This window comes from Dyella monticola, assembly GCF_003363155.1.
Lineage (GTDB): Bacteria > Pseudomonadota > Gammaproteobacteria > Xanthomonadales > Rhodanobacteraceae > Dyella_B > Dyella_B monticola.
Genome location: NZ_QRBE01000013.1, coordinates 1 through 57,054, shown reverse-complemented (window position 1 = coordinate 57,054; position 57,054 = coordinate 1). Strand labels below are relative to the sequence as shown.

At 62.0% G+C, this 57,054-nt stretch carries 52 protein-coding genes and 1 pseudogene (1 of these 53 only partly in view); 19 read left to right on the top strand and 34 right to left on the bottom strand.

Translation table 11 applies throughout. The features are described 5' to 3' along the window. A protein-coding gene (locus DWU98_RS17840; protein WP_115496929.1) for a glycoside hydrolase family 17 protein crosses the window boundary here: on the bottom strand, positions 1-256 show its beginning. The gene continues 1,361 nt to the left of window position 1, outside the view; the window shows 256 of its 1,617 coding nt (coding positions 1-256); the start codon lies at positions 254-256; its stop codon lies beyond the left edge, outside the window. A gap of 204 nt (positions 257-460) precedes the next feature. On the opposite strand from DWU98_RS17840, the gene DWU98_RS17835 reads away from it, so the two are divergent. The 5 genes from DWU98_RS17835 (at position 461) to DWU98_RS17815 (ending at position 7,674) form a co-directional block, all read left to right on the top strand. After that, positions 461-2,548: a transglycosylase SLT domain-containing protein gene (locus DWU98_RS17835; RefSeq protein ID WP_115496928.1), complete on the top strand. Its 2,088-nt coding sequence runs from the start codon at positions 461-463 to the stop codon at positions 2,546-2,548. 240 nt (positions 2,549-2,788) lie between these two features. Further along, complete coding sequence (locus DWU98_RS17830) at positions 2,789-3,739, top strand: complex I NDUFA9 subunit family protein (RefSeq protein ID WP_115496990.1); 951 nt, start codon at positions 2,789-2,791, stop codon at positions 3,737-3,739. 23 nt (positions 3,740-3,762) lie between these two features. Further along, entirely contained in the window at positions 3,763-4,989 is a 1,227-nt protein-coding gene (locus tag DWU98_RS17825; RefSeq protein ID WP_115496927.1) for a multifunctional CCA addition/repair protein, read from the top strand. 89 nt (positions 4,990-5,078) lie between these two features. Next, the gene (locus DWU98_RS17820) at positions 5,079-6,002 is read left to right on the top strand and encodes a glycosyltransferase family 2 protein (protein WP_115496926.1); all 924 of its coding nucleotides are present in this window, start codon (positions 5,079-5,081) and stop codon (positions 6,000-6,002) included. 70 nt (positions 6,003-6,072) lie between these two features. After that, positions 6,073-7,674, top strand: coding sequence for a hypothetical protein (locus DWU98_RS17815; RefSeq protein WP_147293364.1), 1,602 nt, complete (start codon positions 6,073-6,075; stop codon positions 7,672-7,674). A 10-nt stretch (positions 7,675-7,684) separates the two neighbouring features. On the opposite strand, the gene DWU98_RS17810 is transcribed toward DWU98_RS17815, so the two are convergent. The 5 genes and pseudogenes from DWU98_RS17810 to DWU98_RS17790 all read right to left on the bottom strand — a co-directional run. Beyond that, on the bottom strand, positions 7,685-8,893 hold the full coding sequence (locus DWU98_RS17810) for a class I SAM-dependent methyltransferase (protein ID WP_196239531.1): 1,209 nt from the start codon (positions 8,891-8,893) through the stop codon (positions 7,685-7,687). Then, positions 8,890-9,651 carry a twin-arginine translocase subunit TatC gene (gene tatC / locus DWU98_RS17805; RefSeq protein WP_115496923.1) on the bottom strand — a complete coding sequence of 254 codons (762 nt, stop codon included), beginning with the start codon at positions 9,649-9,651 and terminating at the stop codon, positions 8,890-8,892. The genes DWU98_RS17810 and tatC overlap by 4 nt, the downstream gene beginning before the upstream one ends. Continuing rightward, positions 9,638-10,000, bottom strand: coding sequence for a Sec-independent protein translocase protein TatB (gene tatB / locus DWU98_RS17800; RefSeq protein WP_115496922.1), 363 nt, complete (start codon positions 9,998-10,000; stop codon positions 9,638-9,640). The genes tatC and tatB overlap by 14 nt, the downstream gene beginning before the upstream one ends. A gap of 19 nt (positions 10,001-10,019) precedes the next feature. Further along, positions 10,020-10,262: a Sec-independent protein translocase subunit TatA gene (tatA, locus tag DWU98_RS17795; RefSeq protein WP_115496921.1), complete on the bottom strand. Its 243-nt coding sequence runs from the start codon at positions 10,260-10,262 to the stop codon at positions 10,020-10,022. 66 nt (positions 10,263-10,328) lie between these two features. Continuing rightward, positions 10,329-11,003 (bottom strand): annotated as a pseudogene (locus tag DWU98_RS17790) (lipid-binding SYLF domain-containing protein); the annotation flags it as partial. A gap of 126 nt (positions 11,004-11,129) precedes the next feature. On the opposite strand from DWU98_RS17790, the gene hemH reads away from it, so the two are divergent. Together hemH and DWU98_RS17780 are read left to right on the top strand one after the other, a co-directional pair. Beyond that, positions 11,130-12,185, top strand: a complete 1,056-nt coding sequence (gene hemH / locus DWU98_RS17785; protein ID WP_115496919.1) for a ferrochelatase — start codon at positions 11,130-11,132, stop codon at positions 12,183-12,185. After that, complete coding sequence (locus DWU98_RS17780; RefSeq protein WP_115496918.1) at positions 12,182-13,054, top strand: alpha/beta fold hydrolase; 873 nt, start codon at positions 12,182-12,184, stop codon at positions 13,052-13,054. The genes hemH and DWU98_RS17780 overlap by 4 nt, the downstream gene beginning before the upstream one ends. Before the next feature lie 157 nt (positions 13,055-13,211). Here the strand turns inward: DWU98_RS17780 and DWU98_RS17775 are convergent, their stop codons facing one another. The 5 genes from DWU98_RS17775 to DWU98_RS17755 are packed head-to-tail and all read right to left on the bottom strand — an operon-like array spanning position 13,212 to position 17,554. Continuing rightward, on the bottom strand, positions 13,212-14,387 hold the full coding sequence (locus DWU98_RS17775) for an ABC transporter permease (RefSeq protein ID WP_115496917.1): 1,176 nt from the start codon (positions 14,385-14,387) through the stop codon (positions 13,212-13,214). Continuing rightward, entirely contained in the window at positions 14,384-15,118 is a 735-nt protein-coding gene (locus DWU98_RS17770; RefSeq protein ID WP_115496916.1) for an ABC transporter ATP-binding protein, read from the bottom strand. The genes DWU98_RS17775 and DWU98_RS17770 overlap by 4 nt, the downstream gene beginning before the upstream one ends. Beyond that, positions 15,115-16,695, bottom strand: a complete 1,581-nt coding sequence (locus tag DWU98_RS17765; RefSeq protein WP_115496915.1) for an alpha/beta fold hydrolase — start codon at positions 16,693-16,695, stop codon at positions 15,115-15,117. Before DWU98_RS17765 ends, DWU98_RS17770 begins: the two co-directional genes overlap by 4 nt. 7 nt (positions 16,696-16,702) lie before the next feature. Continuing rightward, on the bottom strand, positions 16,703-16,921 hold the full coding sequence (locus DWU98_RS17760; RefSeq protein ID WP_115496914.1) for a helix-turn-helix transcriptional regulator: 219 nt from the start codon (positions 16,919-16,921) through the stop codon (positions 16,703-16,705). 33 nt (positions 16,922-16,954) lie between these two features. After that, on the bottom strand, positions 16,955-17,554 hold the full coding sequence (locus tag DWU98_RS17755) for a hypothetical protein (protein ID WP_115496913.1): 600 nt from the start codon (positions 17,552-17,554) through the stop codon (positions 16,955-16,957). 398 nt (positions 17,555-17,952) lie between these two features. Between DWU98_RS17755 and DWU98_RS17750 the strand changes: the two genes are divergently transcribed. The 4 genes from DWU98_RS17750 to DWU98_RS17735 all read left to right on the top strand — a co-directional run bounded on the left by DWU98_RS17750 (position 17,953) and on the right by DWU98_RS17735 (position 23,230). Continuing rightward, positions 17,953-18,519, top strand: a complete 567-nt coding sequence (locus DWU98_RS17750) for a fimbrial protein (RefSeq protein ID WP_115496912.1) — start codon at positions 17,953-17,955, stop codon at positions 18,517-18,519. 72 nt (positions 18,520-18,591) lie between these two features. Further along, positions 18,592-19,341, top strand: a complete 750-nt coding sequence (locus DWU98_RS17745; RefSeq protein ID WP_115496911.1) for a fimbrial biogenesis chaperone — start codon at positions 18,592-18,594, stop codon at positions 19,339-19,341. A 14-nt stretch (positions 19,342-19,355) separates the two neighbouring features. Beyond that, entirely contained in the window at positions 19,356-22,142 is a 2,787-nt protein-coding gene (locus DWU98_RS17740) for a fimbria/pilus outer membrane usher protein (RefSeq protein ID WP_115496989.1), read from the top strand. Next, positions 22,139-23,230 (top strand): fimbrial protein, encoded by a 1,092-nt coding sequence (locus DWU98_RS17735; RefSeq protein WP_115496910.1) that lies wholly within the window; start codon positions 22,139-22,141, stop codon positions 23,228-23,230. The genes DWU98_RS17740 and DWU98_RS17735 overlap by 4 nt, the downstream gene beginning before the upstream one ends. 77 nt (positions 23,231-23,307) lie before the next feature. Here DWU98_RS17735 and DWU98_RS17730 read toward each other — a convergent pair whose 3' ends face one another. Both DWU98_RS17730 and DWU98_RS17725 read right to left on the bottom strand, forming a co-directional pair. After that, positions 23,308-23,676, bottom strand: a complete 369-nt coding sequence (locus DWU98_RS17730) for a hypothetical protein (protein ID WP_115496909.1) — start codon at positions 23,674-23,676, stop codon at positions 23,308-23,310. A gap of 437 nt (positions 23,677-24,113) precedes the next feature. Further along, the gene (locus DWU98_RS17725; RefSeq protein ID WP_115496908.1) at positions 24,114-24,860 is read right to left on the bottom strand and encodes a ferredoxin--NADP reductase; all 747 of its coding nucleotides are present in this window, start codon (positions 24,858-24,860) and stop codon (positions 24,114-24,116) included. A 99-nt stretch (positions 24,861-24,959) separates the two neighbouring features. Here DWU98_RS17725 and DWU98_RS17720 point away from each other — a divergent pair, with 99 nt between their 5' ends. Both DWU98_RS17720 and DWU98_RS17715 read left to right on the top strand, forming a co-directional pair. Continuing rightward, positions 24,960-25,907 (top strand): ABC transporter ATP-binding protein, encoded by a 948-nt coding sequence (locus DWU98_RS17720; RefSeq protein ID WP_115496907.1) that lies wholly within the window; start codon positions 24,960-24,962, stop codon positions 25,905-25,907. After that, positions 25,904-26,686 (top strand): ABC transporter permease, encoded by a 783-nt coding sequence (locus DWU98_RS17715; protein WP_115496906.1) that lies wholly within the window; start codon positions 25,904-25,906, stop codon positions 26,684-26,686. The genes DWU98_RS17720 and DWU98_RS17715 overlap by 4 nt, the downstream gene beginning before the upstream one ends. A gap of 159 nt (positions 26,687-26,845) precedes the next feature. Here DWU98_RS17715 and DWU98_RS17710 read toward each other — a convergent pair whose 3' ends face one another. Beyond that, positions 26,846-28,387, bottom strand: a complete 1,542-nt coding sequence (locus DWU98_RS17710; protein ID WP_115496905.1) for an MDR family MFS transporter — start codon at positions 28,385-28,387, stop codon at positions 26,846-26,848. 107 nt (positions 28,388-28,494) lie between these two features. On the opposite strand from DWU98_RS17710, the gene DWU98_RS17705 reads away from it, so the two are divergent. Next, positions 28,495-29,202, top strand: a complete 708-nt coding sequence (locus DWU98_RS17705; RefSeq protein WP_230474914.1) for a TetR/AcrR family transcriptional regulator — start codon at positions 28,495-28,497, stop codon at positions 29,200-29,202. 187 nt (positions 29,203-29,389) lie between these two features. On the opposite strand, the gene DWU98_RS17700 is transcribed toward DWU98_RS17705, so the two are convergent. Together DWU98_RS17700 and DWU98_RS17695 are read right to left on the bottom strand one after the other, a co-directional pair. After that, positions 29,390-30,088 carry an ArsR/SmtB family transcription factor gene (locus DWU98_RS17700; protein WP_115496903.1) on the bottom strand — a complete coding sequence of 233 codons (699 nt, stop codon included), beginning with the start codon at positions 30,086-30,088 and terminating at the stop codon, positions 29,390-29,392. A gap of 20 nt (positions 30,089-30,108) precedes the next feature. Next, positions 30,109-31,059 carry a LysR family transcriptional regulator gene (locus tag DWU98_RS17695; protein ID WP_115496902.1) on the bottom strand — a complete coding sequence of 317 codons (951 nt, stop codon included), beginning with the start codon at positions 31,057-31,059 and terminating at the stop codon, positions 30,109-30,111. A gap of 91 nt (positions 31,060-31,150) precedes the next feature. Here DWU98_RS17695 and DWU98_RS17690 point away from each other — a divergent pair, with 91 nt between their 5' ends. Further along, complete coding sequence (locus DWU98_RS17690) at positions 31,151-32,131, top strand: NAD-dependent epimerase/dehydratase family protein (RefSeq protein WP_115496901.1); 981 nt, start codon at positions 31,151-31,153, stop codon at positions 32,129-32,131. A 149-nt stretch (positions 32,132-32,280) separates the two neighbouring features. Here the strand turns inward: DWU98_RS17690 and hrpB are convergent, their stop codons facing one another. From hrpB to gspE, 12 genes are all read right to left on the bottom strand, one after another. Next, complete coding sequence (gene hrpB, locus DWU98_RS17685; protein ID WP_115496900.1) at positions 32,281-34,782, bottom strand: ATP-dependent helicase HrpB; 2,502 nt, start codon at positions 34,780-34,782, stop codon at positions 32,281-32,283. A gap of 85 nt (positions 34,783-34,867) precedes the next feature. After that, positions 34,868-37,255: a type II secretion system secretin GspD gene (gene gspD, locus DWU98_RS17680; protein ID WP_230474913.1), complete on the bottom strand. Its 2,388-nt coding sequence runs from the start codon at positions 37,253-37,255 to the stop codon at positions 34,868-34,870. Positions 37,256-37,258: 3 nt separating this feature from the next. After that, on the bottom strand, positions 37,259-37,966 hold the full coding sequence (locus DWU98_RS17675) for a general secretion pathway protein GspN (protein ID WP_115496898.1): 708 nt from the start codon (positions 37,964-37,966) through the stop codon (positions 37,259-37,261). Then, entirely contained in the window at positions 37,963-38,616 is a 654-nt protein-coding gene (gspM, locus tag DWU98_RS17670) for a type II secretion system protein GspM (protein ID WP_115496897.1), read from the bottom strand. The genes DWU98_RS17675 and gspM overlap by 4 nt, the downstream gene beginning before the upstream one ends. Then, a complete protein-coding gene (locus tag DWU98_RS17665; RefSeq protein ID WP_115496896.1) occupies positions 38,613-39,776 on the bottom strand; it encodes a PilN domain-containing protein in 1,164 nt (387 codons plus the stop codon). Before DWU98_RS17665 ends, gspM begins: the two co-directional genes overlap by 4 nt. Then, the gene (locus tag DWU98_RS17660; protein WP_115496895.1) at positions 39,773-40,651 is read right to left on the bottom strand and encodes a type II secretion system minor pseudopilin; all 879 of its coding nucleotides are present in this window, start codon (positions 40,649-40,651) and stop codon (positions 39,773-39,775) included. Before DWU98_RS17660 ends, DWU98_RS17665 begins: the two co-directional genes overlap by 4 nt. After that, a complete protein-coding gene (locus DWU98_RS17655; RefSeq protein WP_115496894.1) occupies positions 40,648-41,358 on the bottom strand; it encodes a prepilin-type N-terminal cleavage/methylation domain-containing protein in 711 nt (236 codons plus the stop codon). Before DWU98_RS17655 ends, DWU98_RS17660 begins: the two co-directional genes overlap by 4 nt. Next, positions 41,355-41,765 (bottom strand): type IV pilus modification PilV family protein, encoded by a 411-nt coding sequence (locus DWU98_RS17650; protein WP_230474912.1) that lies wholly within the window; start codon positions 41,763-41,765, stop codon positions 41,355-41,357. Before DWU98_RS17650 ends, DWU98_RS17655 begins: the two co-directional genes overlap by 4 nt. Continuing rightward, on the bottom strand, positions 41,762-42,205 hold the full coding sequence (locus DWU98_RS17645; protein WP_268990248.1) for a GspH/FimT family pseudopilin: 444 nt from the start codon (positions 42,203-42,205) through the stop codon (positions 41,762-41,764). Before DWU98_RS17645 ends, DWU98_RS17650 begins: the two co-directional genes overlap by 4 nt. Positions 42,206-42,264: 59 nt before the next feature. Beyond that, entirely contained in the window at positions 42,265-42,705 is a 441-nt protein-coding gene (gene gspG, locus DWU98_RS17640) for a type II secretion system major pseudopilin GspG (RefSeq protein ID WP_115496893.1), read from the bottom strand. Positions 42,706-42,764: 59 nt separating this feature from the next. Further along, positions 42,765-43,982 (bottom strand): type II secretion system inner membrane protein GspF, encoded by a 1,218-nt coding sequence (gene gspF, locus DWU98_RS17635; protein WP_115496892.1) that lies wholly within the window; start codon positions 43,980-43,982, stop codon positions 42,765-42,767. A gap of 174 nt (positions 43,983-44,156) precedes the next feature. Next, the gene (gene gspE, locus DWU98_RS17630) at positions 44,157-45,890 is read right to left on the bottom strand and encodes a type II secretion system ATPase GspE (RefSeq protein WP_115496891.1); all 1,734 of its coding nucleotides are present in this window, start codon (positions 45,888-45,890) and stop codon (positions 44,157-44,159) included. Positions 45,891-46,126: 236 nt separating this feature from the next. Between gspE and DWU98_RS17625 the strand changes: the two genes are divergently transcribed. Next, entirely contained in the window at positions 46,127-46,912 is a 786-nt protein-coding gene (locus DWU98_RS17625) for a TatD family hydrolase (protein ID WP_115496890.1), read from the top strand. Between the two features lie 81 nt (positions 46,913-46,993). Here the strand turns inward: DWU98_RS17625 and DWU98_RS17620 are convergent, their stop codons facing one another. The 3 genes from DWU98_RS17620 to DWU98_RS17610 all read right to left on the bottom strand — a co-directional run bounded on the left by DWU98_RS17620 (position 46,994) and on the right by DWU98_RS17610 (position 49,383). Continuing rightward, the gene (locus DWU98_RS17620) at positions 46,994-47,530 is read right to left on the bottom strand and encodes a pseudouridine synthase (protein ID WP_115496889.1); all 537 of its coding nucleotides are present in this window, start codon (positions 47,528-47,530) and stop codon (positions 46,994-46,996) included. A gap of 21 nt (positions 47,531-47,551) precedes the next feature. After that, positions 47,552-48,469: a class I SAM-dependent methyltransferase gene (locus tag DWU98_RS17615; RefSeq protein ID WP_115496888.1), complete on the bottom strand. Its 918-nt coding sequence runs from the start codon at positions 48,467-48,469 to the stop codon at positions 47,552-47,554. Between the two features lie 251 nt (positions 48,470-48,720). After that, entirely contained in the window at positions 48,721-49,383 is a 663-nt protein-coding gene (locus tag DWU98_RS17610; RefSeq protein ID WP_115496887.1) for an NYN domain-containing protein, read from the bottom strand. 180 nt (positions 49,384-49,563) lie between these two features. On the opposite strand from DWU98_RS17610, the gene DWU98_RS17605 reads away from it, so the two are divergent. Beyond that, the gene (locus DWU98_RS17605) at positions 49,564-50,412 is read left to right on the top strand and encodes an energy transducer TonB (RefSeq protein ID WP_158545107.1); all 849 of its coding nucleotides are present in this window, start codon (positions 49,564-49,566) and stop codon (positions 50,410-50,412) included. Between the two features lie 3 nt (positions 50,413-50,415). Here DWU98_RS17605 and DWU98_RS17600 read toward each other — a convergent pair whose 3' ends face one another. Beyond that, the gene (locus tag DWU98_RS17600) at positions 50,416-51,333 is read right to left on the bottom strand and encodes a LysR substrate-binding domain-containing protein (RefSeq protein WP_115496885.1); all 918 of its coding nucleotides are present in this window, start codon (positions 51,331-51,333) and stop codon (positions 50,416-50,418) included. 361 nt (positions 51,334-51,694) lie between these two features. Between DWU98_RS17600 and DWU98_RS17595 the strand changes: the two genes are divergently transcribed. Next, positions 51,695-52,645: an aldo/keto reductase gene (locus DWU98_RS17595; protein WP_115496986.1), complete on the top strand. Its 951-nt coding sequence runs from the start codon at positions 51,695-51,697 to the stop codon at positions 52,643-52,645. Between the two features lie 50 nt (positions 52,646-52,695). Here the strand turns inward: DWU98_RS17595 and DWU98_RS17590 are convergent, their stop codons facing one another. Together DWU98_RS17590 and DWU98_RS17585 are read right to left on the bottom strand one after the other, a co-directional pair. Beyond that, positions 52,696-53,622: a TraB/GumN family protein gene (locus DWU98_RS17590; protein ID WP_230474911.1), complete on the bottom strand. Its 927-nt coding sequence runs from the start codon at positions 53,620-53,622 to the stop codon at positions 52,696-52,698. 373 nt (positions 53,623-53,995) lie between these two features. Further along, positions 53,996-56,221, bottom strand: coding sequence for an NADP-dependent isocitrate dehydrogenase (locus DWU98_RS17585; RefSeq protein WP_115496883.1), 2,226 nt, complete (start codon positions 56,219-56,221; stop codon positions 53,996-53,998). Between the two features lie 332 nt (positions 56,222-56,553). Here DWU98_RS17585 and DWU98_RS17580 point away from each other — a divergent pair. Beyond that, a partial coding sequence (locus tag DWU98_RS17580) for a hypothetical protein (RefSeq protein WP_147293363.1) occupies positions 56,554-57,054 on the top strand: 501 nt, incomplete at its 3' end.

The window sequence follows — 57,054 nt, the reverse complement described above, 5'->3', positions numbered from 1 at the left end:
AATCGAAGCGTTGCGACAGCGCGCGCAAGTCTTCGTCGATGCGTGCGGGGGTCATGATGAACTTGCGGTTGGTCGGCGATTCGCCCGGCTTGCGAAAGGGCGCATAGGACACACACGCAATGCGCGAAGAGGGCGCGTCCGGCAAGTCGACCGCGCGACCGATCTGCCACCACCACACCACACCGGCCACGGTGGCCAGCACCAACGCCAGCCAGGCGAGTCCGTAATGAGCTACGTTCTTGGACAGATAGGACATGCGGGCCTTGTCGGCGTCATGCGGTAGAAACGGGCAAGGATAAGGGCGGAATGAAAAATAGGAAACGTGAAAATCGCCGCAAGAAATAGCCCGCGCGACAATGCAGGGGAGCTCCGTCTCCCTTCGCATGTGAAGCATCGTTCAGGACGCTTCAGACCCATCCGCTACACTTTGCCTGGATTATCCGCAGGATCCGGAGTTTGCATGGCCTCGCTAGCCATATCGCGTCTCGGTCGTGGTTTGTTGACCGTCGTCGCCGGCGGGATGCTGGCGAGCATGGTCGCCGCCGCCCAGACCGATAACACCGCGCTGGACGCGCAACGCGCGGCCTTCAGGCAGGCTTATGCCGCCGCTGCCGGACAGGGTGGCGATGGCTGGCGTGCGCTGGCCTCAGGCTTGCAGGATTACCCGCTCTACCCATACCTGCAGGCCGCCTCGCTGGAACACGATCTGCACCAGGTGGACCGTGCTGACGTAGAAGCCTATTTGCATCGCTACCCGGACCTCATCCCGGCCAGCGACCTCAAGCGCGATTTCCTGCAGGAATTGGCACGCCGTCAGGACTGGACCGATTTCGTGGCGATGTACCAACCCGGCTTGGGCGACACGCTGAGCTGCGATGCGCTGCAGGCGCAATTGGCCGGCGGCGCCAAGCTGGATTTCGAACGCGACCTCGCCTCGCTCTGGGCGCAACCGTCGCTGCCCTCTGAATGCGATCCCGTGCTGCAGGCCGCCTACGACCAAGGGCTGTTGACGCCCGCACGCATCTGGTCGCGCATCGACGCGGCGGTCGAGGCGGGCAAGGCAGGCACCGTCTCCGGCCTGGCGCCATGGCTATCGCCGGATGATGCCCAGACGGCGCGCAACCTCGCCCTCGCGCTCAACGATCCCGCCGCCGCCGCAACGGCCGCCAACGCATGGCCCGATGCGCCACGCATGCGCCAGGCCGTCACATTGGCGCTGGTGCGCCTTTCCCGGCGCCAATCGGACATGGCCGACCAGGCGTGGCAGACCCTGCAAAGCCATTTTCAGTTCACCCCCGAACAACGCGACCAGGTACTCAACGCGCTAGCGGTTTTCCACGCCACCGACTACGACAGCAACGCACTGACGCGGCTCATCAACCTGCCGCCTTCCGCACAAACACCGGCCAGCCGTGAATGGCGCGCGCGCGTGGCGCTCGCGGCAAAGAATTGGCCGGCCGTGCTCGATGCCATCAACGCCATGCCGGTCACACAGCAGCAGGATGACGAATGGCAGTACTTCCGCGCACGCGCGCTGAGCGAGCTGGGCCGCACCGCCGACGCACAGCAGGCGTACGCAAGCGTGGCGCACCAATCGAGCTACTTCGGTTATCTGGCCGCCGATCATCAGGGTTCGCCCTATGCACTGTGCAGCATGGAGCCCGCACCCGACGAACAAGTACAGCAAAGCGTACTGGTGATTCCCGGTATTCGCCGCGCGTTCGAACTCTTCGCCGTTGGCATGATCAAACCGGCGCGGCGCGAGTGGAACCAGGCGCTTGCCAGCGCGGACGCGCAAACGATTCGTCAGGCAGTGATTCTGGCCAACCAGCGCGGCTGGTATGACCGCGCCGTTTTTGCGTTCAACAAGGGCGACGCGCTGCACTATTACCCGCTGCGCTTTCCGCTCGCCAGCCAGGACGGCCTGGTGACGCAAGCCGAGCAGGCCGGCATCGATCCCTCCTGGGCTTATGGCATCCTGCGCCAGGAAAGCGCCTGGATGAGCGATGCGCAATCGGGCGCCGATGCACGCGGGCTCATGCAACTCGTACCTAGCACTGGCGCCGAAGTGGCGCGCCGCAATGGCCTGCCCTGGAGCGGCGGCAACAGCCTGTACAACCCGGTCGTCAACATTGCCCTGGGCACACGCTATCTCGCTCAAATGGCCGGGCGTTTCGATGACTCGCCCTGGCTCGCCAGCGCAGCCTACAACGCTGGCGCCGCGCGTGTGAATCAATGGGTCGGTGCGCGCGGCGCGCTGCCACCCGATCTCTTCGTCGCCACCATGCCGTTCAAGGAAACTCGCGAATACGTGGCACGCGTGATGTATTACAGCGTGATCTACGATTGGCGACTGCATGGAAACGCCGCACCGATGTCCACGCGCATGGTGCCGATCGGACAGCCGTATAGCCGTCTGGATCCGCCAAGCACACGCAAGAACCTGACCTGCCCTGCGCCGGCCGTGCCCGCTGCCACCTCGTCATCGCCGGCACCTGCCGCGGGGGCGACAACCGGCATGGTGCCACGCAACGCAACGACGCACTGATCCATAGACTCCTCGCCCCGGTGCACGCCGGGCCCCGGCGTCTTTCCATTCACTTGCGCACACGACGGCGCGGCTCAAAAAAATAGCTTTTTTGTCGACCTCACCCGCGTATATTTGCGAGTGAATGCCCACCCTCGTGGGCGCAACGGTTGAGCAAGCGTCAGCGCCGGTATCGCCGAAAACCTGATGGAAAAGGGATGCTCCGCAGACCGCGTCACCGGCCCCGCAGGAGGCTACGCCATGACCACGCAACGCATCGTCATTCTCGGTGGAACCGGCTTTGTCGGGAGCTATCTGGTGCCACGGCTCGCCGCTGACGGACATCACATCGTCGTACTCTCGCGCAACAGGGAACGTAACCGTGCGCTGACGGTACTCCCGAGCGTCGCCATCCGCAGCGCCGATGTTTACGACGATGCCGTGCTGCGCCGCCACTGCCAAGGCGCTGACGCGGTCATCAACCTCATCGGCATTCTCAACGCGAACGGGCCGCATACGTTCCAACGCGTGCATGTGGACCTGACACGCCAGCTGATCGATGCATGCAAAACAGCGGGCGTCAAGCGCTTGCACCAGATGAGCGCGCTGAACGCCGGCCAGGGCCAATCGCAGTATCTAAAGACGCGCGGCGAGGCGCTGACCCTGGTCAACGCATCGGGTCTGAATTGGACGGTCTATCAACCCAGCGTCATTTTCGGACCCGGCGACGGCCTCATTACACGCTTTGCGACCTTGCTTCGAAGAATGCCCGTGTTGCCGCTGGCACGGGCAACGTCGCGCATGGCGCCCACCTACGTGGGTGACGTGGTCGAAGCGATCGCACGCTGCGTTGCGGACGATGCGCTTTCTTCACGACGCCGCTTCGAACTGTACGGTCCAGAAGTGCTGACGCTGGGCCAGATCGTACACGCCATCCGCGACGCCACCGGCTTGCATACACGTATCGTCGCGTTGCCGGATACGCTTGGCCGCATGCAAGCGCGCATCGCCGGCATGCTGCCCGGCAAGCCCTTCTCGATGGATAATTTTCTTTCCCTCGGCACGGATTCGGTTGGCAGTGTGAACGGCTATGCCTCGCTTGGCATCGCGCCGCAGCCGTTTACCGCCTTGCTAAAGCACGTGCTCGCAGGAATGCCCAGGCAGCCGCGGCTCGACCTGGCCCGGCAGCGCTTCCGCCACCATGGGACATGAGCATCGCCATGGCACAATAAGGCATGCGTACCTATCTGGTCGGCGGCGCGGTCCGTGACAAATTGCTGGGACGAGCCGTGATCGACCACGACCACGTCGTCGTCGGCGCTCGACCCGAGGACATGCTGGCGCTGGGCTATAAACCGGTCGGCAAGGATTTCCCGGTCTTCCTGCATCCCCACACCAGCGAGGAATATGCGCTGGCGCGCACCGAGCGCAAAACCGGTCGCGGCTACCACGGCTTCGCCATCCATGCCGATCCGGGTGTCACGCTGGAACAGGATCTGGCGCGCCGCGATCTCACCATCAACGCCATCGCCGAAGACGAAGCAGGCAACCTGGTCGACCCTTACGGTGGCGCGCGCGATCTGGAACAGCGCCTGTTGCGCCATGTCTCGCCAGCCTTCGTGGAAGATCCGGTACGCCTGTTGCGCGTGGCACGCTTCGCCGCACGTTTCGCGCCGTTGGGCTTCCGCGTGGCCGATGAAACCATGCAATTGTTGGGGCAGATGGTGCGCGATGGTGAAGTCGACCATCTCGTGCCTGAGCGTGTATGGGCCGAAACGCGCAAAGCGCTCAGCGAAGCGCAACCCTCCGCATTCCTGCGCGTGCTGCGCGAATCGGGCGCACTCGCCGTGCTGTTTCCGGAAATCGATGCCTTGTACGGCGTGCCCCAACGCGCCGAATTCCATCCCGAAATCGACACCGGCATTCATGTGGAAATGGTGCTGGATGCCGCTGCAAAACTGGCACCCGGCAACGATCTCGTCGGTTTCTGCGCACTTACGCACGACCTGGGCAAAGCGCTCACGCCCAAAGACGAACTGCCGCGCCACGTGGGCCACGAGCACCGCGGCGTAAAACCGCTGCGCGCACTCGCTTTACGCCTGAAAGTCCCCACCGAGTATGCCGAGCTTGCCGAACGGGTATGCAGCGAGCATCTCAATGTCCACCGCGCCTTCGAGCTGAAACCCGCCACGGTGTTGAAATTGCTTACCGCGCTCGATGCCTTCAGGCGCCCCGAACGTCTGCAGATATTCCTCACCGCCTGCGCCGCCGACAAGCGAGGTCGACTCGGCCACGAGCAGGATGATTATCCGCAAGCGGCATACTTGTGTCATGCGCGCGATGCCGCCGCATCGATAACGTCGACGGCGTTCGTCGCACAAGGGCTGCAAGGACCTGCTGTCGGAAAAGCCATCGAAAAGGCGCGCACGCAAGCGATTGCCGACATAAAATTCGGCTCCTGATCCAGGCATGTCATGACGCGCATAAAAAGTCTGCCAAGCGCGATCATGTCTCTCAACACCATGGCGCACAGGTACGAGGCCACCTCGCGATGATCCGCATAGCGGTACTGATCCCCTGCTTCAACGAAGCCATCGCCATTGCAAAGGTGGTTCGCGATTTCGCGGACGCGCTTCCCACCGCCTGCATCTATGTCTACGACAATAATTCCACGGACAATACGGTCCAGGTCGCTCAGGCTGCGGGAGCTGTCGTCCGCAAGCAGGATCTGCAAGGCAAGGGACACGTCGTACGGCGCATGTTTGCTGACGTGGACGCGGATGTGTACGTCATGGTGGACGGCGATGCAACCTACAGCGCATCGGATGCGCCGAGCATGATCCAGAAGCTTCTGGACGAACATCTCGACATGATCGTAGGAGCGCGAAACAGCGACGAACTTGATGCCTACCGTCACGGACACCGCTTCGGCAACTGGTTGCTGACCGATCTCACCGGGCGCATTTTTGGGCGAACCTTCAGCGACATGTTGTCCGGTTACCGCGTGTTTTCGCGCCGCTTCGTCAAATCGTATCCCGCGCATTCGGGCGGCTTTGAAGTGGAGACGGAGCTGGCGGTGCACGCGTTGGAGTTGCGCATGCCGGTGGCCGAATATACCACCCGCTACAGCAGTCGCATGGATGGCTCTCACAGCAAGCTCAGCACCTGGCGCGACGGCTGGCGAATTCTCATGACCATTTTGAAGCTGACCAAGAACGGCAAGCCGCTGCTCTTCTTTGGCGTAGGGGCCGCCATCTGTTCCGTGGTTGCGGTTCTGCTGGCCATCCCTCTGCTGGATACCTACATGCACACTGGCCTCGTGCCGCGTTTTCCAACGGCCATTCTTTGCTCCGCGCTCATGGTCCTGGCCGGCATCTTCGTGGCATGCGGCTTGATATTGGATACCGTCACGCTGGGCCGGCGCGAACAAAAGCACCTGGCTTATCTGACTTATCAGCCGCCGTCCGTGAATTAGCCCTGCTCTGCGCAGAGCACCCGCAAGCTGGAAACGAAAACACCATTGATGCATGCGACGGAATTGGATGATGCACTTACGGATTAATGCTATTTCCCGGTATTTATGGACGCTGCCCGTCATCGTCTTCATGATTGCCGTGGCCGTCCACATCGATTTACCCGGCTTGTACATGGATGCGGTGAACCCGGATTTTCTTGCCGCACAAAAGCTTCATCATCATTTGCATAACCCCACCGCCGGCCTTCCCTCCAAGCTTTTTCCGATCCTTGGCAACCTTTATCACGGCGTGCAGAATTTTTACGTCGACCTTCCTGTGCTGACGATCTTCGGTTTCGACGTCGGGCCGTTGCGCATTGCTCAAGCGTTGTTTGGCGCAGGCCTGCTCGCCGCCTTTTTTGTAGCCGCACAACGGCTGAGCAAATCGACGGCGTTGGCAATGGCCGCCGCATTGGGGCTTGCCACCGAAATTGCATTTACGGCCTCCTTCCGTACGCAGTTTTACATCGTCATGGGCGGGGCGACGTGGCTGGCGGTTTCCTTGATGCTCGCGCTGCCACTGCAATCAGACACACCACTTTCGCGGCATCGCCTGTTCTGGTCAGGCTTCTTCTCGGGGCTCGCAGGCTACGGCTATTTCGTGCTGCTGTTCTTTGTGCCTGGCATGTTTGCGTTGATCGCGCTGAGGCCAAAATCCAATCTGCGCGATACGGTGCGCTGGGCCATCGGCCTGGCCGTCGGCTTTGCGCCCTTTGCGGTGGGATACGTGTCGCTGGCGCTCAAGCTGCACGGCATCGGGGCAACCGTAGCCTTCATCCGCGGCCTTCTCGGCGCGCTGCACCCGTTCGAAAGCGGTGGCACGAATGGAGGAAATCTCCTGTATGCATGGCGTATGGCGATGCTGGCCATTACGAATAATGGCAACGACGCCATGGTATTCGGCCACGCACTTCCCTCCGCCTGGGGCGTGGTGAAGTTCTATGTGTTTGCGGCATGCCTGTTGGTGCTGTCTGTCTGGTGCCTGGGGTCGCTTGTACTTCGGCGCCAGGCACCGCCAGCGACGCTGCTTGGTCTGCTACCGCTGTCGTATCTGTTGGTTGCCTCGTTGTTTGGGCATCGCCTATGGGCACATCATTTTTGCGTACTCGTGCCGTTTGTCTACTTGCTGCCGCTCGCGTTGCTGACAAGCGTCTTGAAGATGCAGACGCGCAAACCTTTTGAGACCGCCCTGATGGGCCTCGCCAGCATCGCCTGGTTGATCGGGAATCTCACTCAGCAAGTGGCCTTTCATGAAAGCCTTGCACACAGCGGCGGCGAAGGTTTGAGCACCAGCGCGCTGACGCAATTGGCGGTGGAGGCGCGCAATGCTCCATCGACGTCCGCTTACATTTTCCCGGAATGGGGCTTCTTCACCTCGTTCTGCCTGCTGACGGAAAACAAAGTGCGCTACGTCATCGATGCATCGCCCGAAACGCTGCTGGACTTGAAGCGCGATGGCTACAGCGACTTGCGCCTGGTTTATTGGCAGCCGACCGAACGCGCGCACTACATGCAGGTGCTACAACAGGCAGGGACTAAGACGATTACTGAGCGAACATTCACCACACTCGATGGCCGCGCCGTGTTTTATTGGCTGGAAGGCCGCACGACGCAACCATCACTGCCACACTGACGCGGCTCGTTCACAGCCGCCCGCTCTGGTCCGCCGCCAGCACATCCGCGGGCAACGGCAATGCGGCAAGTCCCCGCGCAAACAGCATCACCTGAAAACGTTCGCCCATCTGATCTGGCAGGGTGAGTTTTTTTACCTGTTGCGCGAGTTGGTAGCGTGCGGCGTCATTGGCCGCTTGTTCATAGACATGTTCGAAAACCTGCTGCAGGCCAGCGGCGATCAGAAAATGTGCTTGGGGCAAATAGCCTGCCACGCCGAAACCTGCGCTGTTGCCGGCTTCGGCCAGGGCGGTGAAATCCACCGAAGCGGTGAGGTCGTTGAGGCCCGGCAGGTAAAGCGGATCGTTGTGGGCGCGATGGCGATAGTGCGCCATCAGCGTACCGTCCTGGCGTTCGGGTAAATAGAACTCGCGACGCACGTAGCCGTAGTCGATGAACAACATGAGACCCGCTTGCAGCGAGCCCGCGATGGCCTGCATCCAGTACGGCAATTGCGGCAGGATTTCCGAGCGATAACCGTCTTCGAAGTTCCGCCCCAGATCGCGCTCGACGTGGCGCACCGAACCGGCAACCAGCGCATCAGCCGGGCGATCGACACGCAGCAGGCGTGCCTCGCCATCAAGGGCAACATGTTCTTCGTAGACCTCGCCATGACGGATCACGAAGCGGGTGGTAGGCAGCGCATCGATGACTTCATTGGCGAAGAGGATGCCGCGCCAGTTTTCTTCCGGCGGGCGCTCGATCCATGTCACACGCTGCATGATCTCTGCAGGCAAGGATGCAGCGAGCCGGGCGCGCTGTCGATCGCGCAGATCGGCACTGGGCTCGAGCATCAGATAGCGGTGCGGCAGCATGTTTTTTTCGGCGAGCGCCCGCAGCGCGGCTTCGGCGAATGCACCGCTGCCGCCGCCAAGCTCGAGGACATCCGCGTCACTGCCCAACATGGCGAGCACGGGTTGCACGGCCTGAACGACACAACGCGCAAACAGCTCACCGAGTTCCGGTGCCGTGATGAAATCGCCCGCTTCGCCGAACTTGGTTTTACCCGCGCTGTAATACCCAAGGCCTGGCGCGTAAAGGCAACGCTCCATGTATTGCGAGAAGGGTATCGGCCCGTGCGAAGCGATCGTTTCGCGCAGATGCTGTAACAGACGTTCGGAATGGGCGAGCTCGTCGGGTGCCGGCTCGGGCAGGCGTGAGGTCTTGGATGAATTCATCATGGATGCGACGGTGCATCGGCCGCCTGCGGCTTCAGCAACCAGCGTACGGCGAGAACGCCCAGTTCGTAGAGCAGGCACATCGGAATGGCCAGCATGATCATCGAGGTGATGTCCGGCGGCGTGACGACCGCGGCGATCGCAAACGCACCGACCACGGCGTAACGTCGCCCCTTGCGCAACTTGTCCAGGTCGACAATGCCCACCGCCGCGAGCACCACCACGGCGACCGGCACCTCGAAACACAGGCCGAAGGCGAAGAACATCAGCATCACGAAATCCAGGTAATGCGTGATATCCGTCATCATCTCCACACCTTGCGGCGTCACCGCCGTGAGGAAGCGGAACGCCGCCGGCAACACCAGAAAATAGGCAAACGCGCAGCCGGTGTAGAACAGGATCAGCGCGGCGACCAGCAACGGACGCGCCAGCCGCTTTTCATGCTTGTACAAACCAGGGCTCACGAACGCCCAAAGCTGATAGAGAATCACCGGCATGCTGATGAACAGCGCCGTGTAGAAAGCCAGCTTCAGCGGCGTGATGAAGGGGCTGGCGACCTCGGTGGCAATCAGATGCGCACCCTGAGGCAGGCGCGATACCAGCGGCGCGGCCAGCCAGGAGTAAAGCCGGTTCGCAAACGGAACCAACGCCACCAACACAATCACCAGCGCGAATATCGCCTTGATCAACCGCGACCGCAGTTCGATCAAATGGGAAAACAGGCCTTCCTGCAGATTGAGTTCAGGCTCAGACGGTGCCATGCGGTGCTTCCTTGGATGCAACCGCTTCGGCGACATCGTTCCGTGTCTCGGCGATGCTGCTGTGCACGTCCGCAGCCGTGGTGGCCACGTGCTCGCGCGTCTCGCGTGCCGCCTTGTTCATTTCGGCCTGCATGGCTTCGGCGCGCGCCGCCGCCTCGCGTGCGGTGCGCTTGAGATCCTCGATTTCCAGTTCGCGCTCCACTTCGGCGCGCACGCTGTCCCACCCGGCGCGCAGGCGGCGCACCAGAGCACCGGCCGTGCGGGCGGCGTGCGGGAGCTTTTCCGGGCCGAGCACGATCAGCGCGATCAGCGCCAGCAACACCAGCTTGCCGAGGCTGATCTCGATCATGTCGCTGTACCTTAGATGCTTATTTCGATTCGCTGGAATCGCGCTGCTGGCTGGCCGTGCTGCTGGCGTCCGGCACTGGGTCGGCCTGCAGCTTCTCCTGCGCCTTGCGCTTCTCTTCGTCCTCGTCGCCCTGCATGGCTTTCTTGAAGCCACGCACGGCGTTACCGAGATCGGAGCCAACCCGCGTCAATTTGCCGGTGCCGAACACCAGCAGGATGATGACGAGCAGGATCGCCCAGTGCCAAATGCTGTCCAAACCCATGAAAAACCTCGCTGCGGAATCACGCCGTCCGCGCCTGCGGGGAGCAGGCGCCGGCTTTCCGTATCACCGTGCAGTGTACTCCTCCAGGGCGTCGCGGAAGTGGACGACCGCCGCCGGGACGTTGCTGACCCCGCCCTCGAAGATGCGGCGCGGGGTTATTCCGGCGCCGTAAACCTGCGCATTGGCGTCGTAATCGATCTTCAGCACCGAACCGTCCAGCGCCACGCCCGCGAAAAGCCCCCGGGCGCGTGAATAGGAATAGATCTCCGCCTTAAGCTGCTGGTCAGTTGCGGCGGACGCCGTGCGCCCCACGGGGCCGGCCGCTGCCGAGGCATCCGCGCCGAGCGTGAACTTGCCGTTGACGATGGAATCCACGCCCCGCTGCGTGCGGAATACCAGGATCACGTCGGTCTTGGAGACGCCGATCTGGAAACCCACGCTGCCGCCACCAAAGGAGATGAAGCTGGGATTGGACCAGGTGCCGTCGGGATTCTTTACCGAAATCAGGCCTTCGCCGCGACGACCACCGAACACGAAGCCGACCTTGAGCACATCGGGAATCACCGCGATCGCCCTGGCATCGCGCAGCAGGTCGGTGGGAATGGATTTGTCCGGCGCCTGCTCGATTTCATTGAGCACGCGCACGGCATTTTGGGCGCGCTGTGCAGGGGTATCGTCGTCGGCGTGCACGGCCGCGACCGGCAACAGCAGCGCAAGGGCGAGCAGCGAGAGACGTTGCAATGCTTTGAACATAGGCAGCTCCGTGGTTCTGAATCTGAAAAATGCGCGGAATCGCGAGCATGATACCGGCGGCGCGCGAAGCGCTTGTGGCAGACTTGATCCGCTATCCCGCCGCCATCCGTCACGATGCCACGCAGTCACTATACCGGCCTAGCCCGCCCATCCTACGACCATCCCGCTCAGGCTGGCGTATTACTCGTGAACCTCGGCACACCGGACGCACCGACGGCGCGTTCAGTGCGGCCGTATCTGGCCGAGTTTCTGGGCGACCCTCGCGTGATCGAGTACCCGCGCTGGCTGTGGTGGCTGATCCTGCATGGGGTGATCCTGCGCATACGTCCGGCACGCTCGGCGCATGCCTATGCACGCATCTGGACGCCCGAAGGTTCGCCGCTGCGGGTGGAGTCCGAGAAGCTTGCCGCGGCGCTGCAGACCGCGCTGGGCACGGCCGTGCGGGGATCGGTTCGCGTGGCGCTGGCCATGCGCTACGGGGCGCCGTCGGTGCGCACGCAGATCGAGCAGATGCAGCGCGAGGGCGTGCGCCGCCTGCTGGTGCTGCCCCTGTATCCACAGTATTCGGGCACATCGACCGGTTCGGTGATCGACGCCGTCGCCGACACGTTCAAGCAACTGCGCTGGCCGCCGGAACTGCGCATCGTCAACGACTACCACGCGGATGCCGGCCACATCGATGCCCTGGCGCGCTCCATCGAGCGCTGGTGGTCGGCGCACGGCCGGGGCGACAAGCTGCTGCTGTCCTTCCACGGCATTCCACAACGTTATGTCGACGCCGGCGATCCCTACCTGCATCACTGCCAGGGCACGGCGCAACGGCTTCGCGAGCGGCTGGGCCTGAATGCAACGCAGCTTGAAGTGAGCTTTCAATCACGCGTCGGGCGCGAAGCCTGGCTGCAGCCTTACACCGACGCCACGGTGAGGCGCCTTGCGGGCGAAGGCATCCGTCGCCTGGATGTCGCCTGCCCCGGTTTTGCGGTGGATTGCTTGGAAACGCTGGAAGAAATCGCCATGCAGAACCACGACATGTTCGTCGCCGCGGGCGGCGAGTCACTGCGCTACATTCCCGCACTCAACGATAGCGAAGAACAGATCGCAAGCCTCGGCGCATTGATCCGGCGCCACGCTCATGACTGGCCTGAATTTTTATCGGACGAGGCGACATGAGCCCTACCTCGCGCGAAAACGAGGCGAACGAACAGCGCATCACACTATCGCATCATCTCTCGCTCAGCGCTCAGGTATGGGGTCATGCAGATGCGCCGCCGCTGCTGGCCTTGCACGGCTGGCTGGATAACGCCGGAAGTTTTGCGTTGATCGCGCCGAAGCTGGCCGCCCGTTTTCGCGTGATCGCGCTGGAATTACCGGGACACGGACATTCCAGTCATCTGCCCGCCGGCATCAGTTATCACTACGTCGATTACGTAAGCGCGGTGTCGAGCGCGGCGTCCTTACTGGGGTTGGAACGCTACACCTTGCTTGGCCATTCACTCGGCGCGGGTATCGCCGCCCTGGTAGCGGCCGCGACACCGCAGCGGATCGATCGCCTGTATCTGATCGAAGGACTCGGCCCGCTGGGAGACGATGGCACGAACACGTTGAAGCGTTTTCGCGACGCGTTTGTCGTGCCAACGGAAAGTGGCAAGTCGATGCGTGTATTCCAGCACGTGGAGCAAGCCATCAGCGCGCGCACCATGGCAAGCGGGCTGCGTGCGGACCTGGCGCGCCCGATCGTCGAGCGCGGCCTGATCGCGGTGGAAGGCGGTTATCGCTGGCGCAGCGATCCGCGTCTTACGCGGCCCAGTGCGATTCGTTTGGCCGAAAGCCAAATCCACGCATTGCTTGCCGGCATCGAAGCACCCACCGCGCTGTTGTTGGCCAAACCCGCCACGTCTTATCTGCCAAGCGCGATGATGCAAGCACGCGGCGCGTGTGTGCGAGACATTGCGGTCACGCAGATGGACGGTGGGCATCATTTGCACCTGGAACATCCGGATGCGGTGACTGCGTGGCTTATGCAGGTGCACACACCATAGCCGAACTCGCCTCACCGTCATTCCGGCGCAGGCCGGAATGACGAGTAGGCAGACTGATGCCCGTGGCAAAGACACGTCTCGCGCGGTGCAAGTCTTCCTCAAATGGCCGCCCCTGCCCGGTGACAGCTCTTCGTTGCACAGGGCAGAAGCCAAAGCATTACGCAGAAATAGCCAATCGCTCCGACCGATATACCCATGCCGTCACCAGCGTCGCCAGTAACGCCACCACCAGGCCGGACACGATGCACTGAGCAATCTCCATCATCGTCAGCGATTCACCGCGCAACAATTGCGTGATGCCAACCTGCTGCCCAAGCAACGGCACGTCATACATCCAGTTAGCCACTTTCACCGGCATGGCGCTCAGCATGACCGACGGCAATGCAGGCACCAGCATCAGGATGGACAGATACGTCTGCGCCTCGCGATAGCTCTTGGCGAATGCCGCCACCAGCGTTTGCAGCGCAGCCAGCAACATTACCAGTGGCACCATGATCAGCAGCACCTGCCCGGCAAAGGCCGGCCCCAGATCGATCAGCATCCCCAAGCGTTCGGCCGGAATGAACGTGCCGCACACACCAAACGCCGTCACGCAGATAAGCAAGCTCGCCAACGAGAACACATAGATCGCACCGAGCTTGCCGAGCAGTATTTTCCAGCGCGGCACGGGGTTGGCGAACAACGGCTCCAGCGACTGTCGTTCGCGCTCACCGGCGGTGAGGTCAATCGCCAGATACATGCCACCCATGAAGATCGTCAAAATGAAGAAGTACGGCATGATGGCGAATAATTGCCCGGCACGCGATTGCGGCGTGGATTGATCTCGATCGTCCACTGATACCGGCACCATCATCGTCGGCGAAAGCCCGCGCGCCACCAATCGCATTGCACCTTGGTGACGGCTGTAGCCCTCGAGCATGCGCTTCAAACGATCCACTGAACCACCGGTATCGCTTTGCGAAGAGTCGTAGATCAGCTCTACTTGCGCGCTCTCGCCTTTATGCCAGGACTTATCGAAGTCCTTGGGAATGCGCAGCACCACCTCAGCCGTGCGATCGCGCACCGCCGTTTCGGGGTCAGCCATTGCCCGCTGCGGTACCAGGCCTTGCTGCTTGAGTGCGGCGATCATGTTGGGCGCGTATTGCGCACCGATCACCGGCACCTTGATGGGCTGGTCGGCCTTGTTCAACTCGCGCGTGAGCACCACATTCATGATCATCACGAACAACAGCGGGCCGATCAGCGGACCGAAGATCAGCGCACTCATGATGGTGCGCCGGTCGCGCAGGTTTTCCTTCACTTCTTTGAGGAATACCGTCAGCGTGGTTTTCATGCGGCCAGCCCCTCTTCGCTACCGATGATTTTCACAAAGGCATCCTCAAGGTTTGCCTCGCCGGTTTGCGCGCGCAGCGCTTCGGGCGATTCATCCGCCACCACGCGGCCGTGTGCGATCACCACGATGCGATCGCACAGCGCCGCCACCTCCTGCATGATGTGACTGGAAAACAGCACGCAGCGGCCTTCTTCCTTCAGCTGCCGCATGAACCGGCGCATGCTGCGTGTGGCCATCACGTCGAGGCCGTTGGTGGGTTCATCCAGGATCACGTTGTTAGGATCGTGCACCAGCGCTCGCGCGATCGCGGTCTTGACACGCTGGCCCTGCGAGAACCCTTCGGTACGGCGGTTTGCGATGTCGGCCATGTCCAGCGCCGCGATCAGTTGATCGCGGCGAGCGCGGATGCGCGCCTCATCCATGCCCTGCAGTCGCGCGAAGTATTCGATGTTCTCGCGCGCGGTGAGGCGTTTGTATAAACCACGAGCATCGGGCAGGACACCCAGACGCCGACGCACCGCTTCGGCATCGCGTGCGACGTCAATAGTATCGACCAGCACCTGTCCTTGATCGGGCCGCATCAGCGTATAGAGCATGCGCAACGTGGTGGTTTTGCCAGCGCCATTTGGGCCAAGCAGCCCCGTGATTTCGCCATCGTGCGCGATGAAGCTCACACCATCCACCGCTTTGACGTTGCCAAAATGTTTGTGCAAATCCCTTACTTCGATCATGGCGCGGCTCCATTGAAATCGATGAATGCGGGCGTATCGCCGAGCTTGTCCAGGCAACTTGCATCGAGCTGTTTCGGATCGGGTTTATCGATGAATTTGCCCAGCAATTGCGGCATGCAGCCACGACCAAGCACCGAGTGGCCCTGCCCTTTGAAGATCAGCTGCCGTGCATGCGAAAGACCCGGCAAGATCTGCTCGCCATAGCTTGGCGGCGTCACTGGATCGAGCTCGCCGGACAGAATCAGGATCGGTTTGTCGCTTTTGATGGCGGCGTGGAAATCATCCGGGCGCGTGCCGTGCGGCCACACGTCGCACTGCGCCTTGATGGCGTCGATCAGGTGATTGCCCAGGATCGTGTCCTGGTCTTGCGGACGCGGCTGCAGCAGATCGGCGTCCTCACTGCAGATCACGCTCATCGACATGCCGTTGTTCATGTCGCCGCTGAGGTCACCGGTTAAAAGCTTTGCTTGCCCGAGCAACGGACCCACATCGCCGTGCGCCGCCGAGTTGATGGATAGCGGCAGCAACGCCGCCGTTTCAGGCTCGTACGCAAACATGCGCACCACGCTGGCCAGCGAGAACTCGGTCAGCGGGCGCTCCACCGTCTCGTATGTTTCCGGATCGCGGAAGCTGACCTTGTGCGGGTTCGCGCGCAGCGCATCGCGCAATTGATCCAATGTCTGCATGGAGTCGCCAAAACGCTGCTTGCATGCCGCAATCGCCGTGCATTTGGCAAAATCTTTTTTCAGCGCGCTATCGAGATTGGCAGCAAAATCCTCGCCGAGTATCACCTGGTTGGGCACGGCCGAATCGAGCACAACGCTGCGTACGCTGGCGGGATAGCGCATGACGTATTGCTGCGCCACGCGGGTGCCGTAGGACACGCCCACCAGATCCAGCGCGGGCGAACCTAGCGCTTTGCGCACGTCTTCCAGATCCTGGAGCGCTACCGTGGTGGTATAGAAGCGTGGATCGGCTGTCTGGCGCACTTCGTCCAAGCAGGAGGCGACGTTCTTGCGCACTTTGTCCAGGTCCACGGTGAACGTCTCTTGCTCGGAGGCGTCTTCGGCCTTCTTGCAGCTGAGCGGATTGGAGCCACCGGTGCCGCGCTGATCGATCAACAGCACGTCGTGATGTTTACGTACCTCGCCAAATGCAGGCGCTTCCAGCACCCACGCTTCGGTGGCGGCCTCGCCGGGTCCGCCGGCCAGCAGCACTGCCATGTCCGCCTGCGGTACCTGCGCATCGCTGCGTGCGATGGCCACCTTCAGGCCAATGCGGCGACTGTGTGGATCATCGCGATTTTCCGGCACCTCGAACGTGGTGCACCACGCCTGCGCCGTCGCGCCGCTGCCGGGGCGCCCCAGCTCGCATGGCTTGAACGTCAGCGATCCGCGTTGCCAGGTACGCACAGGCCGCGACGGCTCTTTGCTGTCGGCCGGTGCGGTGAGGGGCGCGCTGTCGGCCTCGTCGGCGGTTGCCGGTTTATCGACGCGATGCCAATGCTGATACCCCAACACGCCCAGCACGACCACAGCAGCCGCAATGCGTAGAACGGTTCTTGCCTTCAAGGCCATGTCTCCCTCACTCCTCTTCGGGCTCAACGACGCGTGGCGCGTCCGTGAAAATCATTTCGATCGACCTACCGAACAGGCGCGCGATCTTGAATGCCAGCGGCAGACTCGGATCGTACTTGCCGGTCTCGATGGCGTTGACGGTTTGCCGCGATACATCCAGTTTCTGCGCGAGCTCAGCTTGCGACCAGCCACGCTCGCCGCGCAATTCGCGTACTTGGTTATTCATGGTGTTCGATCGTTGCGCAAAGGGTGCCTGCGCTCATTGACTGCGGAACTTGCGTCTGCGCCATTGCACCAAGGCCACCACCAGTCCCATGCCCATCATCCCCGCGCCGGTGCCGTAGATGAAACCGAGCCGGTAATCGTCCAGGTCCTTCGGATGCATCATTGCCATCGCCAGCACAATGGCGCCGATCAAGACAAAGCGCAGCCAAAGCCAGACCTTGGCCTCCTCGTCACACATCACTCCGCCGTACCTGCGCAATAACCACCAGCGCGTGGCGCCGTAGCTGAACATGATCACCGGAAATACCCAGATCAGGATCGAGCCATCGAGCTTCAGCACGTGCGCGATGCACAGAAATCCACCCACCAGACTGAGTGCGCCGACCACGCCCACCGCGACGCCTAGCGCGATCAGATGCGTGCGTTGCTCCAATTCATCGCTCGCGCGAATACGTCGCGCCATTTGCGCGAGCACATAGATCACAGGCAAGGCCGGCGCCAGGGCCAGCAGCAACTTCAGCGGGTAACTCCCCGTGGTACCCACCAGCGGCCAGACATACAGCAAGAACCCGGCATAGATGGCCATTGCGGCCAGCACCCGCCATTCGTATTGCCGTTGTGTAAAGCGCGGCATATCCCCTCCCCCAGGTCATGTAAAGCGTGCTTGACACGGAGAGTAGGTAACGGCGACCCGTTGTGTCAAGTGTGCTTTACAAGACCATCGATCCCAGGAAGGCAGTCCATGGACCCTACGCGTCACTTTTTGACTGTGAATCCGGGGTTTCTTGCGAACCAGTTCTCACTTTTTCCCGGCGCAAAGCAGGTTGCGGACTGTAAACGTGTAGGCGCCGTGTATGAAATTGGCCCGATTTTCCCGACAATGTGATGGGGATCACGCTTTGGCCTGAATGTTGCTCATAAGTCCCTGCAAGGCGTGGGCCTGCCCGTGAGGGGGCGGGAAAACGCCCGGCCCACCGCAAGCGAATTACTGAACGCTGCACCCTTACCAAGACGCTAATCAAGGAAAAACCAATGAAGAAGACCCTACTCACTGCCGCCCTGCTGACCGTGTTCGGCATTGCGGCCGTTGTGCCGCAGGCCCGCGCTGCCGGCGGCACTTCCGCCTCGGGCACGATCACGTTCACCGGCTCGCTCACCGCGTCCACCTGCGTCGTGTCCGTCAACAGCGGCGCATCCACCAACACGGTCACGCTGCCGACCACTGCGCTCGTCAATGGCACGCTGAACGCCTCGGGCACATCCACCGGCTGGACGGCCTTCACGCTTGCCCTGAGCGGCTGCACCACGGTCACCGGCTTTACCAAGGTTCTGCCGTACTTCTCGGGCACGGGCATCGACACGACCACCGGCTACCTGAGCAATACCGGCACGGCCAGCAACGTCGAAGTTGCATTGTCCAACACCAACGCCCTGACCGGCGCACTGACGTTGCAAGGCGCCAGCGGCGCCCAGAATGTGGCCGCGCAAGCTTATGCGGGCAACCCGACCTTCAACTTGTACGCGGGCTATGTGGCTACCGGCGCTGCCGTGGCCGGTAGCGTGAGCTCCACCGTGCAGTACACGCTGAACTATCAGTAATAACCAGCAAAACCCGCTGCTGCGGCCGGTGCTCCGGCCGCAGCGTACTCGCCAACTGGTTCTGAGATTCCCATGAATAAACCGATCCGCGCCCTGGCTGCGGCGCTGCTGATGAGCGGCGGCTTGCTATCAAGTGCCTACGCCAATGTCATCGTCGGCGGCACGCGAGTGATCTTTCCGGCGAAAGACGGCGAGGTCACTGTGCGGCTGACCAACCAGAACGCCACACCGGCACTGGTGGAAGCGTGGATCGACAGCGGCGATGCGAAGTCCACGCCTGACAAGGTGAACACGCCGTTCCTGATCACGCCACCACTGTTTCGCATGGAACCGAACCGCGATCAAAGCCTGCGCATCCTGTTTACACATAGCGAGCAGCCCCTGCCGACCGATCGCGAGTCGGTGTTCTATCTCAACGTTTTGGAAGTTCCGCCCAAGCCCAGCGGTCCGCAGTTCCAGGGCAAGAATTACATCCAGCTGGCGCTCCGTTCGCGGCTGAAGCTGTTCTATCGTCCCGCCGGCCTGGCGGGCGATCCGCAGAAAGCACCGAGCGCCCTCAGCTTCAAGGCGTCCAGTGACGCCGGAGCGGCCGCGCTGGTGGTGCATAACCCCACTCCGTACTACGTCACCATCGGCAGCATCACGGTGGACGTGGGCGGTACCTCGCACAGCGTGGACACCGGCATGGTGGCTCCGCTCTCCGATCTGCGTCTGGCGATCAAGGATATGACGCAGGCGCCGAGTGCCGGCAGCCAAATCAAGTACGACTGCATCAATGACTACGGCGCCGACGTCATCCTCAAAGGTAGCGTCTCGCCGTGAAGGCCCAGCGCGCCATGCGTCAACATCGCCAAACCTGGCATGTGGCGTGCCGGCGTGCGTTGTTGTGCGCGGGTATTGCCGCTGCACTGATCAGTTGGGCCAGTGCGTCGAATGCCGCTGCAGCCAATGGTGCCGATGCATCGGCCAACCCCGTGGCGACCAGCGGCGCAGATGCGAGTGCCAATGGCGGTTACGCCGATTTCGATCGCAATCTGTTGTCCGGTGCTGGTCAGAACACCACCGACCTGTCCCGCTTCGAGCACGGCAACCCGATATTGCCGGGCAGCTACAACACGGACATCTACCTCAATAATGGGTGGGTCGGCCGTGGCGATGTGCGCTTTGTCGCAGCATCCAAGAACGCCAGCGCGACCCCATGCGTGGATAGCAGGCTGCTCGATGTGCTGAAGTTGCACCCCGCCAAGCTGTCCGATGCAACTACCGCTCAACTGCAAGACCCTAGCGCATGCGTGAGCATCGGCAGCCTGATTCCGGGCGCGACCATGGTGTTCGACATGGGAGAGCTGCGGCTGGACGTGAGCGTGCCGCAGGCCTATATGAACCAGATGCCGCGCGGCTATGTCAGCCCGGAGTACTGGGACGCTGGCGTGCCGGCCGCGATGTTGAACTACGACTTCAACAGCTATCGCAGCGACAGCGGCGGCCAGGCGCAGACCACGTCCTATCTTGGCCTGAACGGGGGCTTCAATCTTGGCCCCTGGCATTTTCGTGAAGACGGCACCATGAACTGGCAGTCGGCCACGTCCAGCAGTCCGGCACGCCATCAGTGGCAAAACATCCAGACCTATGTGCAGCGCGATCTTCCTTCCATGCGTGCACTGCTGACCATTGGCGACAGCTACACCGACGGCGCGGTGTTCGACAGCTACGGCATTCGCGGCGTGCAGCTGAGCACCGACGATCGCATGCTGCCGCAATCGCTGCAGGGCTATGCGCCGGTCATTCGCGGCGTGGCCAACACCAATGCCAGAGTCACCGTGCGCCAGAATGGCGTGCAGATCTATCAGACGACGGTGGCACCCGGTCCCTTCACGATCAACGATCTGTATCCGACCGGCTACGGCGGCACGCTGGATGTCACGGTGACCGAAGCGGATGGCCACGTCACGACGTTCTCGGTGCCCTATGCCTCGGTGGCGCAATTGCTGCGTCCGGGCATCACGCGTTTCGACATCGCCGCAGGCCAATTGCGCGATGCGACAGTTTCGAGCAAACCCGGTGTGCTGCAGGCCACGGTGCAGCATGGTTTCAACAACCTGCTGACCGGTTATGCCGGCCTCGTGGGCTCGCAGGGCTACGCGGCCGTGCTGGTTGGCGCGGCGATCGACACGCGCTACGGTGCGCTCGCGCTGGATCTCACCCAGGCGAACGCGCATATCCCTGGATATTCGACGCAATCCGGGCAGAGCATGCGGGTGACCTACAGCAAGATCATTCCTTCGACGCAAACGACGCTGTCGGTCGCCGCCTACCGCTACTCGACCGGTGGCTTCCTCACTCTCACGCAGGCTGCAGAAGCCCGCGAGTATGCGCACGAGGGCATCAACGCTTTCACCTATGTGCCGCCATCAAACCTGCCGACGATCGACGGCGTGCCGGAACAAAGCGTACTGACGCCGGCCCAGCAGGCAGTGCTCAACGGGACCGCGTTCACCACCAATCCGATTCTGTCGGCGACCGGCGTGGAACGCCAACGCAGCAATTTCACCCTGTCGCTGAGCCAGCGCCTGGGCCAGAACGGCGGCTCGATCTACGCCAACGTCAGCGCCAACGACTATTGGAACGCCAGCGGCACCTCCACGCAGTTCCAGGTGGGCTACAACAATCATTTCCACCGCTTGAACTTTGGCGTTTCCGCCACGCGTTCGGTCGACCCGACCGGTCGCTACGACAACGAATTCTTCGTGAACTTCAGCCTGCCGCTGGGCGAGAGCCCGCATGCGCCAACCTTCATGCTGAATCTGACGCATGACCAGATCGGCGGCTCGCAGGATCAGGCGATCGTCAACGGCACACTCGGTTCGGAAAGCCAGTTCAATTACAGCGCCACCGGATCGCACAGCAGCGACGGCGGCGGCAACTCGGGCAGCGTGAATGTCGGCTACCGCAACCCCTACGCTGTGTTCGACGCCAGCTACGGCGATGGCAGCGGCTACTCGCAGGCATCCGTGGGCGTGACCGGCGTCATCGTCGCGCATCCGGGCGGCGTTACTTTCGGCCAGCCGTCTGGCGACACGATCGGCATCGTCTACGTGCCGGGCGCCGCGGGCGCGAACGTGGAGAGTGCGCCTGGCGAACACATCGATCACTTCGGCTATGCCGTGGTGCCTTACCTGACACCTTACAACCTCAACACGGTGCAGATCGATCCGAAAGGATTGCCGCTGGATGTGCAGCTCGATGCGACCAGCGCACAGGTCGCACCGTATGAAGGCGCAGTGGTGATGTTGAAGTTCAAGACCGAAAATGGTCGCGCACTGCTGGTGCACGCCACCTTGGAAAACGGCGAGGCGTTGCCGTTCGGCGCAGAAGTGCTCAACGAAAAGGGAACCTCGCTGGGCGTGGTGGGTCAGGGTGGACAGATCCTGGTGCGCGGCGTGAATCAGTCGGGTCGACTGAGCGTGCAATGGCAGGACGATAATGGCGAGGCGCAGTCGTGCTCGTTCACCTACCAGCTTGCCCCGCATGCCAAAGGCAAGAAGGCGAAAGCCTATGAAGAGATCCAGGCAACGTGCACGCGTGCGAACGCGCTCGCGCAGGTCACGAGGAGTGGTACATGATGCATCGTTTCTTCAACCATGCCGCGCGGTGCGTCCAGTTCTTTGCCTGCATGTTGCTGGTAATCGTTGCGATCGGCTGGGCGCCACGTGCTGCGGCCACCAACTGCACGGCGGCGTCGGCAACGCTTAACTTCCCCGCCACCGTCGCCATCCCGACCAATGCAGCCGTCGGGGCGCAGTTGGCCAGCGGCTCGGCCACGATGACTTTCTCGTGTACCGCCGTATCCAAGAACAATACGCCAGCCACCATTCAAGCAGGCGACCTTCTGGCTCCGCTGGACAGCTCCAATAACCCCAACGGCCCAGGCATTACTTTCGCCAGCGGCGTGTCCGGGCTTGTGGTAGTGGTCAATAGCGCCAAGGGGGACGTTCCCACCTCGAGTAACAGCGGCGATCCTGGCACGGACGGCCCCGACAGCGATCCCGGTTACGTCCCTGGGGCTGTCACGTGCACCGGCAACAATTGCAGCGGTTCGGTGACGGTCACTTACAACGCCACGCTGATCAAGACCGGCCCGATCGCCGCCGGCAACATTGCTTCGATCAACCTGATTCCGTTCTGGTGGTATATCCCGGCAAACAAGAACGGCTATGCCGACAGCATGAGCTTGAATGCTGATCTCATTCTTCCTGCAATAACCTTGACCGCACCTAGCTGCACCCTGACCACCGACTCCCAGGCCATCGCGGTAAAGCTCCCGGGTGTACCCGCTGCATCGTTGGCGGCGTCAGGGCAGGTGGGTGGCAGAACCGGTTTCAACATCGCCGTGACAGGCTGTCCCTCGAACGTGAGCTCGATCACGACCTATTTCTACGGCGGTAACGTCGATACTGCTACCGGCAATTTGAAGAACACCGGTTCGGCTGCGAATGTCGAAGTGCAGTTATTGAACGGTTCTGGCGGTAGTGCGGCGGCACTCTCGGCGATCGATACGTCTCAATCCCAGGCAACGGCGCAGAATTCTTCCGTCTACAGTGTCAGCGGTGGAAATGCGACGCTCAATTACTACGCGCAATACTATGCCACTGGGGCTACGACGGCCGGCAGCGTGACGACCAGCGTAACGTTCATGATTGCCTATCCATGACCCGATAGAGATCCGTCTTCTTATCGGCGACGCAGAGACTCAAGTAACTCGCCCCGTTTGCCGATAACTTTCAGACATTACTCGTAAGTCTGAGTAACGAGCACGGGATCGGCATTGTTGGGCTGGGCAGCGCGCACATAACTGGCAAAGTATCTGAGCACTTGGTCGGACTCGGAACTGGACAAGTGCACAACACTGCTGGTGTATGTCCCCGATGCATTGGCAGACGCAGAGCTGGTACCGGAACAGTTTCGCTGACGCGACTGCTGCGCCATGGTGCTCACTACATCCGGAACGACAGAAAGATTGCAGGTCGGCGCGACGAGTGCACCGACGAACGTAATGGTTCCACCTTCGAACGTTCCGCCACCGCCCGCTCTCGCGGCGGACGCGCCCAAAGCGGAAACGACGAAGCAACCTAAGACCAACCAGCGACGACCATGCATAGTGCTGCCCTCCACCGGCGCCCGCCCAAATCGCGGGTACCTGAAGGCACCATCGGCTGCGATGCACGGGCCTTAAGAGCCTGTGCCCGTGCTTGTTACGGAAATGCCAAATCCATCACATAAATAGTGCGAATGGATCGGCGGGAACATCCGTTTTGGGGCGCTCGTGCAGACCCCGTGAATTCTCGGTGAAACAAATGCTTAGATTCGCTTTCACCCATTAGGCCGGTGTCGGCTTACCGTCGCGAATGAAACGTCCAATCGATGGGTCACTCGGCTTTGCCATCCAAGGGCAGTTGGATGATTGGCACTGAGCAACTTCTCGGATTGGAGGTGTCATAACTTTGACGTTTGCGTGGCACCGTGGCCATCGCAAAAAAGTTATCGGCGACTATCCGCCATACTTGAGCGGCGATTTATCGGTTGTGTGTTTGCCATCAGCGCGAAGAAATGTATTTCTCGCGACGAATCTGCGGTATCGGCAAACCCGCTTCCTTCAGCGTGTTGAACGCGGCGTCGACCATGTTGGGATTGCCGCACAGATAGGCAATATCCCTGCCGGCCGAGGGCAGCAATTCCGGCAGCACGGCTTGCACGTGTCCCGGGCGATCGTTGGCGCGCTGCACTACGCGCGCCTGGCGGCTCAGGCAGCCGAAAAAGCTGAAACCTGGATGCGTTTGCGCGAAGACCTCGAACTCTTCGCCATACAGCAATTCGGTCTCGTTGCGTGCACCGTAGAGCAACACCACTTCGCGATCGCCCTTGGCCAGCAACGTCTCGAACAATGGCAGCATGGCGCGATACGGCGTCACCCCCGTACCGGTGGCCAGCAGCAGATAGCGCGGGTGCGTATCGGTCTCTTGCAGGCAGAAGCGCCCATAGGGACCGCTCGCTTCGATGGTATCGCCGATGTTCAAGCCGCTCAGCAGTTTGGTGGCGGCGCCGCCGTCGACATAGCTCACGGCAATCTCGATGCGCTGCACCGGCGCATGCCCGTTGCCCACCGTGGCGATGGAGTAGCTGCGCTTGGTAGCCGTGCCGTCGTCGTAATGGAAATGGATCTGCAGGAACTGGCCAGGAATGAACGCCAGCGGCTGTCCATCCGCCCGCTCAAAGGCCAGATGGCGCACGCTGGGCGCAAGCATGCGGCTGTCGGCGAGGCGTAGGGTGAAGTGGTCGGCCATGCGTTGGTATTCCGGGGAGAAACAGTGAGTACGCCCGGCCGCACAGGTCGTCGGGACAAGGCCCGCTATAATAAAGGGCTTAGACCCTACGGTGCAGCCATGTCCCCCACTCCAGCGCTAGTCGTCGAAAACCTGCGCAAAACCTACGGCAACGGTGTCCAGGCCCTCAAAGGCATCAACCTCACGGTGAATCCGGGCGATTTCTTCGCCCTGCTGGGCCCGAACGGAGCCGGTAAATCCACGCTGATCGGCATTCTTTCCTCGCTGGTGAACGCCAGCGAAGGCGATGCGCGCGTCTTCGGCGTCTCGGTGAACAAACAGCGTAATGAAGCCATGAAGCTGATCGGCCTGGTGCCCCAGGAGCTCAACTTCAATCAGTTCGAGAAGCCGTTCGACATTTGCGTCAACGAAGCGGGCTTCTACGGCATCCCGCGCAAGATCGCCTCCGAACGCGCCGAGAAGTACCTGAAGGAGCTGCGCCTGTGGGACAAGGCGCAAGATCAGGCGCGCATGCTCTCCGGCGGCATGAAGCGTCGCCTGATGATCGCCCGCGCCATGATGAACGAGCCACGCCTGCTGATTCTGGACGAACCCACCGCGGGCGTGGATATCGAAATCCGCCGCTCGATGTGGCAGTTCATCAGCGGCATCAATGCGGCCGGCACCACGGTGATCCTCACCACGCACTACCTGGAAGAAGCCGAACAGCTCTGCCGCAACATCGCGATCATCGACCACGGCACCATCGTGGAAAACACCAGCATGAAGCTGCTGCTGTCCAAGCTGGATGTGGAAACTTTCGTGTTCGACGTAGGCAATCTGCCCGAACAGCTTCCCAGCCTGCCCGGCATCATCTTGCGCCGCATCGACGAGCACACATTGGAGGCGGAAATGCCGCGCACGCAGGCGATGAACGCGCTGTTCGAAGCGCTTACCTCGCACGGCATCACCGTGATTTCGATGCGCAACAAAACCAATCGACTGGAAGAACTGTTCGTCCGCCTGGTGGAGAACGGCCGTCAAGAACCGAAGGAGAAGGCGGCATGACCAGCAACATGGCCGGCAACCTCGTCGCGCTGCACACCATCGTGCGCCGGGAAATCGTGCGCATCATGCGCATCTGGACGCAGACCCTGATTCCGCCCGCGATCACGATGACCTTGTATTTCGTGATCTTCGGCAAGCTGATCGGCAGCCGCATTGGCAGCATCCAAGGCGGATTCAGCTACATGCAGTACATCGCACCGGGCATGGTGATGATGAGCATCATCACCAATAGCTACGGCAATATATCCAGCTCGTTCTTCGGCGCGAAATTCCAGCGCTCGATCGAGGAAATGCTGGTTTCGCCGATGTCGAACTGGGTGATTCTGCTCGGCTACGTGACGGGCGCCGTCGCACGCGGGCTGGTCGTGGGCATTCTTGTGCTGCTGATCGCATTGGGCTTCACCTCGCTGCATATCGCCCATCCGCTGATCGCGCTGGGATCGGTGCTGTGCGGTGCCACCATCTTTTCGCTGGCCGGCTTCGTCAACGCGGTTTATGCGAAGAAGTTCGACGATATCGCGCTCGTGCCCACCTTTGTACTGACGCCGCTGACGTATCTGGGCGGATCGTTCTATTCGGTGAAGATGCTGAGCGAGCCTTGGCAGGCCATTTCACGCGTCAATCCGATCCTCTACATCATCAACTCGTTCCGCTTCGGCTTGCTGGGCATCAGTGACGTGGATATCGGCGTGGCCTTCGGCGTGATGCTGCTGTTCGTGATCGGGCTGTCGTGGCTCGCGCTGAGCCTGCTCAAGCGCGGCGTGGGGTTGCGTTCCTGAGAACGCACCCGGCGCCCACCATACTTTCGAGCAGTAAAAAACTCGCGTTGCCGTCATTCCGGCGAAGGCCGGAATGACGGCGCGCTACAAACCAACATCAGCGCAAGTCAAACCTGTGTCAGAAAAAACACCGCCTGCTGGCTTAGCGCATGCATGCACTCAATGCCGCTTGCGTAACGGCACATCCCGCAACAGCCACGCCAGCGCAAACGCGCCCACGATGACGCAGGCCGCCGACGCATTCACCGTATGCAACGCGCCGCCGAACGCGTGCAGATAAACATTGCGCACGTCATCAGGCAGATGATGCACCCCATCGGGCCCTAACGAATGCGGCAGTTCGGCGCCGCGCGGCAGCGTGGCTTCCAGCCGTGCGTGCAATACGTTGGTGAACACGGCACCGAAGGCAGCGACACCGATGGAGCCGCCGATCGAGCGGAACAGCGTGGCCCCGGACGTCGCCACACCAATGTGCTTGAACGGCACACTGTTCTGCACTGCCAGGATCAGCACCTGCATCACCATGCCAAGCCCCAGGCCGAGCAGGGCGATGTACAGATAGAGATAGCCGATCCCCGTTTCATTCTTGAGCGTACCCAACAGTGCCATGGCGACGCATGCCAGCAGCGTGCCCAGGATGGGAAAAACGCGGTAGCGCCCAATGCTGCTGATGATGCGGCCGCTCACGATGGAGCTGACGGTGACACCCACCATCATCGGCAACAACTGCATGCCCGCCTGGGTTGGCGTGGAATTCTTCACCACCTGCAGATAGAGCGGCAGAAACGTCATCGAGCCGAACATCGACATGCCCACGATAAGGCCGATCAGGCAGCTCAGCAGAAACGTTCGGTCCTTGAACAGGTCCAGCGGAATGATCGGCTCAGCCGCCTGCCGCTCTTCGTAGATGAAGCCGACCAGCGCCACCAGCCCGAACACCAACGTGAACCATAGCTGCCCCGACGACCATGGCAGCATCACACCGCCCTGCGTGGTGAACAACACGATGCACGTGAGCGCGGCGGCCAGGAAGGCCGCGCCCATATAGTCGATCTGATGCTTCACGTGCGCCGTATGCGGCTTGAATACGGCACCGATCACCGCGAGCGCCACCATGCCCAGCGGCAGGTTGATGTAGAAAATCCAGCGCCACGACAACTGCTGCACCAGGAAGCCGCCGATCAGCGGCCCCACCACCGTGGCCAGCCCGAACACGCCGCCGAAGAGGCCCTGATAACGCCCGCGATCGGCCGGTGGAATGACATCGCCGATCACCGCCATCGTTACCACCATCAGGCCACCACCGCCTACGCCCTGCAGCGCACGCATCAGGATCAGCTCGGTCATGTTCTGTGCCAGACCGCACAGTGCGGAACCGGCGAGAAAGACACCGATGGCGGCCTGCAGGACGATCTTGCGTCCGTACAGATCGCCCAGCTTTCCATACAGCGGCAGCACGATCGTGGAGGACAGCAGATACGCGGTCACCACCCAGGCCAGGTTTTCCAGGCCGCCCAACTCGCCCACGATGGTGGGTAACGCGGTGGACACGATGGTCTGATCCAGCGCGGCCAGCAGCATTACCAGCAGCAGCGCACCGAACAACAGCCGCACGGGCGGATGCTCAGGCATCGGTGCGTGAGGCGGCGTGGGCTCGGGTTCACGGGCAGGCTCGATACGGACGGAGGTGGCAACGCTCATGGCGCTCGTTGAAATTAATTAATGATTTGATTAATATATAGTGTACCTGACAGTTCAGTCAAGCAACGAGCTCATCGATGGTCGCTCGCCGCGCTACAAAATCGTCCATGCACACGCTTAAAGCGTCTTCACGGCAAAAAGAAAAGGCCGCACCGCGCCGTCCCGGACGTCCAGCCGGCTCGGTCAACAAGCAGGAGCAACGCGACCGTCTGCTCGAGGCGGCCATGGTGCTGTTTTCACAGCAAGGCATCGGCGAAACCACGCTTTCGGCCATCGCGCGCGAAGCCGGCGTTACTCCGGCCATGGTGCACTACTACTTCAAGTCGCGCGATCAACTGCTCGATGCGGTGATCGATGAACGCATCCAGCCGCGCCGCGTGGCACTGAGCCAGGTGTTCGAAAACGATGCCGACGACCCGGTCGTCGTGATCACTCAACTCGCGCATCGGTTGATGCAAACAGCCACTGACCAACCGTGGTTCCCTGCGCTATGGATGCGCGAGGTGATCAGCGATAACGGCACACTCAAGCAGCGCGTCATCGAGCGGCACGGTCACGCGCATCTGCAGATCGCGATCGATCGTATTGCGCAGTGGCAGGCCGAGGGCAAGCTCAATCCCGCGATGGAGCCCTCGCTGTTGTTCATCTCGCTGTTCGGCCTGCTCGTGTTGCCGTTGATTGCGAGCAAATACTGGAATAACGACGTGAAAAAACACGCATTAACGCCGCAGGACATCGTGCGTAATGCAGTAGCCATTCTTTCGCATGGCATTGGTCCGCAGCTACCGGGCAAAACCCATGAGAAACCAGGATAGAGCGGTAGTGGCCTGGATGCCACTCTGCGCATTGCACCACCCATGCCATGACGCCATTCTTGCGAAAGCGGTAATCCATTTTCCCCTTCTGGCGCAACGCTAAGATGGATTCCCGCTTTCGCGGGAATGACGGCCTTGAGGACTAATGAGGCTCAAGGCAACACAAGCCTATGCGGCAAAAAGCGCTCTAACCGGGCAGCTCTACCCCAAGCTCGGCGAGGCGACGCAAGCCATCGGGTGTTGGCAACAGCGCGCGATTGCGTTGCGCGCGGCGCAGCCAGCCTGCATCGAGCAAGGCACTGGTGATCGCCACACCGAGCGGGCCGCCCACATGAAGACGCCGTTCGGTCCAATCCAGGCAACCACGTCCATGCAGGGTCAGCAACGATCGCGTTGTGCTCGTCTGCCATCCGGCGCGTACCAATGCATCGGCGCCAGCAGACATCATGACGATGCCATCGCTTTCGGCACGCAGCCAACTACGTTGCAGCCACGCATCGCACAATGCGACACCAAGTTGCCCGGCAAGATGGCGATAGCACGTGCGCGCCCGGCATAGCGTTAGATCGCGCGCCGCCGGCTTGGGCGTGATACGTGATGCATGAGGTAGCGCCATGGCTTCCAGCCACGCCGCTACCTCGTCGCTCGCCAGTCGGTAATAGCGATGCCGTCCCTGCTCGTGCAGGGTCAGCAGGCCTCCATCGAGCAGGCGCTTCAAGTGTGCGCTGGCGGTGGCGGCGCTCACGCCCGCAATCGACGCCAGTTCACCTGCAGGACGCATGGTGCCGTCCATCAGCGCAAGCAGCATGGCGGCGCGTGAAGGCTCGGCGAGCAACGCGCCCAGTTCGGCCAGTTGATAGCGATTGAGCGGGCTGGCTTCGGTCATGCCTACAGTCTAATCGCCCGCTACGATCGACGTTTCGCTGGCGCCCGAAGTGTCGAGGGACGGACAGGCTTGGCGCTCGATGACGCCGTATAGTCGATCAGCGCGGTGGCGAGATGGTCGTAGAGCGCTCGCATCAGGGCGCTACGGCGCAGGTCCTCGTGCATGACGACCCACGTATCCATGTACAACTCGAAGCTGTCGGCCATCAGCCGAATCAACGCCGCATCGCGCTGCGCGATACCGCATTGGCAAATCGCCACACCATAGCCAGCGCGCAACGCTGCAATAGCCGCCAGATCGTTATCCGTACGCAGCGCGAAGTGCTCACGCGCATACGGCACGCCGGCTGGACGCATCGCGCGGATATACGGCGTTTCGCGATCGAATCCGATCAAGGCATGCGTGACCAGATCCGCCATGCTCGATGGTCGGCCGTTCGCTTTGAGGTAACGCTTGTGCGCATAGATGCCCAATGCGATTTTGCCGACATGCCGCGCAACCAGCGCATCCTGCGTGGGACGTGCCATGCGGATGGCGATATCGGCATCGCGTCGCAGCAGGTTCTCGGTCTGATTCGAGAGGGACAACTCGATGACCACGCCCGCGTGTTTCTGCCGGAACGCGGCCAGTATTGGCGGCAACACTTCGACACCGATCACGTCGCTGGCGGTAATACGTGCTACACCGGACACGGCGCCATCGCGCGTCGTCGCGGCACGGCGCAAGGCGGCCGAAGCGGACGCCATGGCTTGCGCATGCGGCAGCAAGGCTTGCGCCATATCGGTAGGCGACAAGCCTTGCGGCGAACGCGCGAACAGAGACACGCCCAAGGTTTCTTCCAGCTCGCGCATATGCCGTCCCAGGCTGGGCTGGGTCATGCCGAGCATGCGCGCCGCCGCGGACAGGCTTCCTTCGCGCATCACGGCGAGAAAGGATCGATAAAGCTCCCAGCCGGGTTCGTGGTCAGCCATGCATATTTGTATAGCAGATCTACAGCAATAGGCAATTTTCTTTTAGCCATGCCGGGACCAGACTGCAATCCTCTTCACGGAGGGCATCCTCATGAACACAGCTCCTGTTGCATTGGTGATCGGCGCAAACGGCGGCATCGGCCGCGAAGCGTGCATGGCATTGAAACGGCACGGTTGGCAGGTGCGCGCCCTCGTGCGCAGCGTGCCGAGCGAACGCCACGGCATCGAGTGGATACAAGGCGACGCCATGCAGCGCGCCGACGTGCTCGCCGCCGCCCGCAGCGCGGACGTGATCGTGCACGCGGTGAACCCGCCGGGTTATCGCAACTGGGACGCGCTGGTGCTGCCGATGCTGGACAACACTATCGAGGCCGGCAAGGCGACGGGCGCACGCATTGTTTTGCCCGGCACGATCTACAATTTCGGGCCCGATGCCTTCCCCTTGCTGCGCGAAGATTCACCGCAGCATCCGCGCACGCGCAAAGGCGAAATCCGCGCCGAGATGGAGCGCCGCCTCGCTGCCGCCACCCATGCCGGCGTGCGCTCGCTCGTTCTGCGCTGCGGCGATTTCTTCGGACCGCACGCCGGCAACAATTGGTTTTCGCAAGGGATGCTAAGCACCGGCAAACCGGTCACCACCCTGCGTTATCCGGCCGACTATGCGCATCAACACGCATGGGCCTATCTTCCGGACGTCGCCGAAACGATGGTGCGCCTGCTCGAACGCGACGATGCCTTGCAGGACGTCGAGGTTTTCAACTTCGGCGGTTATTGGCTGGATGGCCATGCGATGGCGGACGCAGTCCGCCGCGCAACCGGCAACCCACATATCGCACTGCGCCGCTTCCCATGGTGGCTGACCGCGCTGGCCGCACCGTTCAACGAAACGGTGCGCGAGATGCGCAAGATGCGTTATTTGTGGAAAACACCCATCCGCCTGGATGACGCAAAGCTCATCGCGTTTCTCGGCGGCAAGCCGTATGTGAGCCTGGACGAAGCGGTACGCACGACGCTGCTTGGACTCGGCTGCATGCAAACAGAACCTGCACACAGGCAACAAGCAGCCCTCTAGGTGATGCACAGCTCCCTCCCCTGCTTGCAGGGGAGGGTTGCCCGCGCTTGCCGCACAATAAAAGTTCATCGCGAGATGGCTTCACCCCACCCCGGCCCTCCCCTACTGCACGTAGGGGAGGGAGCTGAGCATCTCGAGAACAAAAACGATCACGTCCCCCGCGGCTTCGCCCGATGCGTCGGCGTCGCCGTCCATGGATCATCCGGCCATGGATGCTTCGGATAACGCCCCTTGAGTTCCTTCTTCACTTCCGGATAGGTACGCTCCCAGAAGCCTTTCAAGTCCTGCGTCACCTGGATCGGACGACCCGCGGGTGACAGCAGATGCAAGGTGACCGGTACGCGCCCGCCGGCGACACAAGGCGTATCGGCCAAGCCGAACAACTCCTGCAGTTTCACCGCCAGCACAGGCGGTTCGCCGGGCGTGTATTCCAGGCGGCGTAGCTGCCCGCTAGGCACCGTGAGGCTGTCGGGTGCCTGCGCATCGAGCTGCTTGCGTTGCTCGTAGTCGAACAGCGCAATCAACGCCTGCGAAAGCTCATCCTCCGACAACGCATCGAGCTTGCGCTTGCTTTGCAGATACGGAGCGAGCCACGCTTCGAGCGTGGCAAGCAACTGCGCATCGGAAACATCCGGCACGCCTAGTTCCGGCATCCACGCGCGCAGCGACTGCATGCGCAGCCGCAGACGACGCGCGTGCTCGCTCCATGGCAGCGCATCGAGGCCACGCTGGCGAATGGCGGCAAGCAGCGCCGGCACGGCATCCTCCGGTTGCACGGGGACGCTGCGACGCTCCAGCACGATGGCACCGAAGCGACGCTCCTCGAAGGCTTCCACCGCGCCGCGCTCCTCGTTCCAGCGCACGTTGCGCATGCGCTGGAATTGTGCGGGATAGTCGTGTTCGAGCATGCGCGGATCGAGCGGCGCCGCACCCAGCACCAGGCTGTCGCGTGCTTCGTGCCGCAGATCGAGCACCACCAGCCAGGGCTCACCCATCAGCGCGGTCTGTTCGTGCAGCCGCGCATCGCGTCCGTTGGCCAGGGTGTAACGCAGTGGATTGTTTTCATCCTGGCGCGCAATGCGATCGGGAAACGCATGCGCCAGCAAGTCACCGACCGCATGGCTGTCTGGCACGCCACTGGCCGCGCTGCGCAGATTCAGCCGCTGACGCCAGCCCTTGCTCGCTTGTTCGATCGCCGCCAGCGCGCCCGCATCGGCACCATGACTGGACCCGGTCGCACTGCGTCGGTCGCGCCACGCGTGCAAAGCGGCGACGCGCGCACGAAAGTCATCGCTGCGCGACGACTCGCCACGCAACGGCGAGCGCGCCTCCATCAGTGCGAGCAGATCGGCGACCAAGGCATGCAGCGTTTCCGGCGCGCGCAAGGCGGCTGCACCGAGACGCGGTGTCGCGCCAAGTTCCAGCATGCGCCGACCGAGCACGGTGATGCGCTGCTGCGGATCGAGCGCACCGAGGCGAGCGAGCAACTCGCGTGCCTGGGAAAGCGCGCCGCTCGGCGGCGGATCGAGCCACGGCAATTGCGCGCTGCCCCAGGCCGCCAGTTCCAGCGCCAGCCCGGACAGTTCCGTCTGCATGATTTCCGCCGTGCGCGAAACATCCAGACGCCGGCTCTGCGGCCACAAGCGATACGCCGAGCCTTCGGCCACACGCCCGGCGCGGCCCGCGCGCTGATCGGCCGAGGCCTGCGAAATGTTGACGGTCTCCAGCCGGGTGAAGCCCGAGTTCGGATCGAAGCGCGGCTCGCGCGCAAGACCCGTATCGATCACCACGTGGATGCCCGGCAGCGTGATGCTCGATTCGGCCACGTTGGTAGCGAGCACGACGCGACGCATGCCCGCGTCCGCCGGCGCCAAAGCCAGTTGCTGTTCGGCCAGCGAGAGTTCGCCGTGCAGGGGCACGACCTCCACATCGTCTGGCAGGCTCTGCATCAGCATGCCTTGCACGCGCGCGATGTCGCGGCGCCCCGGAAGGAAGGCAAGCACGTCGCCTTCGCTGCTCTGCAACGCATGGCGCGTAACGCGCACCAGGTGCTGCTCCACGTTTTCCTGCGTGCGCGCGGGCGGATACTCGATGCGCACGGGAAAACTACGACCCGGACTGCTCAGCCGCGGCGCATCCAGCCACTGCGCAATGCGTTCGCCATCGAGCGTGGCGGACATCACCACGATGCGCAGATCCAGACGCAGTGTGTGCTGAATATCCAACGCCAGCGCGGCGCCCAGATCGCCAGCCAGATGCCGCTCGTGGAATTCGTCGAACAGAATCGCGCCGATGCCGGCGAGTTCTGGATCGTCTTGAATCAGGCGCGTGAGAATGCCTTCCGTCACCACTTCGATACGCGTGGCAGCACTCACGCGCGATTCGAAGCGGATGCGATAACCCACCGTCTGCCCGACCTGCTCACCCAGTTGCTGCGCCATAAACTGCGCCGCTGCGCGCGCGGCAATCCGGCGCGGCTCGAGCATCACGATCTTCTTGCCTTCGAGCCATGGCTCGTTGCGCAATGCCAGTGGTACTTGCGTGGTTTTGCCGGCGCCGGGCGGCGCTTCCAGCACGAGGCGCGACTGTGCCGCCAGCGAGGCGCGAATCTCCGGCAACAAGGGGGTGATGGGGAATGAAGGTGCGTTCATACGCGGCTAGTTACACGACAGGCGTCAAGTGTAATAGCGAAAGCAAAAACCCCTCTCCGGACGGGAGAGGGGTATGCGGGCAAGCTTACTTCGTATCGGACCCGGGCTTTGCGTGCAGTGGCGCGAGCGATTCGAATTTTTCCTGGTATTCGTCGGTGACCTGCTTGGCTTCCTCGCTGTTGGTGATCACACGCGGGGTAATCAGCACGATCAGTTCGGTGCGGGTTTTGTTCTTGGACGTCGAACCGAACAATTTGCCCAGGATGGGAATGTCGCTGAGCCAGGGCACGCCACTGGTGGAATTGGTGTTCTGCTGTTGGATCAGGCCACCGAGCAGCACGGTCTGGCCATTCTGCACGCCCAGTTGCGTGGCGATCTGGCGCTGCGAAATGGTGTAGTTGCCCGAGCTGTTGGCGTTGCCGGCGACTTCGCTGACCTGCTGGTCGATGTTGAGGTAGATGAAGCCACCCGGATTCACGCGCGGCTGCACATCGAGAATGATGCCGGTGGGGAGGTATTGCACTTCACCCACCGTCGAGCCCGTGGTCGTACCGCCCAGGCCGGTGTAATAGGTCTGGTTGACCGGTATCTGATCGCCCACCTGGATGTGCGCCACCTGGTTGTTGAGCACCACCAGCGACGGCGCGGACAGCGTCTTGGTATTGCCGCTGCTTTCCAGCGCATTCAGCGCAACCTGGAATTTGCCGTTCGAACTCAGGAAGGAATAGAAGAACGGCTGTCCACTGTAGGTATTGGTGGAATTGGTGCCCGCGCCGCCGCCCAAGCCGATCATGCGATGCGAATAGGGATTGCCAGGGGTGTAGGTAGCAGCTCCGCTGCTGTTGGTCGTCTGCTGCGTACCCGCCAAACCTTGCAAATACCACTGCACGCCATATTCGAGATCGCCGGTGAGATCCACCTCAAACACGCGCGTTTCGATTTGCACCTGCAGCGGCGGCACATCGAGCTGCCGGATCACGCCGAGCATTTCCTGCCACTGCGCCGCGCGCGCGCGCACCAGCAGCTGGTTGTTGGCGCTCACCGAACCGATGCGGATGCTGCCGTCTTTGGAGCTGTAGCCCTGATCCTGGTTTTGCGTATTGGCCAGGCCGCCGTTCATGCCGACACCGCTGATCCCCGTGCTGCCGCCGGTGCCACCGATCGATGAGCCGAAGCCGCCGCTGGTGCCGCCATACGACGAACTGGTGCCGGTGCTTCCAAGCCCGCTGCTGAGGCCACCGCTGGTACCGGTGGTGGAACTGCCGAAGCTGCCGGCCGTGCTGCCCATGCCGGTGGAGTTGCCGCTGGAGTTGTTGCCCACGCCCAGCGTGGTGGCGCCGCCGGCGCCGGGTGCGACCGCGCCGCCGCGGTCGGAGGAGCCATTGGCGTTGTCGGTGTAGAGCTGCGCCAGGTAATGCGCCAGATCCGCCGCCGCCACGTTGCGCACGTCATACACATACAGCTGCGGCTCGTTGCCGCCGCCCAGATCGATCTTGGAGATCCAGTTGCCCACCTCGTTGAGGTAGTTCGGCTGCGTGCTGATCACTACCAGCGCATTGGTGCGCTTGATCGGAATGAAACGCAGCATGCCGGCCAACGGCGTATCGCCCTTGGGTCCGAACATTGCATCGAGTTGCGGCATCAGGTCATCGACCGATGCATGCTGCAGGTTGAACACGCCCACCGACATGCCGCGCAGCCAATCCACGTCGAAGGTGCGGATGGTGCGATCGTAGTTGGCCAGTTCGTCCGGTGTGCCCGACACCACGATCACGTTGCGCGCATTGTCCACCAGCAAGATGGAATCGGGCCGCGCGAACGGCTTGAGCAGCTTCTGCATCTGATCGGCGGCGATGTAGTGCAGCGGGAACAAGCGCGCCTGCGTGCCGCCAGATGGCGCCAAAGCGCCCAGGCTCGGCGCCACGTTGCCGGCGACGGCGTCTTTCTCCGGCATCACCACGTAGCGGCCGTCGGTTTTCACCAGCGCGTTGTGCGTCCACGACAGCAGCGTTTCCAGGATCGGCATCGCCTGGCTGCTGTCGACCGGCTCGGAGGTGGAGAAGGAAATATTGCCCTGCACGCCCGGCACGATGGTGTAGTTCTCGTGCAGCAGATCGCCCAGGATGGCTTTCACCACCGCCTGCACCGGCTGGTTCTCGAAGTTGAAGGTGACCGCGCCCGCGCCCGTGGCTTGCCGATGCGGCGTGGCCAGTGCGGTCGGCCGCACGAACTGGCCGCTTCCTTGCACGATGCTCGCGGTGGACGGCGCAACCTGGCCGTTGTTGAGATTCTGGTTGAGCGGCTGCGGCTGCGGCGCGGGCTTCTCGCTACCCGCCACCGCTTCGCGTTCCAGTTCGTGATTATCCGGGTGCAGCATCGGCTTGTTGGTGCAGCCGACCAGGAAGACCACCAGGGCCATGACGCCGATGCGCAAAGCGTGGCGTGAGTAAGAGTGCATGCGCGAGTGTGACATGGATCAGTGATCTCCCTGGGCATTCCCGTTTTGCTGCTGCTGGGAACGCTGCTTAAGAATGGCGGCCCTGAGTTTTTGCAATCGTTGCGCTTGCGCGTTGTTCGGCGGCGGAGGCGGTGGCTCTGGCTCCATCGAGCGTTCGCGGCCCGGCGGAGGCGTCACCGGCCGCGGCGCGTTCATCGGTGGCGCGCCATTGTTCGGCGGCACCATCTGGTCTATGGGAGCACCGGCGGGCAGCTTCAGTTCCGTGCGGCCGGTGGGCGAGGCAAAAATGGCCGAGCGCGGCAACACCTGGATCAGCTTCCAATTGCTGTCCGGCAGCATGGCGCCCTCGCGCACGCTGACCTGCTTGTCCTCATCGCCCCCCTTGCCATTGACGGGGCCGAGCAGGGCCATGTGCAAGTTCGTGGTCAGGATGACGCCGGTGAGCTGCAGATCGTTCAGGCTGACCCCTTCAGTACCCCCGCTGGTAACGATGGGCTTGCGGTCGGCGCTGAACAGCGGATGCAACCACACCGGCGCATAGCTTTGCAGCGGCGGCGGCGCAGGCAGTGTGACGGCACGGGCCGTCGGGAGCGGCTTGGGCGGACGCGGCGGATCCCAGCTCACCCGGTGTCCCAGGCCGAACAGCAGCGACAGCAGCACGATGCCGAGCACCGCCACGACGGTGCCGACAACAGGGGTGAGACGGCGCTGGGCAGCGGCGTTCATTCGTTGTCCCCTCCCTGCGCGTCGGTCGCCCCGCCTTGCGCGTTGGCGGCCGGCGAAGCAGCCGTGCGCGTGTAGCCGGCGAGCGTGAATTGCACTTCCAGCGGCGCGACGTTTTTCTGCGTGTTCACCAGTGGATTGCGATACACGCTGAAATCCTGCACGAACAGATATGGCTTGCCCTTCTCCAGCGTGTAGAGCAATCCCACCAGAGGTTGCATGTCGCAATGCAGGCTGATGCTGACGACGACTTTCTGGTACGGCTCGTTCGATGCGGTGCCGGGGTTGTTCACCGGCATTTTCTGGCTGACTTCGCAACTGCCTTCCTGCGCGTGCGCCGCGGCGTCATCCACCACGCGCTGCATCAGCGCGGCGGATGCGGCGTTCGGATCGGTCTCGGGCAGAAAAGTGCTGCTGTCGGTTTGGTTGTGACCGAGCTCAGCGATGCGGTTGAGCAGTTGCGGCTTTTCGGCAATCGCGGCGGCGTAGCGGCTCTGCGTGTCGCGCAAATCATCCATCTGGCTGTCGATACCGCGCAGCGGCGCCACGAACCACCAATGCAGCAACACGAAGTACGCCAGCACCAACGCGAGCACCAGCAAGGTGATGGCAGCGATGCGGCTCTCCAGGGGCTTCATGGTCCTGAGCTTCATTGCGCCCCTCCCGCGCTGCTGCTTGCGGCAGGCTTGCCGGTGGCGGGGTTGCGCAATTGCGCATCCATGTAGAAGCGTTCCTTGTTGGTGGCCGGATCGCGCTGGATGACGCCTTGGAAATTCGCGCCGGTGATCAACTTGCTGCCTTGCAGTACATCGATCAAGGACGCGGCTTTCGCGCTCTGTCCTTGAATACCGATGCGGCCACCGGAGCTCTCCACCGTGAAGCGTTCCAGCCAGGTGTCGTCCGGCATGCGTGCGGTGAGATCCTGCAGTACATCGACGATAGCGACGGAATTGGCCTTGCGCCGGGCGAGGAATCCCGAGGCGCCGGTGCTTTCCTCCAGTTGCTTACGCAATAGCGCGATCTTCTGCGCATCGGTGCGCATGTCATCGACTTGCGCTTGCATCGTCGCCAGCGCTTCCTGGCGGTTGTGCAGGTATTGGCCCAGGCACAGCACCAGGAGCAGCAGCGCACCGATCGCCAGCACGAGATTGAGCCGGCGGCGCGGATCGCGGTGCGCGCGCGCCATTTCCGGCGGAAGCAGGTTCACTCCCAAGCGCGCGTCGTCCTTGCACAAATCCACCGCATCGATGGCGATACCGGCGTTGCGCAGATGCTGCAGTTGGGCGTCCACGGCTGCGCGGGGCGCCACCACGAGTTCGGCCGCGATGCGGCCGGCCGGCGCGGGGCCGGGGAGTTCACGCAAGTCGTAATACACCTGATCGATGCGGAACGGCGTCTGCCGGTCCATCTCGAACGCGCCGATCTGGCGCAGGTTGTCGCGCGCGGCTTCCGGCAACACCAGCCGACGGCTCAAGACCGCTTCCTGCGGCAGACACAAAGCGAGGCGAAGATCCTGCCGATCGATATCGGCCACGGCCGCGTTCACCATCGCTTGTTGCGCGGGCGCATCGAGCGCGTCGCTCCACGGCGCGGAGGTTTGCGGCTGGCCGCTGCGGCGCACCGACCATTGACCATCCTGGTGATGCAATAGGCACCACACGTTGCCACCGCCGAAAAGCATCTGCCAGCGGGCCGGCAGCAGGGCGCGCAATTCAGCGCCCCACCAGGCAAAAAAGCCAGGCAATGGCGAGCCGCGCCATGCGCGGCGTGCGCGCTCAAACTGCGGTCGCAGTGTCTGCGTAGCGGTATTCACTCCCCATCTCCCTCCTGCCAGCGCAACACCGCAAAAGCTTGCGAGCCGGGCCGATATCCCTGTAAGCGTACCGTGGCGCGCAATACCGCGCGCGTACCATCGGCGAGCTCGGCCTCGGAACGGATACTATGCGTGATGCCATTGTTGGCGACCAGTCCTGCACCGGCATTGGCTGCCGCGGAGGAGGTCGGACGCGCGGCGATGATCGCAGCGGCGTGTTGCAAGTCCATGCCAGGTACGGAGGCCAAGGCGAGCAACGGCGCCGTGGCCGGATCGGGACTGGAACGCCCCGACCAGATCGTGACGTACGGCGCCACTTTTTCGTATAGGTCGGGTGTGACGCCCAGCACCATCTGCAACTCCTCCACGCTGGCGAAGGGCGCGTTACGCGGACCGTAATCGCGACCGGCGGCGGCATACGCGGCTTTGCGCTGCTCCACCTGTTGCGGTGAGATGGGGAAGCTTCGCCAATCCACGATCGCTTGCGCGATCGCGCTCGCATGCGCCGGATCGACGCCGACGTTGTGGAACAGATTGCTCAGCACGTCGGGCGATGAAGCATTGAGATCCACCTTGCCGCCTTCGGCCGTGATCGATACACCGACCTTCGCCTGATCGAACAGCATCGGATACGTGCGCCCATCGGCAATCCAGCGATCGTTGACGTTCGGCGCCTGCAGCGCATAGATCGCACGCATCACCCCCGCTTCGGCCGCGTAGTGCGCGCGCGCCTGCTCGAACTGATAACTCGATTGCATGCCTTCGGTATGCGCCAGCGCCGCATAGCCGCCGAGCAGAATGGCGAGCAGGGTACACGCCCACATGACCAGTAACAGAGCGATGCCGCGCTGCTTACGTCCAAGCGCGCGCATCATGGCCCCACTCCCGGACCGCGCAAGCCGCGCAGCAGATTGCCCGGCCCCTGCATGGCCGCCGCATTCACGCGCAGGGGCACGCTCAATATCGGCCACGTGCGACCTTGGTCGAGCGCCAATTTGATGGTGACCAGATTGGGCATCGTTGCGGGGGAGTTCCAATCATCCTGCCAATCCATCGGCCGACCTTGCTGATCCACGCCGCGGTAGCTGAAGCTGCCATCGATGACACCATCGACCAGCACCTGCGGATCACCCAGCGGTTTGGGTGCACTGCCGTCCGGCGGTAGCACGGCGAGGCTGGCCACCAGTTGTTTGCCGTGATCACTCTTGACCAGTTTCACTTCAATCAATTGCGGCCCCATGCGTCCCAGATAACCGGGCAGCGGTGCAACAAAACGCATGGTATCGCCGCTACCGGTGAAGAAGATGCCGTTGCCGTTGTCGTCATGCGCCATCGGTTGCGCCATGGCCTGCGCCAACTCGCGGCGCAGGAACTGTTGCGCGGAACGCATTTCATCCAACTGCTCGATCTTCACCCCGCCCGCTTGCACCGTATGCGTGGCCGAACGCACGCCCGAATACACGCCCAACAGCAGCAGCGCCAGCAATGCCAGTGCAGCGAGTACTTCGAGCAGGGTGAAGCCAGCGGCCGGATGCGAAGCACACCGTCTCTTGCGTCGTGCGTGGCTGAGCTGATGTCTCATGACCCGGCACCGCCGCCAATGCGCAAGGTGCTGAAGTGCGCCGCATGTTCGAACGGCGCCGAACCCCACATCACATCCAGATCAAGCCGGTATAACTGGAATGCATACGGCGTACTGGGTGGCGTAACGCCCGGTGCGGCCCATGGCGTGACCTGCATGCGCCAGCGAAAACGATCGTCGAAATTGCCCTCGGTCGTGCCAGGTTTCAAGGGTTCCAACACAAAGCGTGAATCGAGCGCCGAGCGTGCCCATAAGGCAGCCTGCGTGTAATCGGATGCTTTCTGCGAAAGCCGAATCGAACCGCCCGCCACTTCCATCAGTGCGCCAAACGCAATCGCCAGCAACATGATGGCGGCGATGACCTCCAGCAAGCTGAAGCCTCGTGCATGGCGCATCGATGCGTTCACGCGTGCTTGCCTGTGTCGAAGATGCTGATCGCACCCGTCAGCCACGACACGTTGACATGCCATTCACGCTGCCCGCTGCGCAAGGTGATGCGCCCGCCAGTGGAGCTGCCGTCGGGAAAGAAGCGAATGCGTGCGATCTCGCCGCTCGATTGATCGGACGCGGCGCTGGTCACCGAGAGTTCCAACCCCTTGGGTAAGCGCACCTCGCGCTTGTCGGCGCCGCGATAGAGCTCGCTCTGTGTATCCAGTTCGAAGACGCGCTGCTCGCCGTGCACGATCGCTTGCGTGCGCGTGGCGCGCAACGACGCGGCCAGTTCACCGGCGGCGGCATTGATGCGTGCGCTGGCCAGACCATGGGTCACCGAGATTGCCACGGCTGACGCCGCGATGCCGATCAGCAGGATGACGGCAAGCATTTCCAGCAAGGTGAAGCCGCGCACGCGGTTTTCCCTTCCCCAAAGGGAGAGAGCGAGAACACTCCGCGCGCGCAGCCGTTTTGTCACTGCCAATTTCCAACATCGGCGTCGTAGCCATCGCCTCCGGGCCTGCCGTCGCGACCGTAGAAAATCAGGTCATAGCTGCCGTGTTCGCCGGGATATTTGTAACCAAAATCATGACCCCACGGATCCTTGAGCTGCGAGGGCTTCACGTATGGCCCCTGCCAGTTGCTGGCGTTGGCCGGCTTGTTGACCAGATCCTGAAGTTGCGCCGGTGGCGAACCGTTATCCAGCGCATAGGCGTCGACGGCCTGGCTCAAGGTGGTGAGCTGCGCTTTGCCAGCACCGTATTTGCCCTTATCCACGCTGCTGCCGACCTGGCGCACCACGATGGCACCGACGATGCCGATCAGCACGATCACGGCGAGCATTTCCAGCAATGTGAAACCGGCGCTGCGATGCGGGTTGCGCAGACGCCGGGTTCGCGGATATGTGTACTGCATAGGTTGTGTTCTCCGTTTCGAAGCGTGAATAAAAAGCGATAGCTCGGACGCGATGCCTGTTACTGGATATTGCTGGTAAGGCTGAGCAAGGGCAGCAGAATAGCGGCCATGATGATGGCCACGAATACCGTCATGACAATGGTAAGCGCCGGCACCAGAGCGGCCAGCAGGCGGTCGATGGAACGCCGGCTTTCCAGCTCGAACGTGTCGGCCACTTTCAGCAGCATGGTGTCCAGTTGCCCGGCTTCCTCGCCCACCTGCACCATCTGGATGGCCAGGCGCGGAAAGCGTTGCGATTGTCCGAGTGCAAGGCTCAGGCCGTTACCGCCCTTGACCATCTCGGTCGCTTGCACGAGTGATTCGTCCAGTGCGCGATTGGAGGTGACCATGCGCGCAATGCCCAGTGCCGATAGCAGCGGCACGCCGTTCTTGACCAGCGTACCAAGGGTGCGCGCAAGACGCGCGGTTTCCACTTTCAGCATCAGCGGGCCGACCAGGCGCAGCTTCAACAGGCGCTCATGCCAGGCCAGGCGCATGGCCGGATCGCGCATGCGTGCGCGCCATACCATGACGCCACCGACCACGATCACGATGATCAGCCACCACCCGCTCTGCAGCGTCGTACCCAGCGCGAGCACCGCGCGCGTGATCCAGGGAATGGGCACCTGCATGTCCTGGAAAATCGGCACGAACTGCGGCACTACGTAGGTAAGCAGCAGCAACAGCGAGCCCAATACGCCCACCATCAGGAACGCCGGATAGATCAGCGCATTGATGATGCTGCCGCGCAGTTGCTGCGTGCGTTCCAGATAGTCGGCCAGGCGACGCAAGGTATCTTCCAGCGAACCGCCCACTTCGCCGGCGCGCACCAGCGCGATATAAAGCTTGGGAAACACGCCGTGTTCTTCATCCATCGCCTGCGACAAGGGCGTACCGCCACGCACGCGATCGCGAACGCGCTCGATCAATTTCTTCGCGTGTTCGCCTTCGGGCAGATCCATCAGGATGCCCAGCGCGCGATCGAGCGGCTGTCCCGCACCCAATAGCGTCGCGAGCTGGTGCGTGAATTGCGCCAACTGATCGCCGCTGAAAGGGCCGCGCTTGAACAGGCCGGCAAAACCGCTGCTGGCACCGCCGGTATCGGCCGGCTTGGCTTCAAGTGGCGTGTGGCCTTGGTCCTGCAGGCGCACGATTACTTCGTCGAGGCTGCTCGCCTCCATCTGTCCCTGCACGATTTCGCCGGAGACGCTGACGGCGCGGTAGCTGAACTGGCTCATAGTGCAACGAGCTCTTTGCGTTCGCCTCCTCTCCCCGTCGGGGAGAGGATAGAGGCGAAGGGCCAATCTTGCCTCGTTACCGCAACAAAGCGCGCTGCAATAATGAGCGGACGCGAGTGTGTCCCCTCACCCCGACGTTCTCCCTGAAGGGGAGAGGGAGTGAGCTCGCCAACATCACCCTTCCTGCGTAACACGCAACACCTCCTCGATGGTGGTGATGCCGGCGACCGCTTTGGCGATGCCGTCTTCATACATGGTGCGCATGCCTTCGGCGCGCGCCTGACGCTCGATCTCGCTGGCATCGGCGCGTTGCATCACCAGGCGCCTCAAGGCGTCGCTCATCACCAGAAATTCCATGATGGCGCGACGGCCACGGTAGCCGGTGGGGTTGGCCGTGCTGCTGCCTGGTTTCCACAAGCGGATCGGTCGCTCGCTGGTGTATTTCTCGAGCTCGAATTCTGCGATGACTTCCGGTGGTGCTTCGTACGCAATGGCGGTTTCCGGATCGAGGCGCCGTACCAGGCGCTGCGCGAGAATGCCATTGACGGTGGAGCCCAGCAGATAATCTTCCACGCCCATGTCGAGCAGACGCGTCACGCCGCCCGAAGCGCTGTTGGTGTGCAGCGTCGACAACACCAGGTGACCGGTGAGCGCGGACTGGATCGCGATGCGGCACGTTTCCAGATCGCGCATTTCGCCGATCATGATCACGTCCGGGTCCTGACGCATGATCGAGCGCAGCGCGTTGGCGAAATCCAGCCCGATCTGCGGCTTCACCTGAATCTGGTTGATACCCTCGAGCTGGTATTCCACCGGATCTTCCACAGTGATGATTTTCACGCCCGGTGTGTTGATCTTCGACAGCGCGGTGTAAAGCGTGGTGGTTTTACCCGAGCCGGTGGGGCCGGTAACCAGCAGAATGCCGTGCGGGCGCTCCAGCACATCGATGAAACGCTGCTGGAAGCTGTCGGTAAAGCCTAGCGATGCGAAATCGAACACCACCGTTTCGCGATCGAGAATACGCATCACCACCGACTCGCCGAAGCTGGTAGGTACGGTGGAAACGCGCAGATCCAGTTCCTTGCCTTGCACGCGCAATTGAATGCGTCCGTCTTGCGGCAGGCGACGCTCGGCGATGTTGAGCTTGGCCATGATCTTGACGCGGCTGATCACGGCAGCGGTAGAACTGGATGGCGGCGCTTCCACTTCGTGCAGCACGCCGTCGATGCGGTAACGCACCTTCAGTCGATTCTCGAACGGCTCGATGTGCACGTCGGACGCGCGCTGCTCGACGGCGCGCTGCAGGATGAGGTTTACCAGGCGGATCACTGGTGCTTCGGACGCCAGATCGCGCAGATGTTCCACGTCGTCTTCTTCGGCCGCGCTACCGTCGAGGTTTTCCACGATGGTGCCCATCGCGGAACGGCCTTGCCCGTAGTAGCGCTCGATCAAATCGTCGATTTCCGAGCGGATGCCGATGCACATCGACACCGGCTTGCCCGAGGCGAGTTGCACGGCGTGCAGCGGATAGGAGTCGGCCGGATCGGCCACCGCCAGGGCGACGGTGTCTTCACCCAGGCGCACCGGCACCACGTGCTGCTGCTTGAGAAAACGGATTGAAACGTCGAGCTCGGCCGGCGGCAGCTCCGGAGCGTCGCGCACCACCAGCAGCGGCACATGCAGCCGTTCGGCCCAGGCTTCGGCCAGATCGCGCTCGGAGACCAGTCCCAAGCGGGCGAGCAGCGCGGTCAACGTGCCCTCCGGCGCCTCCTCATGCAGACGCCTGGCGCGCGCCAAGTCGTTGTCTTTCAGGCGACCGCGCCCCACCAGCAGCGCGCATACCGCCGCTTCGTGGTCTTCCGTGTGTTGTATCGTCCCAGTGGACGCCGGCTTCAATGCTGCCGACATACATGCACCCCGTTGGTCGCTAATGGATCGTTACGCCCGCCCGGCGTTCCAAGCGTCGAATGGGCGAACCCCATTGGTAACACATTCACAAAGCGGCTGGCGAGCGTTGCCTCGAAGCTGTGACTACGTAGTGATCACCCGTTCATGGGCGATCGCCCTTTTGCAAGCGTAATGCGCAGGCAACATGGATCAGCCTGTTAACAACTGAGACAATAAAAGCTTTACAAGGGTTCGCCATGCAGCTGATTGACATCGGGGCCAATCTCACCCACGAGTCCTTTCGACACGATTTCGATGCCGTGCTGCAGCGCGCGGCCGATCAGGGCGTGGTTCAAATGATCGTCACGGGGGCGTCACACGCCGGCAGTGATCACGCGCTTGAGCTGGCCCATGCCCACCCTGGAGTGCTTTACGCCACGGCCGGTGTGCATCCGCACCATGCGGTCGATTACAGCGATTTAACCGATACCCGGCTACGCGAACTGGCGCGGCTGCCGGAAGTCCGTGCCATCGGCGAGACGGGGCTCGATTATCACCGCAACTACTCGCCGCGTGATGTGCAACTGGACGTGTTCGAGCGTCAGATGCGGATTGCGGCGGAGGTGAGCAAGCCGCTGTTCTTGCATCAGCGCGATGCGCATCACGATTTTCTGCCATTGCTCAAGCGTTATCGTGACAAGGTGCCCGCCGTGGTCGTGCATTGCTTCACAGATACGCGTGAAGCATTGCTCGACTACCTCGCACTGGATTGCCACATCGGCATCACCGGATGGATCTGCGACGAACGACGCGGCACGCATCTGCGCCAATTCGTGCGCGAGATTCCGGCCAATCGCTTGTTGATCGAGACCGATGCACCGTATCTGCTGCCGCGCACGGTGCGACCACAGCCCAGTCATCGACGCAATGAGCCGATGTTTCTCAAGCATATCTGCGAGGAAATTGCGCGCGATCGCGGGGAGTCGGTCGAGATGACAGCGGCGAACAGTACGGCAGCGGCGCGGGTGTTTTTTGGGCTGTAGCGTTTCCACAGGTTTCGGCGATGCACATCTCTCGCCTGATGTCATTCCGGCGCACGAAGGCCGGAATGACGACGAGATTGTTTACCGCAAGAGAAGGCGTGTTACTCCTGGCAACAACCCCTCCAACGCATAATCGCCAATCCGCACCCGTATCAACCGCAACGTCGGAAACCCGACCGCCGCCGTCATCCTGCGCACTTGACGATTACGTCCCTCGCGCAAGGTGATCGACAACCAGCTGGTGGGAATGCTCTTGCGAAAACGCACCGGCGGGTCGCGCGGCCATAACCACGCGGGCTCCTGTGCATGTTCGGCGATGGATGGCAACGTCGGCCCGTCATTCAACGTCACACCGCGACTCAACGCCTGCACCGCTTCATCGGTGAGCGCGCCATCCACTTGCACCAGATAGGTTTTCGGTTGCTTGTGTTTGGGATCGGTGAGGCGATGGGCCAACCCACCATCGTCAGTGAGCAGCAACAGCCCTTCGCTGTCGTGATCCAGGCGACCGGCGGGATAGACATCCTTCTGGCGAACGTAATCGGCCAGCGTAGGACGTCCATCACTCGCGGTGAACTGGCACAGCACACCGAACGGCTTGTTCAGCGCGATGAGCATGTGCCTGCAGTGGCCGGAAAATCAGTGCGCGGTCGGCGCGACCGTGGTCGCCGGCCCGGGCACGTTCGGCGCCTTGTTTACACCGGTTTTGACAAAACGCAGCGTCATGCGATCGGACTCACCGATCGCCTGATACTTGGCGCGATCCTGATCGCCCAAGGCATACGTGGGTGGCAGCGTCCACACGCCCTTGGGGTGATTGCGGTCGTCCTTCGGATTGGCGTTGATCTCGCTTTGGCCATCAAGCTTGAAACCGGCATCGGTGGCGAGCTTGATCACGTAATCGGTCGGCAGGTAGCCGCTGCTCTTGACGGCATCGAGCGTCACGCCCGGTGCGGCGCGGTGATCCACCACGCCCAGCGTGCCACCGGTCTTGAGCACGGCGTAGAACGCCTTGAACATCGCCTCCGCCGTGCCGGACATGGCCCAGTTATGCACATTGCGGAAGGTGAGCACCATGTCCGCCGAACCGGGCGGCCCGAATACTGGCGCCTTGGGATTGAAGACCGCGATGGCGGCGTTGCCATATTGAGCCGGGGCGGCCTTGAACTTGGCGCGCAGCGCATCGGCGTCCTGGCGCTCTTCACCGCCGTTGCCACCCGGTACCGCGGCGATGTAGTGGCCGTTGTCGCGCAGCAGCGGCGCGAGAATCTCGGTGTACCAGCCACCACCGGGGGTGATTTCAATCACCGTCTTGTCCGGCTGCAGGCCGAAGAACTGCAGCGTGGCCTTGGGATGACGGTAGACGTCGCGCGCCTTGTCGTGTTCCGAGCGCCAGGAGCCCGCCAATACCGCATCGAGCTGGCCGGCGGTGAAGTCGCTGGCGCTGGTCGGCGGCACCAGTTCGCCCCCCGGCTGATCCTGCGCCGCTTGCTGCGCATGGGCCACACCGGCGAGCAAGAGGACGGCGGACAATCCGAAGGCGAGCCTGATCTTCATGACTATTCCTTATTAGTAAGTACCCGGGTGGGTAACTCGGGGCAGCGTGCCGCCGAAGCCGTACAGCCGATGTGGACATTTTATGATTAATTTACAAATGCCGCACAGTGCCCTTCGTAGCACCACAAGCCCTTCGGCGGACGCCAAGGGCTGGTTACTTCAAGCGAGAGCCAAGCCACTGAGCCCCGGCGCTCGCCCGGGCGACGAGTGATCAGGCCCTTCGACAAGGCGGCCGCTAACGGTATGGCTGATCAAAACGGCCGCGGGCACACCGACTGCAAACCATCGATGTGTTCGTGCAGATCCGGCGCGATACCCTGCCACATCGGGTCGAGTATGAAGTCAATGCCTTCGTAGCGCGCCAGCTTGGCCGCGGGAATGAAGTCTGCATCGCCCGCCACCAGCACGATTTGATCCACCTGCTGCTTGTAGGCCAACGCGGCGATGTCGATGCCGATTTTCATGTCGACCTGCGTCTGGCGCATGTCGGGCTCGAAGTGTTCGTCGGTGAGCTCGTCCCAGTACAGCGATTCGTCGCGCAGTTGCTGATAAGCCTGATGCTTGAGTTTCCATTCGCCCCGATCGGCGAGCCGCCCGAGACGTAGCGCCATTTTGCGCTGGCGACGCAGTTGGTCATGAAGATCACGGCGGAAGGCTGCCGCGCCCGTGCGTGAATAATCGATGCTTTCACCGCTGACCGGCTTGATCAGCACTTTCTCGAGCGGCGGGCAGTCGTAGAAAAAAATGCGGTAAAGCGCTTCGCGCGGACGATCCAGCGCCTTCAGATGCTCCAGCGCCATGCCGAACAGCGTCTTGGCAACGGTGCGCGCATCGGTAGCGTCGCGATCACCCCATACTTTGCGGTAGCGCGCAAGAAAGAAAGCGCCGTCGACGAGGATGGCGGTATTTGACATAAAAATCCTTATGAACTGTCACGAAAACGAGATGACGTTGCCGATTGGATAATGTTCGGCGATCAACAGTTTACGATATGTGGAAGCCAACCGTAACCGCGTCGACGTCGATGGAAGATGTCGACATCGAGTTGCGTTTTGGCCGGCTATACTCGCCCCATCATTGCAAGGGGATGGCACATGAAACGTTGGATGGGATGGGTGGTGTTCGCGCTGTTAGCATGGACGGCCTGCGCCGGCGCCACTGACGTACGCAAGACCGCTGAGGCCAGCATGCTGGTGACAGGCTGGATCGACGTGGCACCCAACGGTTCGGTGCACGACTACACCATCGACCGCGTCGAGAACGTTCCGTCGGCGGTCACCGATCTCATCAAGAAAAGCGTGGTCGGCTGGAAATTCCACTTCGATGAACCCGTCGATGCGATGCAGCGCACGAAGATGTATCTACGCATCAAGGCAACGCCTGTCGACGACCAGCACGAATCGATCGCCATCAGTGGTGCGACGTTCGGCGATGGCGGTGACGCAGCCACCGATCACGTGCGCTACAAAGATCGCCAGCCACCCAGTTATCCGCACGATGCGGTCGAATCGCGGGTGAGCGGAACGGTGTACCTGGTCGTGCGCGTGAACCGGCAAGGCACGGTCGAGAACGTTGCGGCGGAACAGGTGAACCTGAATTCTTACGGTCGCGAATCGCAAATGCGCCACTTCCGCGACATGCTTGCCGATGCGTCCATTGAAGCGGCGAAGAAGTGGACGTTCAAACTACCCACGACCGGCAAGCACACCGCCGATCCCTATTGGGACGTGAGGGTGCCGGTGGCCTACAACCTCAACGTGATGGGCGCGCCGAAACAAGACACGTACGGCAAGTGGCAGGTCTACATTCCCGGCCCACGCGAATTGGTGCCATGGCTGAAAGCCGAGGCATCGATGACCTCATCACCGGACACCATTCCCGCCGGGAGCATTTCCCAAGCCAATACATCGCTGCATTTGACGACCGCACTCGACGGCGCATGACTCCTATGCCGCAGCCTCGTCACGCAAGGGCTGCGGCATTTCACGGCAATACGCTACAGCTTCTTCATGCAGCCAGGTGCGAAACGTGGCCATGCCGCGATGGCCTTCCGAGCGCGGCGGATAGACGAGGTGATACGCCTCGGGCACCGGCAGATAGCGATTGCCCAGCACCACCAGCCTGCCTGCATCGATCCACGATTTGGATGTCACCATGCGGCCGAGCGCCACGCCCAGCCCTTCCAGCGCGGCCTGACGAAGGGCGTCGATGGTATCCACGTGCGCCACGTAACGATGCGGTGTTTCACCACCGTAATGCGCAAACCATTCGTTCCACCGGTTGTTGCGGTTGGGATCGCCGATCAACGGCCATTGCGCGAGATCCAGCGGATCGGCGCCGGCCATGCGCGCCACCAGCGAGGGCGCGGCCACCGGCGCGATCCATTCGCCGAACAGGTATTCGCTGCGCAAACCCTCCCACTCGCCTTTGCCATAGCGCACGCCGGCATCCACCGCCTCGCGCTCGAAGTTCACCAGCGTATTGGTGGATTGCAGATTCAGCTCCAGCTCCGGATGCGTGGCCAGCAGGCGTGGCAGACGCGGCATCAGCCAGCTTGAAATAATGCCGGGACTGGCAGTCACCGTGAGCGAATCATGCCGCCGCACGCGATAACGCGTCAGTGCATGCTCGATGCCGTCGAAGTGATCGCCCACCGCTTCCAGCAGGCTGCATCCCTCTGCCGTAAGCGTGACGCCGCGCGGGCCGCGCTCAAACAGACGATGCTCCAGACGCTCCTCCAACTGCCGCATCTGATGGCTCAACGCACTCACGGTGAGGTTGGCCTGCTCGGCCGCGCGCGAGAGGTTGCCCAAGCGCGCCACTTGCACAAACTGCTGGAGAAGACTCAGCGGCACCCGACTCATGTTGAATATCCGTCAAATCTGGCTTGTGAATATATCGCTTTTTCCTGCGTGACCCTGCCATTACCTTGGAGCTACCCCACCCCGACCAGGAACCCCCGCCATGCGTTCGCCATGGGTCGACCTGCTGTTCCTTCACCACCATGTCACGCCTGGCCCGCTTTCGTGGCGGCCTGATGCAGCCGCATGCGGCTGCACGAACACGCCGGCATTGGTCGATGTGGACGTCTCGGAGCTACCGTTGCGCGCCACACCCGGATGTGATCGATCGACCTGCTGCGCTTGATTACAGCCTGGGCGCACCCACCTCGGCAGACATCAGCCGCTCTGTGGCGGTTCGCTCGTGTCTGCCGAGGATATGTCCATGCAACAGCGCAAACTGGGTCGCTCCACGCTTTCTGTCGCACCGCTCGCCTTCGGTGGCAACGTTTTCGGCTGGAGCGCGGATGACCAGCGCTCTTTTGCGCTGCTGGATGCGTTCGTCGACTCAGGCTTCAACCTGGTCGACACGGCGGACGTCTATTCGGCATGGGTGCCGGGCAACCGCGGCGGTGAATCGGAGACGATCATCGGCAAGTGGCTCAAGCGAAGCGGCAAGCGCGATCGCGTCGTGATCGCCACCAAGGTGGGCAAGTGGAACGAACACCTTGGCCTGTCGCCCATCAATATCCGCAAGGCGGTCGAAGGTTCGCTCACGCGCCTGCAAACCGACTACATCGACCTCTACCAGGCCCACGCCGACGACGCCACCATTCCGTTGCACGAAACGCTGGGTGCATTCGGAACATTGATCGAGGAAGGCAAGCTGCGCGTTATCGGTGCGTCCAACTACACCGCCGATCGCTTTGCCGAAGCATTGAAGGTATCCAAGGAACACAACCTGCCGCGCTACGAAAGCCTGCAACCGGAATACAATCTGGTCAGCCGCGCCGGTTATGAGCGGGAACTGGAACCGCTGGTGGTCGAGGAGCACGTCGGCGTCATCAATTACTACGCTCTGGCCAGCGGATTTCTTAGCGGTAAATACCGTAGCGAAGCGGATCTGGTCAAAAGCAGCGCACGCAGTGGCGCAGTGAAGAAATATCTCAACGCGCAAGGATTGAACGTGCTTGCCGCGCTCGATGAAGTGGCCGCGGCACACCGGGCCACGCCCGCGCAAGTCGCGCTGGCGTGGCAGCTCGCGCGTCCGGGCATTGTCGCACCCATCGTGAGTGCCACCACCGTCGAGCAATGGCGTGAATTGAGCGGCGCGGCCATGCTTTCGCTGACGCAGAATGAGATTGCGTTGTTGAGCGACGCCAGCGCGACGTTCTGATTACTGCTGGGCCACACTCGACAAAACGCGCGCAATTCCTGCACACGCAGTTAGTGCGACCGATCCAGCTCATCAGGCGATTGCACGATGTAACCCTTCGCCCGCAACTGTGCCAGCAGCCCGTCCGGCGACAACACCTGATCCATCGGCAACACGGCAAAGGTTTGCGTATTGCGGCTCAACGCTGACCGTGCGGCGTCGAGCCACGCTTGGGCTATGCGTTGCGGAAGATCATGCAGGCCAAGTTGCTGCGCGAAGTCGGCGTTGACCACGGCGATGACACACGATTCATGCCGACCGTTTAGGGCAAAACTGCGTAGGGTTTGAATGTCGCCGGTCGACCAGGCATTGGCGCGCTCAGTAAGCTCGCCCATGTCGTTCTGCACTGTGTCCAGCGTCTGATTGAAACAGCTGATGTCGTGCAGATTGGTCTGCTTGATGGTATCGATCGCCGCACGCGGGTGTTCCACGACCAATGTGTATTTGACGGGCAGGCGCTTCACATCATGCCGGTCGGCCATTTTGAGCACGGCCTTGTTGATGTCGTTCGCGCTGGTGAGGCCGGCCTTGTCCAACGCTTTCTGATAGAGCTTCAATGCCACCAGGATCGGGCGCCAATACTCGATGCCGTGATCGTTGCCGAAATACTGCTGCTTGAGTATTTCCCAGTGCGCATAGATCTCTGGCGGCAGAATCTGCTGCAAGCTCGCACCGCCGGGGTTCTTGCGCGCACCATAGACCGAAGGCAGCAGCGCCAATTTGGTGAAGAAACCTGCTTCCACTTTGAGTTCGGCGGTGGGCGCCTCCAGCAGCTCTTGCGAGCGCGCCAATGTCTGCTCCACCTCCGAGGAACGCCATTGCATGCGCCTGGGCAGTGGCGTCAAGGTGCCGAGCACCCACATCACATGATCGCCCTTACTCACTTTCCACAACCCAGGTCCAGGCTGTACGCCGGTGACGGTGACAGTCTGCAGCAACGGTGCATGGATAGGATTCGACGCTGGCGCGCTGGAAGATGGCGCCGGTACTGATTGAGGCCGCGCCGGCCCTGTAATCAGGAGAGCCACGATAGCTATCGCCAAGGAAACGCGCATCGAGATGAGTTCCTGGATCAGCGGACGAATCGTCGAACCATTCTAGAACGTGGTGCAAAAAGCCGTTCTCTTACTTACGACACCCCTCGCACCGGCTCAAACGCCGTCACCCTGGCGAAGCCTGGATCCCGCTACGTTCATGCAAGAGAGCAAAGCGGCTGGACCAGCTTCCGCCCGGGCGACGCAGCGGTCCAGTCGCTGCTACAAAAAAACGGAGCCCTGAGGCTCCGTTTTTTATGCTCGCAACAGCGACCGCTCACAACGCCGCCAGCGCCTTGTTGAACGTCTCGCTCGGCCGCATCGCCTTACTCACGACTGCGAGGTCGGGATGGTAGTACCCATGGATATCCACCGACTTGCCCTGCGCGCCATTGAGTTCGCCGATGATCTTCGCCTCATTTTCCGCGAGCACCTTCGCCAGCGGCGCAAACTTCGCTTTCAGCGCGGCGTCGTCGCTCTGCTCAGCCAGGGCCTGAGCCCAGTACAGGGCGAGATAGAAATGGCTGCCGCGATTGTCCAGTTCGCCGACTTTACGCGCAGGTGATTTATTGTTGTCGAGGATCTTGCCATTGGCCTGATCCAGCGTCTTGGCCAGCACGCCGGCCGCCTTGTTGTGGTAGCGGTTGCTCAGGTGTTCGAGCGATGCGGCCATGGCAAGGAATTCGCCGAGCGAATCCCAGCGCAAGTAATCCTCTTCCAGGAACTGCTGCACGTGCTTGGGAGCGGAACCGCCCGCACCCGTTTCGAACAGACCGCCGCCGGCCATCAGTGGGACGATGGAAAGCATCTTCGCACTGGTGCCCAGTTCCATGATCGGGAACAGATCGGTGAGGTAGTCGCGCAGCACGTTGCCGGTCACGGAGATGGTGTCCAGACCCTTGCGGATGCGTTCCAGTGAGAACGAGGTGGCATCGACCGGCGACAGCGTGCGGATGTCCAAACCGTTGTGGTCGTGATCTTTCAGGTAACGTTCGACCTTCTTGATGATCTGCGCGTCATGCGCACGGTTCTTGTCCAACCAGAACACGGCCGGCGTATTGCTCAGGCGCGCGCGCGTCACGGCCAGCTTCACCCAATCCTGCACCGGCGCATCCTTGGTCTGGCACATGCGCCAGATGTCGCCGACTTCCACAGGGTGTTCCAGCAGCACGTTGCCGTTCGCATCGGTGACGCGCACCACGCCATCACCGGCGATGTGGAAGGTCTTGTCGTGCGAGCCGTATTCCTCCGCTGCCTGCGCCATCAGGCCGACGTTAGGTACGCTGCCCATGGTGGTGGGGTCGTAGGCGCCGTGCGCTTTGCAGTCTTCGATCACGGCCTGGTACACGCCGGCATAGCTGCGATCCGGGATGACCGCCTTGGTGTCCTGCAGCTTGCCCTCGGCGTTCCACATCTTGCCCGAGTCGCGAATCATCGCCGGCATCGAAGCGTCGATGATCACGTCGCTGGGCACGTGCAGGTTGGTGATGCCCTTGTCGGAGTTCACCATCGCCAGCGCCGGGCGCTTGGCGTATTCGGCGTTCACGTCGGCCTTGATCTGGGCTTGCTGGTCTTCCGGCAGTGCGCCAATGCGCGCGTACAAGTCACCGATACCGTTGTTCGGATTGAAGCCGATGCGCTTGAGCGTATCGGCGTGCCTGGCGAGCACATCCTTGTAGAACTCGATCACGACCTGCCCGAACATGATGGGGTCGGAGACCTTCATCATCGTGGCCTTCAGGTGCAGCGAAAAAAGCACGCCCTGGCGTTTGGCTTCCTCGATTTGCGCATCGATGAAACTGGCCAGTGCCTTTTTGCTCATCACGGCGGCGTCGATGATTTCGCCAGCGCTGATGGTGGTTTTTTCCTTCAGCACGTTGCTGCTGCCGTCCTTGCCAAGCCATTCGATCTTGGCGACAGTGGCTTGCTCGACGGTGACGGATTTTTCGCTACCGTAGAAATCGCCACCGCTCATGTGCGCCACGTGCGTTTTCGAATCCTTGCTCCAGGCACCCATCTTGTGCGGATGCTTGCGTGCATAGTTCTTCACCGAAAGCGGTGCGCGGCGATCGGAGTTGCCTTCGCGCAGCACCGGGTTCACCGCGCTGCCCTTGACCTTGTCGTAGCGCGCGCGGACATTCCAATCGCCCACATCCTTGGGTTCTTCCGGATAGTCCGGCAACGCGTAGCCCTGGGATTGCAGTTCCTTGATCGCCGCCTTGAGCTGCGGCATCGAGGCGCTGATGTTGGGCAGTTTGATGATGTTGGCATCCGGCGTGGTGGCGAGCTGCCCCAGTTCGGTCAGGTCGTCGGAAATTTTCTGGCCGTCTTTGAGGATGTCGGAAAATTGCGCCAGGATGCGCCCTGCCAGCGAGATGTCGCGCGTCTCCACGTCGATACCCGCGGTGGCGGTATAGGCTTTGATGATGGGCAGCAGGGACTGGGTGGCGAGGTACGGGGCTTCATCCGTCAGCGTGTAGATGATCTTCGGCGTCTGGGACATAGTCTGGATGGGCCTTTGGTTGCTACGAGATAGTCGATTGGGAACGCGGACACCACGGTGACATCAGCACGCTGCACGATGCAGGCTGTGTGCCAATCGCATCGGACGCCTGATCAGGCACCATGGGTTCTGCGAGGGACCGTCATTGTCGCGCTTTTACCTAGGGGACGAAAGCGCGCCGTGCATGTGTAACGCAAAACAGTTCCGGATGCCAGAAATGTCCCGGCTTGACAGCCCAAACGGATGGACGCGGGCTGATATCGCGCTGTACCACCGCCGACATCCCCCTTTCAAAAACACTGGCCTTCGCTCCCAATGAAGGTACTCAGTGCATGCGCATCAGTGATTCCACGATCCGTCCAGACACGCCATCCCGGACACCGTCCCCCATCACCGAAAAAAAATCTCCGCGCGCGCTGACGACCGAACCACACGCCATCCGCCCCGATCACGCCACGTTTTCCTCATCATTCCCCTATCCCGCCATCGCCTCGCAATCAAAACGCGAAGCTGACGCAACGGTGTCCGATCGCTTCGCACCGAGCGGCGCGCCTTCCCAGGCAGCGTCCTCCAAGGATCCCTTCCAGGGCGTACCCCAAGCGGCCATCGAGGATTCGGGAGTGCCCGACCTCTACCAGCTTCCCAAGCTTAACGAAGGCCCAAACGCACTGCAGGAACTCGAACAAAAAGCCAAGGATTTTTGGGACCCCTATCCGCCACCTGAGTCCGGCCTCACACCGCGCCAATGCCAGTATCAAAGGGCATCTTCGTCATTGACCACCGAAGCGGATGTTCGAACCCGCGCCGGTCTGTTGTCACCGCAAGGGAATCAG

What these genes read in the sequence shown, in the direction of transcription:
- DWU98_RS17835 (WP_115496928.1), top strand. Translation starts at nt 461, where the DNA reads ATGGCCTCGCTAGCCATATCGCGTCTCGGTCGTGGTTTGTTGACCGTC.
- DWU98_RS17830 (WP_115496990.1), top strand. Translation starts at nt 2,789, where the DNA reads ATGACCACGCAACGCATCGTCATTCTCGGTGGAACCGGCTTTGTCGGG.
- DWU98_RS17825 (WP_115496927.1), top strand. Translation starts at nt 3,763, where the DNA reads ATGCGTACCTATCTGGTCGGCGGCGCGGTCCGTGACAAATTGCTGGGA.
- DWU98_RS17820 (WP_115496926.1), top strand. Translation starts at nt 5,079, where the DNA reads ATGATCCGCATAGCGGTACTGATCCCCTGCTTCAACGAAGCCATCGCC.
- DWU98_RS17815 (WP_147293364.1), top strand. Translation starts at nt 6,073, where the DNA reads ATGCACTTACGGATTAATGCTATTTCCCGGTATTTATGGACGCTGCCC.
- DWU98_RS17810 (WP_196239531.1), bottom strand. Translation starts at nt 8,893, where the DNA reads ATGATGAATTCATCCAAGACCTCACGCCTGCCCGAGCCGGCACCCGAC.
- tatC (WP_115496923.1), bottom strand. Translation starts at nt 9,651, where the DNA reads ATGGCACCGTCTGAGCCTGAACTCAATCTGCAGGAAGGCCTGTTTTCC.
- tatB (WP_115496922.1), bottom strand. Translation starts at nt 10,000, where the DNA reads ATGATCGAGATCAGCCTCGGCAAGCTGGTGTTGCTGGCGCTGATCGCG.
- tatA (WP_115496921.1), bottom strand. Translation starts at nt 10,262, where the DNA reads ATGGGTTTGGACAGCATTTGGCACTGGGCGATCCTGCTCGTCATCATC.
- hemH (WP_115496919.1), top strand. Translation starts at nt 11,130, where the DNA reads ATGCCACGCAGTCACTATACCGGCCTAGCCCGCCCATCCTACGACCAT.
- DWU98_RS17780 (WP_115496918.1), top strand. Translation starts at nt 12,182, where the DNA reads ATGAGCCCTACCTCGCGCGAAAACGAGGCGAACGAACAGCGCATCACA.
- DWU98_RS17775 (WP_115496917.1), bottom strand. Translation starts at nt 14,387, where the DNA reads ATGAAAACCACGCTGACGGTATTCCTCAAAGAAGTGAAGGAAAACCTG.
- DWU98_RS17770 (WP_115496916.1), bottom strand. Translation starts at nt 15,118, where the DNA reads ATGATCGAAGTAAGGGATTTGCACAAACATTTTGGCAACGTCAAAGCG.
- DWU98_RS17765 (WP_115496915.1), bottom strand. Translation starts at nt 16,695, where the DNA reads ATGGCCTTGAAGGCAAGAACCGTTCTACGCATTGCGGCTGCTGTGGTC.
- DWU98_RS17760 (WP_115496914.1), bottom strand. Translation starts at nt 16,921, where the DNA reads ATGAATAACCAAGTACGCGAATTGCGCGGCGAGCGTGGCTGGTCGCAA.
- DWU98_RS17755 (WP_115496913.1), bottom strand. Translation starts at nt 17,554, where the DNA reads ATGCCGCGCTTTACACAACGGCAATACGAATGGCGGGTGCTGGCCGCA.
- DWU98_RS17750 (WP_115496912.1), top strand. Translation starts at nt 17,953, where the DNA reads ATGAAGAAGACCCTACTCACTGCCGCCCTGCTGACCGTGTTCGGCATT.
- DWU98_RS17745 (WP_115496911.1), top strand. Translation starts at nt 18,592, where the DNA reads ATGAATAAACCGATCCGCGCCCTGGCTGCGGCGCTGCTGATGAGCGGC.
- DWU98_RS17740 (WP_115496989.1), top strand. Translation starts at nt 19,356, where the DNA reads ATGCGTCAACATCGCCAAACCTGGCATGTGGCGTGCCGGCGTGCGTTG.
- DWU98_RS17735 (WP_115496910.1), top strand. Translation starts at nt 22,139, where the DNA reads ATGATGCATCGTTTCTTCAACCATGCCGCGCGGTGCGTCCAGTTCTTT.
- DWU98_RS17730 (WP_115496909.1), bottom strand. Translation starts at nt 23,676, where the DNA reads ATGCATGGTCGTCGCTGGTTGGTCTTAGGTTGCTTCGTCGTTTCCGCT.
- DWU98_RS17725 (WP_115496908.1), bottom strand. Translation starts at nt 24,860, where the DNA reads ATGGCCGACCACTTCACCCTACGCCTCGCCGACAGCCGCATGCTTGCG.
- DWU98_RS17720 (WP_115496907.1), top strand. Translation starts at nt 24,960, where the DNA reads ATGTCCCCCACTCCAGCGCTAGTCGTCGAAAACCTGCGCAAAACCTAC.
- DWU98_RS17715 (WP_115496906.1), top strand. Translation starts at nt 25,904, where the DNA reads ATGACCAGCAACATGGCCGGCAACCTCGTCGCGCTGCACACCATCGTG.
- DWU98_RS17710 (WP_115496905.1), bottom strand. Translation starts at nt 28,387, where the DNA reads ATGAGCGTTGCCACCTCCGTCCGTATCGAGCCTGCCCGTGAACCCGAG.
- DWU98_RS17705 (WP_230474914.1), top strand. Translation starts at nt 28,495, where the DNA reads ATGCACACGCTTAAAGCGTCTTCACGGCAAAAAGAAAAGGCCGCACCG.
- DWU98_RS17700 (WP_115496903.1), bottom strand. Translation starts at nt 30,088, where the DNA reads ATGACCGAAGCCAGCCCGCTCAATCGCTATCAACTGGCCGAACTGGGC.
- DWU98_RS17695 (WP_115496902.1), bottom strand. Translation starts at nt 31,059, where the DNA reads ATGGCTGACCACGAACCCGGCTGGGAGCTTTATCGATCCTTTCTCGCC.
- DWU98_RS17690 (WP_115496901.1), top strand. Translation starts at nt 31,151, where the DNA reads ATGAACACAGCTCCTGTTGCATTGGTGATCGGCGCAAACGGCGGCATC.
- hrpB (WP_115496900.1), bottom strand. Translation starts at nt 34,782, where the DNA reads ATGAACGCACCTTCATTCCCCATCACCCCCTTGTTGCCGGAGATTCGC.
- gspD (WP_230474913.1), bottom strand. Translation starts at nt 37,255, where the DNA reads ATGTCACACTCGCGCATGCACTCTTACTCACGCCACGCTTTGCGCATC.
- DWU98_RS17675 (WP_115496898.1), bottom strand. Translation starts at nt 37,966, where the DNA reads ATGAACGCCGCTGCCCAGCGCCGTCTCACCCCTGTTGTCGGCACCGTC.
- gspM (WP_115496897.1), bottom strand. Translation starts at nt 38,616, where the DNA reads ATGAAGCTCAGGACCATGAAGCCCCTGGAGAGCCGCATCGCTGCCATC.
- DWU98_RS17660 (WP_115496895.1), bottom strand. Translation starts at nt 40,651, where the DNA reads ATGATGCGCGCGCTTGGACGTAAGCAGCGCGGCATCGCTCTGTTACTG.
- DWU98_RS17655 (WP_115496894.1), bottom strand. Translation starts at nt 41,358, where the DNA reads ATGAGACATCAGCTCAGCCACGCACGACGCAAGAGACGGTGTGCTTCG.
- gspG (WP_115496893.1), bottom strand. Translation starts at nt 42,705, where the DNA reads ATGCAGTACACATATCCGCGAACCCGGCGTCTGCGCAACCCGCATCGC.
- gspF (WP_115496892.1), bottom strand. Translation starts at nt 43,982, where the DNA reads ATGAGCCAGTTCAGCTACCGCGCCGTCAGCGTCTCCGGCGAAATCGTG.
- gspE (WP_115496891.1), bottom strand. Translation starts at nt 45,890, where the DNA reads ATGTCGGCAGCATTGAAGCCGGCGTCCACTGGGACGATACAACACACG.
- DWU98_RS17625 (WP_115496890.1), top strand. Translation starts at nt 46,127, where the DNA reads ATGCAGCTGATTGACATCGGGGCCAATCTCACCCACGAGTCCTTTCGA.
- DWU98_RS17620 (WP_115496889.1), bottom strand. Translation starts at nt 47,530, where the DNA reads ATGCTCATCGCGCTGAACAAGCCGTTCGGTGTGCTGTGCCAGTTCACC.
- DWU98_RS17615 (WP_115496888.1), bottom strand. Translation starts at nt 48,469, where the DNA reads ATGAAGATCAGGCTCGCCTTCGGATTGTCCGCCGTCCTCTTGCTCGCC.
- DWU98_RS17610 (WP_115496887.1), bottom strand. Translation starts at nt 49,383, where the DNA reads ATGTCAAATACCGCCATCCTCGTCGACGGCGCTTTCTTTCTTGCGCGC.
- DWU98_RS17605 (WP_158545107.1), top strand. Translation starts at nt 49,564, where the DNA reads ATGAAACGTTGGATGGGATGGGTGGTGTTCGCGCTGTTAGCATGGACG.
- DWU98_RS17600 (WP_115496885.1), bottom strand. Translation starts at nt 51,333, where the DNA reads ATGAGTCGGGTGCCGCTGAGTCTTCTCCAGCAGTTTGTGCAAGTGGCG.
- DWU98_RS17595 (WP_115496986.1), top strand. Translation starts at nt 51,695, where the DNA reads ATGCAACAGCGCAAACTGGGTCGCTCCACGCTTTCTGTCGCACCGCTC.
- DWU98_RS17585 (WP_115496883.1), bottom strand. Translation starts at nt 56,221, where the DNA reads ATGTCCCAGACGCCGAAGATCATCTACACGCTGACGGATGAAGCCCCG.